41 protein-coding genes and 1 pseudogene are annotated in these 54,730 nt (G+C 68.8%); 15 read left to right on the forward strand and 27 right to left on the reverse strand.

Annotation, left to right across the window (positions count from 1 at the left end; all coding sequences use genetic code 11):
• Positions 1–291, reverse strand: a 291-nt coding sequence (locus JWP60_RS03200) for a LysR family transcriptional regulator (RefSeq protein WP_299786308.1), incomplete at its 3' end; no start/stop codon positions are given.
• 104 nt (positions 292–395) lie between these two features.
• Between JWP60_RS03200 and JWP60_RS03205 the strand changes: the two genes are divergently transcribed.
• Together JWP60_RS03205 and JWP60_RS03210 are read left to right on the forward strand one after the other, a co-directional pair.
• Positions 396–812 (forward strand): VOC family protein, encoded by a 417-nt coding sequence (locus JWP60_RS03205; RefSeq protein ID WP_299786310.1) that lies wholly within the window; start codon positions 396–398, stop codon positions 810–812.
• Complete coding sequence (locus JWP60_RS03210) at positions 809–1,753, forward strand: glyoxylate/hydroxypyruvate reductase A (RefSeq protein ID WP_299786312.1); 945 nt, start codon at positions 809–811, stop codon at positions 1,751–1,753. Before JWP60_RS03205 ends, JWP60_RS03210 begins: the two co-directional genes overlap by 4 nt.
• A gap of 42 nt (positions 1,754–1,795) precedes the next feature.
• On the opposite strand, the gene JWP60_RS03215 is transcribed toward JWP60_RS03210, so the two are convergent.
• Complete coding sequence (locus tag JWP60_RS03215; RefSeq protein WP_299786314.1) at positions 1,796–3,205, reverse strand: amidase; 1,410 nt, start codon at positions 3,203–3,205, stop codon at positions 1,796–1,798.
• A gap of 96 nt (positions 3,206–3,301) precedes the next feature.
• On the opposite strand from JWP60_RS03215, the gene JWP60_RS03220 reads away from it, so the two are divergent.
• A complete protein-coding gene (locus JWP60_RS03220) occupies positions 3,302–4,276 on the forward strand; it encodes a LysR family transcriptional regulator (RefSeq protein WP_299786316.1) in 975 nt (324 codons plus the stop codon).
• Between the two features lie 22 nt (positions 4,277–4,298).
• On the opposite strand, the gene JWP60_RS03225 is transcribed toward JWP60_RS03220, so the two are convergent.
• From JWP60_RS03225 to JWP60_RS03275, 11 genes are all read right to left on the reverse strand, one after another.
• Positions 4,299–5,135 carry a tripartite tricarboxylate transporter substrate binding protein gene (locus JWP60_RS03225; protein ID WP_299786317.1) on the reverse strand — a complete coding sequence of 279 codons (837 nt, stop codon included), beginning with the start codon at positions 5,133–5,135 and terminating at the stop codon, positions 4,299–4,301.
• 185 nt (positions 5,136–5,320) lie between these two features.
• Positions 5,321–5,998: an RraA family protein gene (locus JWP60_RS03230; RefSeq protein ID WP_299786319.1), complete on the reverse strand. Its 678-nt coding sequence runs from the start codon at positions 5,996–5,998 to the stop codon at positions 5,321–5,323.
• Between the two features lie 102 nt (positions 5,999–6,100).
• On the reverse strand, positions 6,101–6,295 hold the full coding sequence (locus JWP60_RS03235; RefSeq protein ID WP_299786321.1) for a hypothetical protein: 195 nt from the start codon (positions 6,293–6,295) through the stop codon (positions 6,101–6,103).
• 8 nt (positions 6,296–6,303) lie between these two features.
• Positions 6,304–7,287 (reverse strand): tripartite tricarboxylate transporter substrate-binding protein, encoded by a 984-nt coding sequence (locus JWP60_RS03240; RefSeq protein ID WP_299786323.1) that lies wholly within the window; start codon positions 7,285–7,287, stop codon positions 6,304–6,306.
• A gap of 33 nt (positions 7,288–7,320) precedes the next feature.
• Positions 7,321–8,304, reverse strand: a complete 984-nt coding sequence (locus tag JWP60_RS03245; RefSeq protein WP_299786325.1) for a polysaccharide deacetylase family protein — start codon at positions 8,302–8,304, stop codon at positions 7,321–7,323.
• The gene (locus JWP60_RS03250) at positions 8,243–9,652 is read right to left on the reverse strand and encodes an amidase (protein WP_299786327.1); all 1,410 of its coding nucleotides are present in this window, start codon (positions 9,650–9,652) and stop codon (positions 8,243–8,245) included. Before JWP60_RS03250 ends, JWP60_RS03245 begins: the two co-directional genes overlap by 62 nt.
• Before the next feature lie 53 nt (positions 9,653–9,705).
• Positions 9,706–10,749, reverse strand: coding sequence for a LysR family transcriptional regulator (locus tag JWP60_RS03255; protein WP_299786329.1), 1,044 nt, complete (start codon positions 10,747–10,749; stop codon positions 9,706–9,708).
• Between the two features lie 59 nt (positions 10,750–10,808).
• Positions 10,809–11,615 carry an aspartate dehydrogenase gene (locus JWP60_RS03260; protein ID WP_299786331.1) on the reverse strand — a complete coding sequence of 269 codons (807 nt, stop codon included), beginning with the start codon at positions 11,613–11,615 and terminating at the stop codon, positions 10,809–10,811.
• A complete protein-coding gene (locus tag JWP60_RS03265; protein ID WP_299786333.1) occupies positions 11,615–12,748 on the reverse strand; it encodes a Xaa-Pro peptidase family protein in 1,134 nt (377 codons plus the stop codon). Before JWP60_RS03265 ends, JWP60_RS03260 begins: the two co-directional genes overlap by 1 nt.
• 50 nt (positions 12,749–12,798) lie before the next feature.
• Positions 12,799–13,791, reverse strand: a complete 993-nt coding sequence (locus tag JWP60_RS03270; protein WP_299786335.1) for a glutamate cyclase domain-containing protein — start codon at positions 13,789–13,791, stop codon at positions 12,799–12,801.
• Complete coding sequence (locus JWP60_RS03275; RefSeq protein ID WP_299786336.1) at positions 13,784–14,773, reverse strand: tripartite tricarboxylate transporter substrate binding protein; 990 nt, start codon at positions 14,771–14,773, stop codon at positions 13,784–13,786. Before JWP60_RS03275 ends, JWP60_RS03270 begins: the two co-directional genes overlap by 8 nt.
• 137 nt (positions 14,774–14,910) lie before the next feature.
• Here JWP60_RS03275 and JWP60_RS03280 point away from each other — a divergent pair, with 137 nt between their 5' ends.
• Both JWP60_RS03280 and JWP60_RS03285 read left to right on the forward strand, forming a co-directional pair.
• The gene (locus JWP60_RS03280) at positions 14,911–15,870 is read left to right on the forward strand and encodes a LysR family transcriptional regulator (RefSeq protein ID WP_299786338.1); all 960 of its coding nucleotides are present in this window, start codon (positions 14,911–14,913) and stop codon (positions 15,868–15,870) included.
• 242 nt (positions 15,871–16,112) lie between these two features.
• A complete protein-coding gene (locus JWP60_RS03285; RefSeq protein ID WP_299786340.1) occupies positions 16,113–17,126 on the forward strand; it encodes a tripartite tricarboxylate transporter substrate binding protein in 1,014 nt (337 codons plus the stop codon).
• A 17-nt stretch (positions 17,127–17,143) separates the two neighbouring features.
• Here the strand turns inward: JWP60_RS03285 and JWP60_RS03290 are convergent, their stop codons facing one another.
• Both JWP60_RS03290 and JWP60_RS03295 read right to left on the reverse strand, forming a co-directional pair.
• Entirely contained in the window at positions 17,144–17,842 is a 699-nt protein-coding gene (locus JWP60_RS03290; RefSeq protein ID WP_299786342.1) for a GntR family transcriptional regulator, read from the reverse strand.
• 96 nt (positions 17,843–17,938) lie between these two features.
• Positions 17,939–18,907, reverse strand: a complete 969-nt coding sequence (locus tag JWP60_RS03295; RefSeq protein ID WP_299786344.1) for a tripartite tricarboxylate transporter substrate binding protein — start codon at positions 18,905–18,907, stop codon at positions 17,939–17,941.
• A 243-nt stretch (positions 18,908–19,150) separates the two neighbouring features.
• Between JWP60_RS03295 and JWP60_RS03300 the strand changes: the two genes are divergently transcribed.
• The 5 genes from JWP60_RS03300 to JWP60_RS03320 are packed head-to-tail and all read left to right on the forward strand — an operon-like array spanning position 19,151 to position 22,363.
• A complete protein-coding gene (locus JWP60_RS03300) occupies positions 19,151–19,867 on the forward strand; it encodes a DUF1028 domain-containing protein (RefSeq protein WP_299786346.1) in 717 nt (238 codons plus the stop codon).
• Positions 19,864–20,571: a DUF1028 domain-containing protein gene (locus JWP60_RS03305; protein WP_299786348.1), complete on the forward strand. Its 708-nt coding sequence runs from the start codon at positions 19,864–19,866 to the stop codon at positions 20,569–20,571. The genes JWP60_RS03300 and JWP60_RS03305 overlap by 4 nt, the downstream gene beginning before the upstream one ends.
• Before the next feature lie 21 nt (positions 20,572–20,592).
• Positions 20,593–20,940 (forward strand): RidA family protein, encoded by a 348-nt coding sequence (locus tag JWP60_RS03310; protein WP_299786350.1) that lies wholly within the window; start codon positions 20,593–20,595, stop codon positions 20,938–20,940.
• A 48-nt stretch (positions 20,941–20,988) separates the two neighbouring features.
• On the forward strand, positions 20,989–21,309 hold the full coding sequence (locus JWP60_RS03315) for a hypothetical protein (protein ID WP_299786352.1): 321 nt from the start codon (positions 20,989–20,991) through the stop codon (positions 21,307–21,309).
• On the forward strand, positions 21,296–22,363 hold the full coding sequence (locus tag JWP60_RS03320) for a GTP-binding protein (protein WP_299786354.1): 1,068 nt from the start codon (positions 21,296–21,298) through the stop codon (positions 22,361–22,363). The genes JWP60_RS03315 and JWP60_RS03320 overlap by 14 nt, the downstream gene beginning before the upstream one ends.
• A 12-nt stretch (positions 22,364–22,375) precedes the next feature.
• Here the strand turns inward: JWP60_RS03320 and JWP60_RS03325 are convergent, their stop codons facing one another.
• The 6 genes from JWP60_RS03325 to JWP60_RS03350 all read right to left on the reverse strand — a co-directional run bounded on the left by JWP60_RS03325 (position 22,376) and on the right by JWP60_RS03350 (position 30,943).
• Positions 22,376–23,257, reverse strand: a complete 882-nt coding sequence (locus JWP60_RS03325) for a polysaccharide deacetylase (protein WP_299786356.1) — start codon at positions 23,255–23,257, stop codon at positions 22,376–22,378.
• Positions 23,258–23,306: 49 nt separating this feature from the next.
• A complete protein-coding gene (locus JWP60_RS03330) occupies positions 23,307–24,686 on the reverse strand; it encodes an amidase family protein (protein ID WP_299786358.1) in 1,380 nt (459 codons plus the stop codon).
• Positions 24,687–24,771: 85 nt separating this feature from the next.
• Positions 24,772–26,430, reverse strand: a complete 1,659-nt coding sequence (locus tag JWP60_RS03335) for a thiamine pyrophosphate-binding protein (RefSeq protein ID WP_299786360.1) — start codon at positions 26,428–26,430, stop codon at positions 24,772–24,774.
• Positions 26,431–26,456: 26 nt separating this feature from the next.
• Positions 26,457–28,616 carry an acetate--CoA ligase gene (locus JWP60_RS03340; RefSeq protein ID WP_299786362.1) on the reverse strand — a complete coding sequence of 720 codons (2,160 nt, stop codon included), beginning with the start codon at positions 28,614–28,616 and terminating at the stop codon, positions 26,457–26,459.
• Positions 28,617–28,696: 80 nt separating this feature from the next.
• Positions 28,697–29,677: a tripartite tricarboxylate transporter substrate binding protein gene (locus tag JWP60_RS03345; protein WP_299786364.1), complete on the reverse strand. Its 981-nt coding sequence runs from the start codon at positions 29,675–29,677 to the stop codon at positions 28,697–28,699.
• Positions 29,678–29,707: 30 nt separating this feature from the next.
• Entirely contained in the window at positions 29,708–30,943 is a 1,236-nt protein-coding gene (locus JWP60_RS03350; RefSeq protein ID WP_299786366.1) for a GAF domain-containing protein, read from the reverse strand.
• 118 nt (positions 30,944–31,061) lie between these two features.
• Between JWP60_RS03350 and JWP60_RS03355 the strand changes: the two genes are divergently transcribed.
• Together JWP60_RS03355 and JWP60_RS03360 are read left to right on the forward strand one after the other, a co-directional pair.
• Positions 31,062–32,021 carry a LysR family transcriptional regulator gene (locus tag JWP60_RS03355; RefSeq protein ID WP_299786368.1) on the forward strand — a complete coding sequence of 320 codons (960 nt, stop codon included), beginning with the start codon at positions 31,062–31,064 and terminating at the stop codon, positions 32,019–32,021.
• A 188-nt stretch (positions 32,022–32,209) separates the two neighbouring features.
• Positions 32,210–33,412, forward strand: coding sequence for an MFS transporter (locus JWP60_RS03360; RefSeq protein WP_299786370.1), 1,203 nt, complete (start codon positions 32,210–32,212; stop codon positions 33,410–33,412).
• A gap of 117 nt (positions 33,413–33,529) precedes the next feature.
• Here the strand turns inward: JWP60_RS03360 and JWP60_RS03365 are convergent, their stop codons facing one another.
• The 6 genes from JWP60_RS03365 to JWP60_RS03390 form a co-directional block, all read right to left on the reverse strand.
• The gene (locus JWP60_RS03365) at positions 33,530–33,877 is read right to left on the reverse strand and encodes a hypothetical protein (protein ID WP_299786372.1); all 348 of its coding nucleotides are present in this window, start codon (positions 33,875–33,877) and stop codon (positions 33,530–33,532) included.
• Positions 33,874–34,779 (reverse strand): DnaJ C-terminal domain-containing protein, encoded by a 906-nt coding sequence (locus tag JWP60_RS03370; RefSeq protein WP_299786374.1) that lies wholly within the window; start codon positions 34,777–34,779, stop codon positions 33,874–33,876. Before JWP60_RS03370 ends, JWP60_RS03365 begins: the two co-directional genes overlap by 4 nt.
• Positions 34,780–34,878: 99 nt before the next feature.
• Positions 34,879–35,502, reverse strand: coding sequence for a hypothetical protein (locus tag JWP60_RS03375; protein ID WP_299786376.1), 624 nt, complete (start codon positions 35,500–35,502; stop codon positions 34,879–34,881).
• The gene (locus tag JWP60_RS03380; RefSeq protein WP_299786378.1) at positions 35,499–37,244 is read right to left on the reverse strand and encodes a hypothetical protein; all 1,746 of its coding nucleotides are present in this window, start codon (positions 37,242–37,244) and stop codon (positions 35,499–35,501) included. The genes JWP60_RS03375 and JWP60_RS03380 overlap by 4 nt, the downstream gene beginning before the upstream one ends.
• A 28-nt stretch (positions 37,245–37,272) precedes the next feature.
• A complete protein-coding gene (locus JWP60_RS03385) occupies positions 37,273–48,867 on the reverse strand; it encodes a hemagglutinin repeat-containing protein (protein WP_299786380.1) in 11,595 nt (3,864 codons plus the stop codon).
• A 12-nt stretch (positions 48,868–48,879) separates the two neighbouring features.
• Positions 48,880–50,562 carry a ShlB/FhaC/HecB family hemolysin secretion/activation protein gene (locus JWP60_RS03390; RefSeq protein WP_299786382.1) on the reverse strand — a complete coding sequence of 561 codons (1,683 nt, stop codon included), beginning with the start codon at positions 50,560–50,562 and terminating at the stop codon, positions 48,880–48,882.
• 299 nt (positions 50,563–50,861) lie between these two features.
• Between JWP60_RS03390 and imuA the strand changes: the two genes are divergently transcribed.
• The 3 genes and pseudogenes from imuA to JWP60_RS03405 form a co-directional block, all read left to right on the forward strand.
• Positions 50,862–51,677, forward strand: coding sequence for a translesion DNA synthesis-associated protein ImuA (imuA, locus tag JWP60_RS03395; RefSeq protein ID WP_299786384.1), 816 nt, complete (start codon positions 50,862–50,864; stop codon positions 51,675–51,677).
• A complete protein-coding gene (locus JWP60_RS03400) occupies positions 51,622–52,938 on the forward strand; it encodes a DNA polymerase Y family protein (RefSeq protein ID WP_299786386.1) in 1,317 nt (438 codons plus the stop codon). The genes imuA and JWP60_RS03400 overlap by 56 nt, the downstream gene beginning before the upstream one ends.
• A 13-nt stretch (positions 52,939–52,951) precedes the next feature.
• Positions 52,952–54,499, forward strand: a pseudogene (locus tag JWP60_RS03405) (PHP domain-containing protein); the annotation flags it as partial.
• Positions 54,500–54,730 lie beyond the last annotated feature (231 nt).

Here is a 54,730-nt window from a genome sequence, read left to right on the forward strand (position 1 = left end):
CGAGATCGAGCCGATGCGAAACGAACCGGTGAGCCCGGCCGGATCGGCATCGCCGGCAAGCAGGCCTGTTTCGCCCACGATGCGCCGGGCCCGCGGCAGGAGCGCGCGGCAGGCGATGGTGGGCACGACGGCGTGTCCGGCGCGCGAGAGCAGTTCCACGCCAAGGCTGCGCTCCAGCGCCTGGATGCGCTGGCTGACGGCGGCGGAGGTGAGGCCTTCGGTGCGGGCGGCCGCGGCGATCGAGCCGCTTTCCACCACGGCGATCAGGCTTTTGAGGTAGCGCGTATCCAAAAGAATTCCTGTCGAAGCGCTTCAGAATTATATTCTTTCTCTTTTTGTTGCCGCGGCCTAGCATCGCCGGTCTCCACCGTATCCAGATTGCTTCGGAGGCCTCCATGCCCGCTCTTTTCCACTTCGCGTACCACGTGCTCGATCTCGACGACTCCCGCGCCTTCTACTGCGGCGCGCTCGGCTGCATCGAGGGCCGCAGCACCAGCACGTGGGTCGACATCGACTTCTTCGGCCACCAGCTCTCGCTGCATCTCGGCCAGCCCTTCGCCGTGACGAACACCGGCCGCGTGGCCGAACACTTCGTGCCGATGCCGCACCTGGGCGTGATCCTGCCGATGGACGAATGGAAGGCGCTCGCGGCGCGCCTGCAAGCGCGCGGCGACATCGCCTTCGACCTGGAGCCGCAGATCCGTTTTGCCGGCCAGCCCGGCGAACAGGCCACCATGTTCTTCCGCGACCCGAGTGGCAACCCGATCGAGGTGAAGGGCTTCAGCGAACTGACCGACGTCTACGCGCAATGAGCGAGCCCATCGCTTTCGTTCCGCGCGCCGGCTTCGAGCAGGCCGACGCCTGGCTGGGCGCGCTGCGCCAGGCGATGCCCGGCGAAACCATCGTACCCGTCGGCGCCATGGGCGAAGCGCAGCGCCGTGCCGTCAAGGTCGCCATCGTCGCGAATCCCGATCCGCAGGACCTCGGCGCACTGCCGGGCCTGTGCTGGATCCACAGCGTGTGGGCGGGCGTGGAGCGCTTGGTGGCCGACCTGGGTGAGACCGACCTGAAGATCGTCCGCCTGGTCGATCCGCAGCTCGCCACGACCATGGCCGAAGCCGTGCTGGCCTGGACGCTCTACCTGCACCGCGATATGCCGGCCTATGCCCGGCAGCAGCGCGACGCGCTGTGGCACCCGCTGCCCTACCGGCGCCCCGGCGCCCGTACGGTCGGCCTCCTGGGGCTCGGCGCGCTGGGCGAAGCGGCGGCGGCGGTGCTGCGGGCCGCAGGCTTCCAGGTCCGCGGCTGGAGCCGACAGCGCAAGGCGATCGAGGGTGTCGAATGTTTTGCAGGCGTGCAGGAGCTCGATCTCCTGCTGGAGCGCTCCGACATCCTCGTCTGCCTGCTTCCGCTGACGCCGCAGACCACCGGCGTGCTCGACGCCGCCCGGCTGGCCCGGCTGCCCCGAGGCGCGCAGCTGATCAATTTCGCGCGCGGTCCCATCGTGGTGGAAGCGGCACTGAAGGACGCTCTCGATGCCGGGCATTTGCGCCACGCCGTGCTGGACGTCTTCAAGCGCGAACCGCTGAGCGCCGACGCCTGGGAATGGCGGCATCCCGCCGTGACCGTGCTGCCGCACATCTCCGCCCCGACCGACCGCGAGACCGCCGCGCAGATCGTCGCCGGCAACATCCGCCGCTGGCGCGCAAGCGGCGTGCTGCCGCCAACGGTCGACGCCAGGACCGGGTACTAGACAGTCCTCCAGCAACGTGCTTGTGCTGGAGGGGACGTCTGCTTATTGCTGCGGCCGGGTTTGCGCCAGCTCGGGCCGGCGCCAGTGGAAATCGGTGCGCTGCTGGAAGCCCTCGGCGATGGCGATCAGCTGCGCATCGCGGCCCCCAGCCGCGGCGATCTGCACGCCGATCGGCAGACCAGCGCTGTCGAAGCCAGCCGGCACCGAAACGCCGCACATGTCCAGCAGGTTCTGGATGCGCGTGTAGCGCACCGGCGGAACGCCGTGGTCCACGGAGGCGACCGGCCGGGCGGTGGTCATGGTGGTCGGCGTCACGAGCGCGTCGCTGCGTGACAGCAGCGCGCTGAATTCCCGCTTCCACGCCTCGCGCTGCCGCATGGCGCGGACGTAGTCGACCGCCATCAGGCGCGAACCGGCGGCGATGCGGGGGCGCACCGAGCTGTCCATCGCGGCCGCGGCGTCGGCGGCGAGTTCGCCGTGTTCGACGGCGGCTTCGGTGAGCATGATGGCGCTGGTGGTCTGCGCAAACGTGTCCAGCGGCCGCGGCATCGCAACGACCGTCACGTGCGCACCGCCCTGCTCGAACACCTGCAGCGCGGACTCGTAGGCCGCCAGCACGTCGGGCGCAACGCCCTCCAGGTCGGGCGGACCGAGCCGCGCGAGCCGCAGGCCGGCGAAGGGCTGGGCGCCACTGGTGGCGGCTTGTGGCTGCAGCGAGCGGTCTTGCGCCAGCACAGCGTACAGCAGCGCCGCGTCCTGCGCCGCCCGGGCGAACACGCCGATGCTGTCCAGGGTGGTGCTCAGGGCCACCACGCCGGTGCTGTCGATGCGGCCCACCGTCGCCTTGAATCCGGTGATGCCGCAGAAGGCGGCGGGCACGCGCACCGAGCCGCCGGTGTCCGAGCCGATCGCCAGCGGCACCAGGCCGGCCGCGACCGCGACGGCCGACCCGCTGCTGGAGCCGCCCGGCGTGCGGTGCGTGGCGTGGTCCCAGGGGTTGCGCGGCGTGCCCATGTGTTCGTTGGTGCCCCACGCGCCGAGCGCGAACTGCACCATGTGGGTCTTGCCGACGATGATGGCGCCGGCGGCATGCAGCAGTTCCACGATGCGGGCGGAGCGCTGCGCGACTCGCTTGGCAAACAGCGGCGAGCCGTTGCTGGTCACCTTGCCGGCGATGTCCACCAGGTCCTTCACCGCGACCGGGATGCCATGCAGCGGGCCGAGCCGGTAGCCGGCGCGCATCATTCGATCGGCCGCTTCCGCCGCTGCGAGCGCCTCCCCTTCATAGACCTCGCTGAAGGCATGCAGGTAGGGGTCGTGCTCGCGGATGCGGGCCAGGCAGGCCGTCACGATGGCAACCGACGTGAGCTCGCCGCTGGCCAGCGCCCGCGACAACTCGGTCGCGCTGTCCAGGGAAATGTCGATGGCCGGCGGCAGGGGGGAGGAGGACATGGGCGATGGCTTCAAAGGAGGAGCTCCCAATTTATCGTTGCGCCTGACGGAAGAAAAACGAATTCTTCGACGGCTGGTTGATAGAATTTCTGGATCATGCGGTTTACCCTAAGACAGATCGAGGCGTTCTACTGGACGGCCAAGCTCGGCAGCATCCACGGGGCGGCGAAGCACCTGAATTTCAGCCAGCCCGCCGTGTCCTCGCGCATCAAGGAACTGGAAGGCGCGCTGAACCTGGAACTGTTCTCGCGCAAGAAGCAGCGCATCGAGCTCACCGCGGCGGGCCGCAACGCCCTCGCCCACGCCGAGCGCGTGTTGAACGCGGGCAAGCAGTTCGAGCAGCTTGGCGTCTCCGCCGCGCCAGTGGAAGGCGTGCTGCGCCTCGGTTCGGACGAGTCGACCGCGATGGTGGCGTTGACCGAGGCCCTGACCCGGCTCAAACAGCGCCACCCCCGGTTGATCGTCGAACTGATCATCGACGTCGGCACCGTGCTGACGGAGAAGCTGCGCAAGCGCGAGCTGGACATCGCGCTGCACACCAGTTCCGGCGCCGCATCGCACGTGATCGACGAACTGCTCGGGTGGGTGGAGTACCAGTGGGTTGCCTCGCGCGACATGGAGGTGCCGGAAGGCGTGTTCGTGCCGGCTGTCGCGGCCAGGCTGCCGATCGTGACCAACTCGCCGCCTTCGACGCTCAACGGCATCGTCCACAAGTGGCTGCACAGCGGCGGCCAGGATTTCGACGGCGTCAACTGCTGCAACTCGCTGTCGCTCATGCTGCGGCTGGTGCGGGCGCGCCACGCGGTCGCCGTGCTGCCGGTCGCGATCCTGCGCGAGCAACTCGCCGCCGGCGAGCTGCGGGTGCTGGCCGCGAAGCCGGAGCTTCCGCCCGCACCCTACTACGCCTCGTATCTGAAGGAGCAGTACGGGCCTGGCATCGAGGTGATCATCGAGATCGTGCGATCGGTCCTGCAGGATTCGCGCTTCTTCACCCGGGTGGCTGAACCGCCCGCCCGGGCGCCCTCCCCAGCCCACGTGCTCAAGGAGAAGAGCGCGGCCGGCCCCTGCTGAGGCGGTCCGCGCCGATGCGTGCTTACTGCGGCTGAATGTTGGCCGCTTTGATGATCTTGGCGTACACGACGGCATCGCTGCGGATCGCATCCGAATAGTCCCTCGGCGTGCCGCCGATCGGGTCGAGGCTGAGTTCGGTGAGCTGTTTGCCGACCTCGCCGGCCAGCACCTTTTGAATTTCAGCATTGAGTTGGTCGACGATCGCCTTGGGCGTGGCGGCCGGTGCCAGCATGCCGATCCAGGTCACCGACTCATAACCGCTGACGCCAGCCTCGCTCACGGTCGGAAGGTCGGGCAAGAGGCTGGAGCGTTTCGCGCTCGTGATCGCGAGTGCCTTGACCTTGCCCTGCTTGATGTAGGGCATGGCCGTCGGCGCGGTCTCGAACATTGCATCGATCTGGCCGCCCAGCAGGTCGGTCAAGGCGGGTGCCCCGCCCTTGTAAGGCACGTTCAGGATGTCGGCGCCGGTCATTAGTGCAAACTGCTGGGCCGCGATGTCCTGGCCGGTGCCGATGCCGGCGCTGCCGACCGACACCTTGCCCGGACGGGACTTCGCCAGGGCAATGAACGCCTTGACATTCGAGGCCTGCACGGACGGGTGCACGATCAGGATGTTCGGCTGGTTGACCAGGCGGATCACCGGCGCAAAATCCTTGGCCGGATCGAACGGGAGCTTCTTATAAAGATGGCTGTTGGCCACCAGCACGCCCGGCCCGGTGACCAGCAGCGTGTAGCCGTCCGGGGCGGACCTGGCCACCAGGTCGGCGCCGATATTGCCCGAGGCGCCCGGGCGGTTGTCGATGATGAAGGGCTGGCCGAGCGCATCGCCCAGTTTTTTCCCCACCAGGCGCGCCACCATGTCGACGCTGCCGCCGGGCGAGAACGGGACGATGATCCTGACCGGCCTGGTCGGGTAGGTTTGTGCGGAGACGGCGGTCGCAGCGAGCAGCGACAGCAGGAGGAAGCTGCGACGAATCACGTGAGGCATGGATGTTCCGGTAAGCGCTTGGACATGGGACAGGAAGCGTGGGACAGCAAGCGCGGTCAGCGCTTCCGTTGCTTCTCGATCGCGTCCATGATGATCCTGGTGGAGCCAAGGATGTCGGGGTACTTCTCGCCGGCGTCGATGCGCGCCAGGGTGAGCTTTTCGTCCTTGCTCATTTGCAATGCGCGCTGCACCGATTCCCTGATGTCCGCGGCAGGCATGACGAGCACGCCGTTCTCATCGGCCAGGATGGCGTCGCCGGGGTTCACCGTCACGCCGCCGCAGCTCACCGGATTGCAGAACTCGCCGCCCAGGCCAAGCGTCTTGACGGTCACGGCGGACGTGCCGCGCGACCAGACCGGGACGTCGTACTGTCGCAGCTCGCCCAGGTCGGTCACCAAGCCGTCGACGATGATGCCCGCCACGCCCGCGGCGCGAGCCGCATAGGCCACTGCGCCGCCGATGCAGGCGATCGACATGTCGCCGCAGCGATCGATCACAAGCACGTCGCCGGGCCGCGCCTGGCCGATGGCGTAGTGAACCATTGCGCCATCCATGCCGGGCGCGCGCGCCGTGATGGCGGTGCCGGCGATGCGGCGATCCTGGAAATGGGCCTTGATCGCCGGGCTCATGAAGCCCGTGTAGCGGAAATGGCCGATGACGGCCGGCTCGGCCTGGACCAGCAGCGCGATCAGGTCGGCGTCGACGGGAGTGGGAAGCGGTTTGAGTTCGTACATACGGGGTGTGTTATCGGGTGAAGCAAGAACACGGCCAATCTATCGCCGCGCCCTGCGAACGAAAAGCCAGTTATCTTGATGCTGGTTGATCCAGTTCCTGGATCAGGCGGTCCGTGGACTGAAGACGTGCGCCGGCTCCGTCTCAGGAGGCACCTCTGCCGCCATCTTGAGCAACAACTCGCGCTGACGCGCGAAGGTGCGCTCCAGAAAGGGAAGGTCCGTTGCCGGAACCGGAATGCCGAGGCGGTCGAGCACCGCCTGCGCCGGTTGGAGCTCGTGCTCGCGATCGCTCGCCATGGCCTGCCTCAATCCAGTTGCAGGTTGGCCTTCCTGGCCACTTCCCGAAACCGCACGAGTTCGGCCGCGAGGAGCTTGGCATGGGCGGCGGGGCTGCGCTGGTCCGCAGGGAACGGTTCGGTACCGAGCTCAGCGAAGCGCTTCTGCACCACCGGGTCGGCCAGGGCCACCTGCAGCGCCTCGTTCACTTGCTTGATCACGTTCGGGGGCGTGCCTTTTGGCGCATAGAGCCCGTGCCAGACCGAGACGTCGACCTGCGGGATGCCCAGTTCACGGGTGGTCGGCACGTCCGGCAGGTAGGCGCTGCGCTTGGGGGATGTGATGGCGTAGACCTTGATCTTCTTCGCGGCGATCTGAGGCAGTGCGTTGGTCGTCTGGTCGCACAGCACGTCGGAGTTACCGGCGATCACATCCTGCAGTGCCTGGCTGGTGCTCTTGTACGGAATCAGGTTGGGATGGGCGTTCAGCGCCTCCGACAGCATGATCGCGCACAGGTGCGAGCCGGTGCCCACGCCGGCGTTGGCCAGCGAGATCTTGTCGCCTTCGGATTTGAGCCGCGCAAACAGTTGCCTGGCGTCGGGCGCCTTGAAGTTGTTGTTGGTCGTGATCACATAGGGCCCGTTGTTGATCAGGCCGATCGGCACGAACGCCGTCGCGGTGTCGTAGCTCAAATTCTTGTACAGCGCGGCGGAGAGCGCGATCGTGGTGTGGATCATCAGCGTGTAGCCGTCCGCCGCTGCGCGAGCGGCGCGCGCCGCAGCGATCGTGCCGCTCGCGCCGGGCACGTTCTCCATCACCAGGGGCTGATGCAGCTTCTCGGACATTTTTTGCCCGACCAGGCGGGCGACGGTGTCGGTGGCGCTGCCGGCCGGAAAGGGCACGATCATGGTGATCGCACGGGTTGGGTAGGACTGCGCGCTCGCCTGGAACGACATCGCCGCGCAGGCGATGAGGCCCAGGGTTTTGATCTGCTGGTGGAGAGACTGCTTCATGGGGCGGTTCCTTGGATTTGTGGACGGCACGGCTTAACGCGGAAGCGGCGAAGGCGCAGGTTGCTGGGCGGCGAACCAGTCGTGGATCTGGTCGCCGTTCCAGAACACCACGCCTTCCCGCGACGCGAAGAGATCCAGCATCTGTTCGAAATACTTGATGCGGTGGGCAGCGCCGGAAACGTACGGGTGCACTCCGAACGCCATCACGCGCACGGAGTTGGCGCTTTCCTCGTAAAGGCGGTCGAACGCGTCGCTCGCGCGTTTGAGGAGCGCGTCCGACTCATGCTGGCCGCTGACCATCACCGTGATGTCGTTGATCTCCACCGTGTAAGGAATGGACACCAGCGGGCGCGTGGCAGTCTTCGCCCAGAACGGCTGGTCGTCGAGAATCCAGTCACCGAACCAGTCGAGTCCGGCTGCGGCGACGTGATCGAGGGTTTCGAGCGTCTGCGTGCGTCCAGGGCCGAGCCAGCCACGCGGCCTCTTGCCGAGGAATCGTGCAAGTACGTCCAGCGAGTGGCGGATCATCGCGGGCTGGTCTTCCACCTTGTGGATCGACATCTGCACGTAGCAGTGCGCCATGAACTCCCAGCCGGCATCGCGCGCGGCCTCGGGCACGAGAGGCAGGGTCTCGCACACCTTGGCATTGATGGACAAGGTCGGCTTGATACCACGCTTTTCGAAGGCGTCCAGCAGCCGCCAGAACCCCACACGCATTCCGTATTCGTGCCAGGTCCAGTTCGGCATGTCGGGCACGGCGCCTGAAATTCCGCCCGGCGGGGGCGATGCGTGGCGCGGCATCGGGCGATCGATCTCCCATTCCTCGATGTTCACCACGGGCCAGATGATCAGCCGGGTGCCGTCTTTGCTGCGCAGCGGCGGGCGCTTGAACGGGGATGAGTATTCGAATCGTTCGCGGGGATGCATGAGAAGGTCCTTGTTGCGTGCCGAGGGGTCAGCCCGCGGCGTTGAGATCGGGCCAGCGGCGGTGCCAGTCCGTGGCCGCTTCGAAGGCATGTGCCACGCGGTAGACCATCGCTTCGTCGAAGGCCTTGCCGACAAGCTGCAGGCCCATGGGCAACCCGGTTTGCGAGAAACCCATGGGCACCGAGATGGCTGGCGTGCCGGTGAGGTTGAATGGCGTGCGCGCCTGACGGTCGTACGTGCGGTCGACCTCCGCCTCGTCATCGATCGCGCACGGCAGCTCCAGACTGGAGACGCAGAGGGCCGCGTCGACCCGACCCATTGCTTGCGCGAATTCGTTGGTGAGCAAGGTGCGCATCTGCTGTGCCCGGATGTAGTCGGCCGCCGAGAGAAACGCTCCCGGCAGCAGGCGCGTGCGACCGCGCATGCCGTACTCGGCACCCCGGGTGCGCAGCCAGTGTTCGTGCAGCGCGAAGGCTTCGGCCTGAAGGATCAGACGGCCGCAACCTACATAGGTGTCCAGAGGCGAGAGCTGCAGCGGGATGAGTTCCGCGCCGAGCCCCGCGATCACCTGGCAGGCCTGCTGGAACGCGCTGCGGATCTCGGCGTTGGCCCCCGCACCGAACTCCTCGAGGATGCCGATACGCAGCCCCGACAAGCCCTGCTCGGGACCGGGCGCCAGTGACGCAGCCGGATGGTGGACGCTCGAGGGGTCCGCGGGATCACGTCCCATGATCGCCTCCAGCACCAGCGCGTTGTCACGGACCGTGCGCGTGAGCGGCCCCACGTGATCGAGGGAGAATGCCAGCGGGAACACCCCGCGGCGGCTGACAGCCCCGTACGTCGCCTTCATGCCGGTGATACCGCAGGCGGTAGCGGGATTGCGGACCGAACCGCCGGTGTCGGTGCCGATCGCAACGGGGGCAAAGCCAGCTGCGACCGCGACGGCGCCGCCGCTGGAAGAGCCGCCGGGATGATGCGTGCGCTTCCACGGATTGCGCGAGGGCGGCCACGGCAGGTCGAAGGAAGGACCGCCGGTGGCGAATTCGTGCAGCGCGCTTTTGCCGATGAAGATGGCTCCCGCTGCGCGCAGCCTGGTCACCACGAAAGCGTCGCTGCGCGCGACATGCTCCATGCGAAGCCTCGAGTGCGCCGAGGTGCGCTGGCCGGCGACGTCGATCAGGTCCTTCAACGCGATCGGAACGCCGTGCAAAGGGCCCCGCCAGCCGCCTTGCGCGATCTCGATCTCGGCGGTCCGGGCAGCGTCAAGTGCGCCTTCAGGGTCCGTGCTGATGAAAGCGTTGAGAGCCGGCTCGTAGCGCTTCAGACGTTCGACGAATGCAGTGACGTACTCCACCGGCGAAAGCTTGCGCGCGCGCAGCAGGCCGGCAGCGTCCGAGAGGGACAGTTGGGTCAGATCGGTGGAGGTGGGCGCGTTCAAGGGTGCACTGCAGGGTCGAGCGTGCCATGATTATTCCCATTCGGAATTCTGTGTCAACCACTATTCCGAATTGAGCCGCGCCTGCCGGGCCTGCGTTCCGCGGATCTGCCGATCTCCTCCAGCTGGCGAATCAGTGCCAGTGCCGGGTCGGACAGGGCAACTGCGCGGCTGCGCACAACCCCGATGGTCTGCGACGGCAGGAAGCGCGCAAGACTCACGATCGGGAGCCGAATCCCGGACACCGCGTCAGCCGCGCCACGCAGCCCGATGCCAAGCCCTACCCCCAGTTCCACGTAACGCTCCAGCATTTCCACGCTGTCCAGCTCAACCGCGATTTCGTACGGTACTTTCAGCCGGCGGAACTCACGTTCCAGCAGCGCCCGGGTCTCGGTGTGGAAACGCGGCACGATGAGGGGGTACTGCGCAAGCTCTTTCAGCGACTTGGGCGCCTCCTTGGCGAACGGGTGATCCTGCGGCGTGATGACGATGCGCTCGGATGGATAGAGCGGCGTGAATTCGAGGCTGCGCGAAGGCCCCGGATCGGGCGCCACAGCGAAGTCCACGCTGCCCGTCTCGACCATCTCGAATACTTCTTCCTTGGTGCCGGAGAGCACGCGGGTCCGCGTCGCTGGAAGCTGCTGCCGAAGCTGTCGGACCGCCTGCGGCAGCGCGTAGCCGACAAAGCCGTGAGGCACTCCGACGGCCACGCGCGCGGTGATCGCGAACGGTCCAAGATGGCTCAAGCCTTCGAGGCCTTCGACGAGGGGTTCGGCCATCCGAAGCAGGTTCGTGCCGGCAGCGGTGACCCGCAGCGGGCGCATGCCGCGCTCCAGGAGGGCCCGGCCGATCTCCGCCTCCAGCCGCTGCACGTGCTTGGTGACAGCGGGCTGGCCGAGCCCCAGCGCCTCCGATGCCTTCGAGAAGCTTCCAAGCTTCGCGACCATGCAAAAGCTCCTGAGTTCCTTGATGTCCAAACGCAATCGCTCCGAGAGGGAAACCTGCTGGAAAATTCCGTGTAGCTGTGATGCTTGCGCAGATTGTCCATCGGAACCGATCGGATCGTCCTCGCTGCCAGGCACGGCAACCTGGCCCGCCATGGGCGATCAGCGGATGCCGCCGTCGCTCTTGCCCGACGTGGGCGGCAGAGGTCGGCCGCTCAGAACCGGATCGGGCTCGCGTGATTCAGGATGGCGCGGGTCACGCTCCACGCAACCAGCATCGAGCTGCGCGGGTTGTCCGCAAAGGCGGCGTTGTACGTGCTGAATTCCAGCCGGCCGAAAGCACCGCTTGCGACCACGTGATGAACGTTGCAGTCCACCGCCGGGTCCGCCAGCAGCGTGACGTGGGTCTGGTCGAGGCCGATGCCGGCCATTGCGACGGTCGCCGCGACGTTGGCATTCTTCGGAAACCGCAAGGCCGCGGTGCGGGCCGGGCCCGCGAAGACCACCGTCGCTTCCTGCAGCTGCTCCAGCGAGTGTTGGCTCGCGGCGGCCGTGCCCTCCCAGGCCCGCGGCGGCTTGCGGCCGGTGTAGCGCACCTCGCTCAGGCCGCCGAGCGCCGCGGCCGCCAGGGCATCGATCGCGCCGATCGCGCCGGTGATCAACTGGGTGTAGGTGTGGCCCTTGCGCGCCGCGGCCTGCACGCTTGCGAGCACGCCCGGCGTGGCAAGCGCGCCCACCGAGCAGACCAGGCAAGGGATGCCGCGCTCCAGCGCCGGCACCACGTGCTGCGTCACCGCGGCGTCGCTCGCCATCTCCACGACCAGGTCGATCCCCGTGTCCGGCACCGCGTCGACCGCCAGCGCATCGCCCGACCCCGGCGCGGCTGCGCGCCCCTCTTGCGAGCGGGGCGACCGGACCACTGCGGCGACGTGCACGTCACTGCTGGCCGCGAGCTGCCTGCGCACTTCGGCGGCGATGACGCCGGTGCCGACCAGGCACAGTCGCAAGCGGCCGGCCGGCATCAGGCTGCCACGATGAAGGGCTCGTCCGTCGGAAACTTCGCGGACAGCAGCAGCGGCGCGCCGGCGCGAACCAGGATCATGTCCTGCACGTGCCAGAAGTCCTTGTGCGGCTCGAGCGCCAGCACCATGCCCTCCTCCAGCACGATGTCGGAGCCGCGCCGCAGGATCGGCTCCTGCTGGTGCCACCAGGCGCCGACACCGTGGCCGACCAGCAGCGACTTGTACTGCCAGCGATTGCGCTCGAAGGCCTCCATGACGAACTGGTACAGATCGCCCACGCGCGCGCCGGCGCGGCAGCGGTCGATGGTGGCGCGGTAGATCTCCAGGTTGATCGCGTATTCGGCGCGCTGCGTCGGGCTCGGGGGGCCCATCAGCACATTGCGCGACTGGTGGCCGGGGTAACCGCCCAGGTAGGCCACGTAGTCGGTGCGGATCACGTCACCGCGCGCGATGACGCGGTCGCTCTCGCCCGCGTACGCGATCGTGTTCTTGTCCGAGTTCAGGATGCCGTGCGCCCACTCGAAGCCCTTGTCCAGGCACGTCGCCACCATGTCGGCGTGCACCTTGCGCTCCGTGTCGTCGAAGCGCACGCGGCGGAACACATCGAGGTAGACGTCGTCCAGCAGGTCCGCGGCCCGGCGGATGTTCTCCACCTCCGCCGGCGTCTTGATCCAGCGCACCCGATCCATCAGCGCCGTGCAGTCGGTCATGGCCAGCTGCGGCAGCGCGCGCTGCACCAGCTGCCAGTCGCGCGCGCTGACGTAGTCCTGCTCGAAGCCCACGCGCGCCCGTGCCAGGCCGGCCGCGCTGATCACTTCGGCGAGCTTGGCGTACGGCGACTCCACGTAGCCTTCGTACAGCTCGATGTGTTCGACCCAGGAGTCGCGCTGGGCCAGGCCGGCCGCCGTCTTGTTCGCGATGATCGTCGGCGGGCCGTTGCGCGGCCACAGCAGCAGCACCGCGCGTGCGGAGTCCGCCAGGTCCTGGTGGCGGGCCAGCGTGCCGGGGTACACCACGCCGGACAGGTAGGTGAAGTTCTGTCCGGATCGCAGCACCACGGCATCGAGCCCGGCCTCGTCCATCAGGGTGTTCAGACGCTCGACGTTGGCGATGTTCTTGCGAAGGCTTGTCATGAGAAAGGATCTCCTGGGTGTTTTTTGTTGGGGGGGGCCGACCGGCGCCCTCAGAAGGGACGCGTCGCGGCCGGCGCGAGCGATTGCGCCACGATGGTCCGCATCAGTTCGACGACTGCGGCGTTCGCCGCCGGCGGGATGCCGTCGCACCAGGCGCGCAGGGTGCCGGTGCCGCCGTCGACCAGGCCCAGCCCGACGCCGACGTGCGCGAGCGCGATCTCCTGTTCCGCGGTGTGGCACAGGGAAAGGTCGCCGCGCAACAGCGCCAGGCCAGCGGTCACGGCGTGCGCGCCCATGTTGGAGCTGTTGGCGACCAGCAGGACGTCGGTCTCGATGACCGAGTACACGCCGCCACCGCAAGGGGTGACCTCGGCGAAGGCGAACTCGGGCAGCGCCTGCATCATTCGCGCGTGAATGACGCCGAAGCCGATCTCGTTGCCGCCGTCGCCGATGCCGACAGTGCGCCGGCCCAGCGCGCGCGCCGTCGTGAACAGGTGGTCCACATTGGCGCGGAAGCCGGCGCGGGACACGCCGGTGGCGCCGTAGATGACGCCGCTGGAATTGCCGCCGAGCCGCTCGATGGCGCAGACGACCTCGTGTTCTCGTGCGAGCTGCTCTTGCAGCGGCTGGTCACGCAAGCCGATCTCCAGCACGTCGACGCGCGCGTCCAGACCGGTGGCTCGCAAGAGGCCGCGGAAAGGTCCTGCCGCGGCGGGATCGGTGAGGATGCGCACCGCATGCCCGATGGCCACGAGCGCGCGCGCCAGCACCACCGTGCCGATCGGGCCGTCGTTCTCGCCCACCGGCATGTGGCCGGGGACCGCCGCGCCGCTGACAAGCAGCACGCGCGCCGGCGGCCGGTCGAAGACGCGCGCGGCTGCGTGCACCAGGGACATGCCGGTGACCTGGCGTGCCAACTGGTACATCGTCCACTTCGCGCCGCGCGGCAGCAGTCGGCTGCGCATCTCCACGTTCAGCAGCCGGTCGAGATTCTCGAAGGCGATGGTGTCGGCCAGCGCCGGATCGCACACGCCCTCAGTCAAGCTTCGCTCCCGACTCCTGGATCACCCGGCGCCACTTCGGTACCTCGGCCTTCACCAGTGCGCCGAGGGCGGCCGCCGACGATCCGCTCGGCTCGACGCCCGCGGCCTTGAATCTCTCCCGGACCTGCTCCGAGGCCAGGGCGCGCTGCACTTCCGCATTGAGCCGTTCGACGATCGCGGGCGGCGTGCCCTTGGGGGCGAACAGCGCGTACCACGTCACCAGCTCGTAGCGGGGAACGGTTTCGCCGATCGCCGGAACGCCGGGCAGGTCTGGATCGCGCTGCGCGCTGCTGACGCCCAGCGCGCGCAGCTTGCCGGCGCGCATCTGCGGCAAGGCCGACGGCTTGGTGTCGAACATCATGTCGACCTGGCCGGCCAGCAGGTCCGTCATCGCCGGGCCGGCGCCGCGGTAGGGGACGTGCAGCAGGTTCGCGCCCGACAGGCTCTTGAACAGTTCGCCGCCCAGGTGCTGCGCCGAACCCGGTCCCGCGGACGCGAAGGTCAGGCCGGTACCGGCCGGCCGCTGCTTCGCCAGCGCCACCAGTTCGGCAACGTTCTTCACGGGCAGCGTCGGGCGGACCATCAGCAGCAAGGAAGTCTGCGCCACCAGCGACACCGGAGCGAAATCGGCGATCGGGTCGTAGCCCAGGTGGCCATAGAGGCTGGGATTCACGGCGTGCGTTGCGCTGCTGCCAAGCACCAGCGTGTAGCCGTCGGCCGGCGCGTGCGCGGCGAGGTCGGTGCCGAGGCTGCCGCCGGCACCCGCTCGGTTGTCGATGATGACCTGCTGCCCCATCTGCTGCGACAGGCGAGCGCCAATGATGCGGGCGACGACGTCGGTGCCGCCACCGGGTGGGAAGGGCGTGATCAGGCGGATGCTGCGATCGGGATAGCCGCCGGGCTGGGCGGCGGCCGTTGCGTGCGTCAGCAAGGCGGCGGCGCCCAGGGTGAAGCTGGCGAGCGCAGCGATAAAGTTTTTCATGGTCATGCCCCATCGGCCTGCGCGGGGTGCGGCGCGGAGCGCTGTCCCAGGGCAAGGAGCTACCAGTCTGTGGCATGCCCATCAGCCCACAAAGCGCATAATTCCTATGGGGCCATTCAAAAATCTGATGGCCGAACATGAGCGCGGATCGCAGACCCTTTGCCTACGGGCACCTGAAGCTGAGACACCTGCACCTGCTGGCGCTGCTGGAGCAGGAGCGGTCGATCACGCGGGCCGCCGAAGAACTGAACCTGACGCAGCCCGCGGTGAGCGCCATGCTGCGGGAACTCGAATCGATCTTCGGGCTGCAGATGGTGCAGCGCAGTCCGCGCGGCGTCGTGCTCACGCCGGGTGCGCGTGCCGCCTTGCGCCGTTTTTCCATCGCGCTGGCCGAAGTCGATTCGGCACGCGACGAGGCGCTGCTCGCCGAGCAGCACGCAAGCCAGCGCCTGCGGGTCGGCGCGCTCGCGATCGCGATGGTGGAACTCGTTCCCGATGCGATGCGCAGCTTCCTGGCGTGCACCGGCAATGTGCGCGTGGAGTTTTCCGAAGGGACGGTCGATGGCCTGACCGACCTGTTGATGCGCGGCGAGCTCGACTGCGTCGTCGGCCGGATCGGGGCGGCCTGGGCCGGCTCTGCGGCCGCCGCGCAACTGGGGCAGGCCAGGCTGTTCGACGAACCGCGCTGGATCGTCTGCCGCGCCGGCCATCCACTGGCGGCGCAGCGCTCGGTCGGCTTGCGGGCGCTGGCGGGACAGTCCTGGGTCTTGCCGCCGCCGCCCTCGTCGACGCGCACGCTGTTCGACGAGCTGTTCCTGGTGCGCGGACTGACGCCGCCGGGGCCAACCGTGGAATCCGCCTCGGTCCACTCCAATCTGATGATGATCGCCACCACCGACCTGCTGGCGCTGGCGCCGCGGGTGGTGGCGCAACACTACATCGCGGCGGGGCAACTGCAGAAGCTGCCGGCCGCCGTCACGCTCACCGGGATGTCGGTGTCGGCGATCTGGCGGCGCACCGGCGAGAACGACGCGCTGGTGGCCCGCTTCCGCGACGCGCTGGTGCTCGCCAGCGTGGGCAAGCTGCGCAAGAAGTGAGGCGCACCGGGCCGTGCGCCTGGCTTCACGCCGATCTGCCGTAGCTTGGTATGCATTTTGAATACAAAATGCCACTTCGCCAGCGCAGATGAAGCCTGCTAAAAAGCGGCCTCGCTCTTGGGCCACGCCCGAAAGCGGGCGAGAACGGCACCGTCGTGGGGCGCAAGACCAATGGAAAACGTGCATGCAAAATGCATATCCGCAGGCTCACCTTTGAAATCCTTGTTGAAAGGGAATCGCCAGTGGACTCCTTGTTCCTGCCTCACGGCCGCCCCAGCGCACGCATCGCGCGCCTCGTACTCCTGACCGCCGCCGTCCTTGTTGCCAGCGTGCCGTCGCTCGCGCCGGCCGAGAGTGCGTACCCGTCGCGGCCGGTTCGCGTCGTCGTGCCCTTTCCCCCCGGCCAGGGCACGGACCTGATCGCGCGCCAGCTCGCCTACCATCTCGCCACGGCACTGGGCCAGAGCTTCTTCGTCGAGAACAGGCCAGGCGCGGCGGGCATCATCGGCACGCAGCTCGTGAAGAACGCGCAGGCCGACGGCTACACGCTCCTGGTCGCCGGAGGCGGTCCGCTGGCGATCAATGCCAGCTTCTACAGCAAGCTGCCCTACGACCCCGTCAAGGACTTCCAGCCGATCGCCATGATCGCGGCGGTGCCGAACGTGCTGGTCGTACGCTCCGACTTCCCGGCGAACAACCTGCAGGAACTGGTCGCGTACGTGCGCAAGAACGATGGCAAGTTGAACTACGCGTCCTCGGGCAACGGGGTGCCCAACCACCTGATCATGGAGCTGTTCAAGTCGGCGGCCAGCCTCCACATCACGCACGTCCCTTACCAGGGCTCGGGTGCCGCCATCACGGGCGTGATGGCCGGTCAGGTCGCGATGATGTTCGACACCGCCGCGGCGGTGCTGCCGCAGGTGAGGAGCGGCCGCTTCAAGGTGATCGCCACGGCGGGCGCCAAGCGGGCGCTGGCGCTGCCCGATGTCCCCACGATCGCCGAGCAGGGCTACCCCGGCTTCGCGGCCCAGGGCTGGTCGGCGCTGGTGGCCCCTGCGGGCACGCCGCCCGACGTGATCCGCCGGCTCAACGTCGAGGCGACGGCGATCCTGCGCAAACCCGAGGTACGGGCCGAGCTGATCACGCTGGGCACCGATCCCATGCAGTTCGGGGCGGACGAGACCGCTGCGTACATCAAGTCGGAAGTGGCGCACTGGGCGCAGGCGGTGAAGATCTCCGGCGCCCACGCGGATTGACGCGTTGGCAGCCGGCCTCAGCCCGCCGCTTCCTGCGAGCCGCGCACCGCCGCCGGCGCTGCGCGCATCTGATCGAGGACGACGTCGCGCTTGCGCTGCATGTGTTCGTGCATCAGCGCCCGCAGGCGCGCGCCGTCGCGCGCCTGCAGCGCTTCCAGCATCTGCTCGTGCTCCTTGACCGCCCGCTTCCACTTTTCCTGGTCGTAGTTGGAGCTGAAGCGAAGCGACTGCACCCGGGCATTGATGGCGTGGTACGCCTTGGCCAGGACGGGGTTGCGGGCGAAGCTGTTGATCGCCCCGTGGATGCGCGCGTTCAGCCGGTAGTACCCCGGCAGGTCCTTGCGCGCGTACGCGGCGAGCATCTCGTAGTGCAGCGCCTTGAGCTCGGAAAATTCCGCATCGGTCATGCGCCGCGCCGCCAGTTCGCCACCGAGTGCTTCCAGCGCACCCAGCACCTCGAAGCTGTGCGTCACGTCCGCCTCGGTCAGCTTGACGGCCACGGCGCCGCGGTTGGGCACCAGTTCGACGAGTCCTTCGGCCGCGAGCAGCTTGATCGCCTCGCGCAGCGGCGTGCGGGAAACACTGAGGCGTTCGCAGAGCTCACGCTCCTTGAGCTTGGCGCCCGGCGCGATGCTTCCTTCGACCAGCATGGCCCGCAGCCGGGACACGACCTGGTCATGCAGGCCTTGCCGTGCGATTTCGATGACTTCTGCCAAAAGACCCCCCTGCATTGCCCGACGGCCATTGTAAAGACGCGGCCGCCGTTGCCTGCGCACGCACGCGCACCGCGAGGTGCCGGTGCGCGCCTGGGGTCAGTCGGCCGTCGCGCCCGAGATCTTCACGAGCTTCGCGTACTTCTTGCCGTCGCTCGCTATCACGCGGGCGAACTCCTCGGGCGTGTCGCCCACCGTCTCGCCACCGCCTTTTTCGAGCGCGTCGCGCATCTGCGGGGAGTGCAGGGCCTTGATGATCTCCTCATGCAGCCGGGCGACGACGGGCGCAGGCGTGCCGGCGGTCGTGAAGAAGCCATGCCACACGTCGGTATCGAAGCCGGGGTAGTCCCGGCCCACGGTCGGCACACCGGGAAGCGCGGAGCTGGGCTTGCTGCCGGTGACCGCGAGGATGTGGACGCGGTCGCTGTGCAGGTAGGGCACCGCGGTGAAGACGTTGGGCGCCGCAAAGTCGATTTCTCCACCGAGCAGCGCGACCATCATCGGCCCGGCGCCCTTGTACGGAACGTGCACGTTGTTGACGCCGGCCACGCTATTGAGCAGCACGCCGGTCAGGTGGTTGGCCGAGCCGATGCCGGTGGACCCGTAATTGAGACTCTTCTTCTTCGACAGCGCCACCAGTTCCTTGACGTTGTGGGCGGGTATCGAGGCGCTGGTGACCAGGGCAATGGGGAAGTCCGCGACCAGCGAGATCGGCGCCAGCTGCTGCAGCGAGTAATTCATTTTCGGGTACAGCGCCGGTGCGATGGCCAGCGAGTTGCTCACGTACAGCAGCGTGTAGCCATCCGGTGCGGCGCGGGCGACCATTTCGCTGCCGATGTTCCCGCCCGCGCCCGGATGATTTTCGACGATGACCGGCTGCCCGAACGAGGAGGACAGCAGGTTGGCGAACAGGCGTGCGAGCACGTCGTTGGCCCCGCCCGGCGAATAAGGAACGATGAGACGGACGGTCCTGGAGGGATAGTTCTGCGCGGCTGCCGGCGCGCCCAGGCCCAGGCCGCAGGCGAGTGCGGCCGCCAGGGCCCCGAGTCTCCGTCTTGGAATCAGCATCAATACTCCTTGCGGCGATTTGCCGGACCCGATGATCCTTGCAAAGTCTATGCCACTTGCATATTGCATGCAATCCAGAAAACGAAAGGAAGCCTTCTCCGCAGAGAGGGATGCCGTTCGTCGGTCGATCAAGCTCTGAAAACTGAATTCATTATGCAAAGACGACGGAGCTTGCTAACCTCCGCGCCTGCTCCCAGCCTGCGGCGCTCCTGCGTTGCGAGGGGCACACCACCAGGAGTCCAAGTGACCTATTCCATCGTTGCCCGGTGCTCGCGCACCGGCCAGTTCGGGATTGGTATCGCCAGCTATTCGATCGCCGTGGGCTTCCACTGCGACGGCGCCGTGCGTGCCAACACCGGCGTCAGCCTCACGCTCGGTGCTCCGCGCCCGCAGAACAACCATCTCGCGATCAAGCTGCTTGCGCAGGGTCGCACCGCCGTACAGGCGCTGGAGGAATTGCGCGCCAACGATCCCGACGTCGACTGGCGGCAGATCGCGATCACCGATCGCGAAGGCCGGGTCGCGGCCCACAGCGGCTCGCAACTGAGCGCCTGGTCGGGCCATCGCACCGGTACCGACTTCGTCGTGTTCGGCGATGGACTGGCCGGCCAGCAAGTGCTGGACGCGATGGCGGCGAGCTTCGAGAGCACTGGCGACCAAGGGCTCGACGAGCGACTCCTGGCCGTGCTCGAAGCCGGTCGCGGCGCGGGCGGCATCCGGGGCGCGAGCGGCCGGCTGCCGGAGCGCTCCGCGGCGATGGTCGTGTGGGCCAACCGGACGTACAACGAGGTCGACCTGCGGGTGGATCTGCACGCCGACGCCGTCACCGAGTTGCGGCGCATCTACGTCGACTACAAACCGTCGATCGCATACTACGAAGAGCGCGCGCGTAACCCGCGCAAGGCCATTCCGGCCATGGAGTTCGCCGACATGCTGAAGAAAAGCCAGGACGCCGCATGACCTATTCGATCATCGCCCGCTGCCCGCACACCGGCCGCTTCGGTGTCGGCTCCACCACGTTCTCGATGGCCTGCGGCCGGCGCAACGAGAGCGTGCGTCCCAATGTGGGCGTGAGCAAGTCGCAGGCGTTCTACCTGCGCTTCGTCGACCCGCTGGTGCTGGAGATGCTGGGCCAAGGCTACACGCCGGCGCACATCATGCGCGTGCTGGAAGCCGACGATCCGGACTTCGCCTATCGCCAGTTCGGCATCGTCGATCGCGAGGGCAACGTGGTGGCGCACACCGGTTCGTCCTGCGGTCCCTGGGCCGGCCATACCGTGGGCCCGTACTACGCCGCCTACGGCAACGGGCTCGCCGGCCCACAGACGGTGGCAGGGATCATCTCCGGCTTCCTGAGTCAACCCGACGCACCGCTGGAGGACCGGCTGATGCTGGCGCTCGAAGGCGGCCGCGATGCCGGCGGCCAGATGTCCAACGGCCGCCCGCGGCCGGAGCGCTCCGCCTGGATCCGCGTGGTGGATAGACTGGACTATCCGGAGATCGACGTGCGGGTGGACCTGCACGACAACACGGTCGCCGAATTGCGCCGCATCCTGGAAGAGTTCAAGCGCTACCAGCCCTATTACCGGCAGCGCTGGACGCAGCCGCGCAGCGCCATGCCGGAAGAAAGATTCGTCGCGAGCCTGGCCGCCGCGACCCGATAACACATGGAAAGAGATCAACGCATGAACATCATTCGCCACAAGCCCGCCAAGATCCTGTCGGGCGGCGTCGAAGCCAACGGCATGGTCTACCTGGCCGGCCTCACGGCAGACAAGCTGCCCGCTTCCGTCAAGGAGCAGACCGCCGAAGTGCTGGCCAAGATCGACGCCCTGCTGGCGCTCGCCGACAGCAACAAGTCGAAGATCGTGTCCGCCACGATCTGGGTGACGGACATCCGCTACCGCGACGAGATGAACGAGGTCTGGCTCGGCTGGGTGGATCCCGCGAACCTGCCGGCGCGCGCCTGCGTGACGTCTCAACTGGCCAATCCCAACCTGTTCGTCGAGATCCAGGTCACGGCGACGAAGTAGCCGCGGCCCGGCCATGCACTAGACTGGCCGCCACTCTCGGAGATGGGCATGTGCGGCTTGTGCGGAATACTGGCGGGCGAACTGCATTGGGCAGAGCGCACTGCCGGCGCGCAGGCCCATGTTTCGCCGCGGGCCGAACGCCTGGGACGCATCAGCTATCTCAACCGGCTGCTGAAGGCTTATGCCTGCACGGTGGCCGACTGGCACGGAACCGCCTACGTGCTGAGTACCTACACCGGCAAGACCGAAATCGCGAGCGACCTGGCGGATCTCTGGCACAAGGTCGAACTGCTGACCGGTTCGAGCCCGGACCCGTTGGCCCTGCATCCGGCGCATGAATCCGCCTCCACGCACCATGGCAATGCCTGACGCCGGCGTGGCCGATGCCCGCGTACCGGTCAACGTGCTGACCGGCTTCCTGGGGAGCGGAAAGACAACCCTGCTGCAGCGCCTGCTGGCCAGCCCCGAGCTTGCCGACAGCGCGGTCATCATCAACGAACTCGGTGAAGCCGGCATCGACCACCACCTGATCGACTATGTCGACCAGGAAGTGCTGCTGCTGAAGAACGGCTGCATCTGCTGCGGCATGCGCGGCGACCTGCGCACCACGCTGCAAGACCTGCTGGACCGGCACGGGCGCCTGGGCCGTCAGGCACTGACCCGGGTGATCGTGGAGACCACCGGCATGGCCGACCCGGTGCCCTTGCTGAACACCCTGGCGCTGGATGCCATGCTGCGCCACCAGTTCCGCATCGGCACGGTGGTGGCAACGGTCGATGCCTATCACGGAGCCGCGCAGTTGGCGCAGCATCCCGAGTCGGTCAAGCAGGCCGCGGTGGCCGACCGCATCGTCATCACCAAGACCGACCTGGCGACGCCCGAGGCGCTGGCCGCGCTCGAGGCGGAACTGGCATCCCTCAACCGCACTGCGCCCCGCCTGCGCTCCAGCCGCGACTTCGACCCTGCCCTGTTGGCGCTGGACCAGGACACCCTGTCCGCAGGCCGCACGCGGGAGGTGCACAACTGGTTCACGGCGCAGCCGGAGGACAGGCCCCGCACGTACCACGGCATGGCCGTTCCGGCCTTCGGGCCGGCGACGCAGGGTGGGCATCGCCAGGGCGTGCGCACCGCGTCCCTGGTGTTCGATCGTCCGCTGAACTGGATCGTGCTGGGCACCTGGATGAGCATGCTGCTGCACCGTCATGGCGACGGGCTGCTGCGCCTCAAATGCCTGTTGAATATCGAAGGCAGCGACTTGCCCACGGTGGTGCACGGCGTGCACCGGCTGGTCCATCCGCCGGTGCACCTGGACGCCTGGCCGACCGAGGACCGCCGCTCCCGCCTGGTGCTGATCGGCGACATTCCAGCGCAGGATGCACTGCAAGCCTCGCTGGAGCGCTTCCTGGCGCTCCAGGCGCAGTGAGAAGCGGCGGCCTCAACCGGCGAAGGGGAAGCGCCGGTCGTAGTCGTTCGCCATCTCTTCCATCGTCACGAAGCGCACACCCGGGTGGCTGCGCATGTGGTGGAACAGGCGCTCCAGCATCAGCAATACCTGCGGCCGGCCGGACACGTCGGGGTGGATGGTGATGGGGAACACGGCGTAGTCGCATTCGCGGTAGACCCAGTCGAACTGGTCCCGCCACATCTCCTCCAGGTGGCGCGGGTTCACGAAGCCATGGCTGTTCGGCGCCTTCTTGATGAACATCATCGGCGGCAGGTCGTCCAGGTACCAGCTGGCCGGAATCTCGATCAACCGCGTCTCCTGGCCGCGCACCAGCGGCTTCATCCAGGTGTCGGCCGGACGCGAATAGTCGATCTTGGTCCAGCTGTCGCCGACCCGCACGCGGTAGGGGTGGAAGTCGCGGTGCATCAGGCTGTGGTCGTAGCGGATGCCCTTCTTCAGCAGGAAGTCGTTGGAGACGTTGCTGAACTCCCACCACGGTGCCACGTAACCCACCGGCGCCTTGCCCGCCACCTCGGTCACCAGGGCGATGCACTTGTCCAGCACAGCCTCTTCCTGCTGGGGCGTCATCACCATGGGGTTCTCGTGCGAGTAGCCATGGATGCCGATTTCGTGGCCGCCCTGCGCCACCGCCCGTATCTGCTCCGGGAAGGTCTCGATCGAATGGCCCGGCACGAACCAGGTCGTAGGGATGCCGAATCGCTCGAATAGCTGCAGCAGGCGCGGCACGCCCACTTCGCCGGCGAACAGCCCGCGCGAGACGTCGTCGGGCGAGTCCTCGCCGCCATAAGTGCCCAGCCACCCGGCCACGGCGTCGACATCGACACCGAAACCGCACAAGATTTCCTTAGCCATGCTGATACGTCCTTTCCTGAACGAGTGAAACCGAAATTGCCGTGCCGCCTCAGCCCTCCAGTGCCGCAGCCAGCGCTGCCGCGCGTGCCAGCAGCAGCGGCTCGGCGCCCGCCACGGCGTTGAACGAGATGCCCGTGGGCATGCCGGCCGCGCCGCTGCCATTGGGGAGCGACAGGCCGCACAGGTCCAGCAGGTTGCCCAGGCTGGTGTTGCGGATGGTGCGCAGGTTGGTGGCGGTGAAGAATTCCTCGCTGCCGCGCAGCAGCGCGAGCGGCGGCGCCACGTGCGGCACCGTCGGCATGGCGATGGCGTGGCCGGTCGGCAGGTCGGCTACGAGCGAGCACTGCAAGCGGCGCGTGCCTTCGCGCAGCGCCTGCACGTCCTCGGCCGACATCGCCTTGCCGGCCAGGATGCGCCGCCGCACGAAGGGGTCCATGCCGGCCAGCTGCCCACCGTCGAGCAGGTGGCGATGCGCGGCATATGCATCGGCCGAGGCCAGCGCGCCATGCCGTTGCACCAGCGCCTGCAGTTCGCCCAGCTGCGGCACCGGCCGCCGGACGATGCGCGCACCGGCGGCCGCCAGCCGGGCGATCGATGCCTCGAAGTTGCGCGCCACTTCCGGCTCCAGGTCGTCCAGCGCCACGTTCTCCGGCACCACCAGCACCAGGTCGCGCAAGCCCGGCTCCGCGGCTTGCGGCCCCTCCTCGATGACGGCATCGCGCAGCATGGCATCGACCGCCTGGCAGTCGCCGGCATGCCGCACGAAGAAGCCCACGGTGTCCAGCGTGACCGACAGCGGGAAGACGCCCTGCATGGGATAGCGCCCTACCGCCGGCTTGAAGCCGACCACGCCATTGAACGCCGCGGGGGAGCGGACCGAACCGCCCGTGTCGGTGCCGATCGCCAGCGGCACCAGGCCGAGCGCCACCGCCACCGCAGACCCCGACGACGAACCGCCCGGGGCGCGCGGCACGTCGGTGGAGCGCGGGTTCTCCGGTGTGCCGAAATGGGGATTCAGCCCCAGTGCGGTGTATGCAAACTCCGACAGGTTGGCCTTGCCCAGGGTGACCAGGCCGCAAAGGCGTGCATGCGCGGCCACCGCCGAATCCTCGGTGGCGGGCGGTGCGTTGCGGAACGCGGCGGCACCGGCCGTGGTGGCGCTGCCGCGCACGTCGATGTTGTCCTTCCAGGCCAGCGGAATGCCGTCCCAGGGACTCAGCGGCCGCCCTGCCCGCCAGCGGGCGGCACTCTGCGCGGCCTGCTGGCGCGCCCCGTCGAAGCAGGTGGAGATGAAAACATGGCTGCCGGGCCGGGCCTGGATGCGCGCGATGAAATGCTCGGTCAGCTCCCGCGCGTCCAGCATGCCGGCCCGAAGCCCCCGCGCCAGCTCGGCGAGCGACCGGTCGTGCAATTCATCGTGCGTATCCACAATCACAGGCTCCTCGGTCGCGTGCCGCCAGCTGGTTGATTCCATGGCGTGGCCCCGGCGGCTGGCGGGCGGGCGTCGCCGTGCATCAGGTGGTGTAGGAGGAGAACTTGGCCGTGGCGGCGCGCGCCATCGGGTCGGTCTTGACGTTGACCACCGCCGGCTTGCCCGACTTGAAGGCCCGCTCCAGCGCCGGACGAATCTGCGCCGGGTCCTCCACGTACTCTGCGTGGCAACCGAGCGCGGCGGCCATCAGGTCGTAGCGGGTGAAGCCCAGCTCCCGGCCCGGCTTCACGCCTTCGGGGTCCGAGGTCCATCCGCCGTTGAGGCTGATGACCACCACCACCGGGATCTTGAAACGCACCGCCGTGTCCAGCTCCATGGCGCTCATGCCGAAGGAGCCGTCGCCGTGCAGCACCAGCACCTGCTTGTCCGGATGCGCCAATTTCGCGCCGATGCCAAACGGCAGGCCGGTGCCCATCGTGCCCATGGTGCCCGAGTTGATGCGGTGGCCGGGGTGGAAGGTCGGGATCGACTGGCGCGCGTAGTTCAGGATCTCCTGCCCGTCGACCACGAGAATGGCGTCCCGGTCGAGGAAGTCGCGCACCTCCTTGCACAGCCGCAGCGGATGCATCGGGAGCGCGTCGGAGGTGAGCGTCTGCTCGGCCTTCCGCTCCTTGGCGGTGTTGATCTCGGCAAGCTTGCGCACCCAAGGGGCGTAGCGCGCGCGGTCGATGCGGGAGGCCGCCTCTTGCGCGAGCTGGTCCAGCACGGCCTTGGCGTCGCCGACGATGCCGACATCGCACGGCCGGGTCAGCCCGATCTCCTGCGGGTCGATGTTGATCTGGATGATCTTGGCGTTGGCGCTGAAGCGGGGCGGGCTGAGGTGGCCGTTGACGTAGTTCGAGCGGGTGGCCGCCACGATCAGCAGGTCGGCCTCCTGGAACGCGGTCGAACGCGCATAGAGCATGGCCAGATCGTGGTCGTCCGGCAGCACGCCGCGGCCTTGGGGCGTGGTGTAGAAGGGCACGCCCGTCTGCTCCACGAAGCGGCGCAGGCTTTCGGAGGCGCCGGACCACAGGATGCCGCTGCCGCTCAGGATGATCGGCCGCTCGGCCTTCGCCAGCAGGTCCACCGCTTCGCGGATCGCCTCGGGCGCGCCGTGGGGCCGGTACTTCGCGAAGGCGCGGTCCGGGTCCGGATAGACCACCTTGTCGGCATCCATGGTCTGGTAGAGGATGTCGCCCGGCATGTCGAGGTAGACCGGGCCGGGCCGGCCGCTGGTGGCCACCCGCAGGGCCGTGGCCACCATGTCGGGGATGCGCCGGATGTGGTTCACCCGCTCGGACATCTTGGTCATCGGTCGGAACACCGCCACCTGGTCGATCTCCTGGAAGATGCCGCGGTTGCCGCCCAGGTCCGCCAGCGGCGCCGCGCCGCCGATGGCCAGCACCGGCACCGCGTCCGCCCAGGCCGTCGCCACGCCGGTCACCATGTTGGTAGCGCCCGGGCCCGAGCAGCCCATGCAGACGGCCACGCGATTGGTGGAACGCCCCCAGCCATGGGCCATCATCGCGCCGGCTTGCTCATGCCGGACGTCGATGGCGCGGATGCCCTGCTTGATGCAGTGGGACTCCACCTGCAGCATGGGCCCGCCCATGATGTAGAACATCGTGTCGATGTGCAGGATCTTCAGGGTGCGGGCCAGGATCTCGGCGCCGCTGATCTGGTTGGGTTTCTCGTCCATGAACTGTATTTCCGGTTGGGCAGGGCTCAGGCCTGGGAAGGGGTTGCGGCAGGGCCGACGATCATCCGGGCGTCGACCACGGAATAGCCGTCCCCGTGGCAGATCACCGGGTTGAGGTCGATCTCCGCGATCTCGGGGTGCAGCGTCGCCACCTGCGAGACCTTCATCAGCAGTTCGACCAGCGCCGCCTTGTTCACCGCCTGGGCGCCGCGCACGCCCTCCAGCACCTGCTTGTAGCGCAGGTCCTGCAGCATCTGCTGCGCGTCCGCCTCGGACAGCGGCAGGGAGCGGAACACCACGTCGCGGATCACTTCCACGAAGACGCCGCCCAGGCCGAACATGATCACGGGGCCGTACTGCGGATCGCGCGTGACGCCGATGATCACCTCGACGCCGCCCGCGGCCATGGGTGTCACCAGCACGCTGTCGATCTCGGCCTGCCGGTCGTAGGCACGGGCGTTGGCCACGATCCCGGAGAAGGCCGCACGCAGGGCGTCGGCGCCGGAGACGTTGAGCTTCACGCCGCCCGCATCCGACTTGTGCAGGATGTCCTTCGACACGATCTTGGCCGCCAGCCGCGCGTCGCCGAACTGGCGGGCCACGGCGGCCGCGTCATCCTCGCTGCGCATCAGCATGCTGGCCGGCACGGTGATGCCGTAGGCCGCCAGGACGGCGCGCGCCTCGGGCTCCAGCAGGTCGCGCCCCTGCGCCTTGGCCTGGACCAGCAGCTGCGCGGCCTTCGGCTGCACGCCCACCTGCATGGCGGCGGCGATCGGCGCGGCGTCGAGCCGGCGTTTGGCCTCGCCATATTCGGCGGCCGCCGCCAGGCATTGCACGGCCACCTCAATGTGGCGGTGGAACGGGATGCCGGCCTGCCGCAGCACGGAGAGCGACTCGGGCTTGAAGTGGGCATAGTGCGTCTGCACCATGACGGGCTTGCCATGCTCGCGCATCAGGTCGCCCAGCTGCCGGCAGATCGCCTGTTCGGCCGCCGCCACCGAGTCGTCGTAGCGGGTGGTGTAGCCGCCGAAGTAGCCCACGAACAGCAGGCCGTCGATGTTGGGGTCGGCGAGGATGGCCTTGGCGATCGAGCCGTAGTACTCGACGCGCGGGTCGGTGCCGCCGCCGGCATCCACCGGGTTCGAGATGGCCGAGGCCGCGGGCACGATGGCATGGATCGCGGCCTGCGTCGTGGCCGAGAGCGTGGCCAGCACCAGCCCGTTGGCCGCGATCGCTTCCGCTGCCATGGTGATGGGACCGCCGCCTTCGGAGACCACCGCGATCCTGCGACCGCGCATCACCGGGAACAGCGACAGGGCATCCGCCACCGGCTGCAGGTGGTCGGACTGCGTGACCAGCACCACGCCCGACTGGCGCAGCACGCCCCGGGTGACGGCATAGTCGCCGGCGAGCGAGCCGCTGTGCGACTTGGCCGCGCCCTTGCCCATGTCCGTGCGCCCGGCCGCGTACATGGCGATGGGCTTGCGCCGGCTCACTTCGCGAGCGGCCTGCATGAAGGCCGGCCCGTTCTGGAAGCCCTCCACGTACATCAGCACGGCCTTGGTGCCGGGATCGGTGCCCACGCACTCCAGGTACTCGTGGAACTGGATATCCGACTGGTTACCGACGCTGAGCATGACGCTGACGCCCGAATGCCCCAGGAACTGGAACTCGGTCACCAGCGACAGCAGCACGTTGGCCGAATTCGACAGCATCGCGATCGGCCCCGGCGGCACGTTGAACCAGCCCGATGCATTGCACCCGGTGCGGGCGCTGAACATGCCGCTGGTGTTCGGGCCGATGATGCGCACGCCGTAGCGCTTGGCCACCTGCACCACCTCGCGTTCCAGCCGGGCGCCCTCCTCGCTCGCCTCGCCGAAGCCGCCGGCCAGCACGATGGCGCCCTTCACGCCCTTCTTGCCGCACTGCTCGATCATCTCCGGAACGGTGGCAGCGGCGGTGCAGACCAGGGCCAGGTCGATGTCATAGGGCACGTCGGCCAGGGTGGCGTAGCTGGTGTAGCCCAGGATGTCCTTGCCGGACGGGTTGATGGGCGCGATCTTGCCCTGGTAGCTGGCCGATGCCAGCGTGCGGATGGCACGGTTGCCGCGCTTCAACGGGTTGCTGGAGGCGCCGATGACCGCGATGGTGCGCGGGTGGAGGACATGTTCGAGAGGGTGCGGCATTGACGATCTGTGTGGATGGATGGCTGTCGCGGTCGGGAACCCGGGAGGCGCCGCTCCCCGGGGCCGCCTTTTTTTTTGGTTCAGACCTTGGGCCGGTTGGCGGCCTTGATGAGTTCCTGGAACTTCTTGATGCTTTGCAGCTGTCGCTCGGCGGCCTGCGGGGGCGTGCCGCCGGTCACCGTGAGGCCGATGTTGCGCAGCTTCTCGCCCAGATCGCCCTTGAGCCCCTTCTGCAGCACCGCGTTGAGCTTGTCGATGATGGGCTTGGGCGTGCCCGCGGGCGCCACCAATGCATGCCAGCCTGCGAACTCGTAGCCGGCCACGCCGGCCTCGGCCATCGTCGGAACGTCGGGCAGCATCGGCGAGCGCTGGGCGGTGGTGAGCGCCAGCGCCACCAGCTTGCCGCTTCGAATGAAGGGGAGCGCCTCCGGCAGCGGCGAGAAGTTCATGTCGATCTGCCCGCCCATCAGGTCGGTGATGGAATTGGCGCCGCCCTTGTAAGGCACCTGCGTGGCCTTGGTGCCGGTGAGCATCATGAAGAGCTCGGCCGCCATGTCCTGGGAGGACCCGTTGCCCGCGGAGCCGAAGGTCAGCTGGTTCGGGTGCGCCTTGGCGAAAGCGACCAGCTCGGCGATGTTCCTGGCGGGCAGCGTCGGCGAGTTGGGCCGGACCAGCAGCACGTTGGGCTGCAGGCTGTACTGGATGATGGGCGTGAAGTTCTTGACCGGGTCATAGGTCATCTTGGCGAAGATGCCGGGGTTGGCGGCCAGCTCGGTGGAGCTTGCCGACATCAGCGTATAGCCGTCCGGCGCGGACCTGGCGACGTACTCGGCGGCGATCATGGCGGATGCGCCAGGCTTGTTTTGCACGATGACGCTCTGCCCCAGCGCCGCGCTCAGTTCCTGGGCAACCAGCCGGGCGATGACGTCGCCGCTGCCGCCGGCCGAGTAGCCGACCATGATGTTGACCGGCCTGGTCGGGTAGTCCTGCGCCTGTGCCTCGACCAGCATCAGGAGGCCGAGCGATGCTGCGACCAGGACATGTTTGTACTGAAAAGCCATAGTGGAACTCCGTTCACGCGCGTTTGACGTTCAAGACTCCATGGATGCAGATGCATCGACCCAGCCGGCGCCTTCCAGCACCTGCCGGGCCGCGAGCGCCGTCTTGCGCAGCGCTTGTATTTCTTCCGATGCCCATTTCCGGGCAGCTCCGATGTGGTGCACGGATATCCAGGCCACGACCTGCTTGCGCCAGACCAGCGGGGCCAGCATCTGCGCCTTCACGCCGTAGACGTTCATCAGGGCCTGGGGCGGCGGGATCTCGGCGTTGACGCAGTCGTCCTGCACCAGCACATCCTGGTGGCGCTCCAGCCACTGCACCGTGCCCAGGCTGCGCTGGTTCAGGCTGGAATCCAGCTTCAGCGGCGGCACGCCGGGCGCGACGGACTCCGCATACACATCGTCGGCATCGATGTTCATGCACGGGATGTCCATGCGGATGGTGGTGCGGTGCGCCGTCGTGGCCTCGCGCAGGTCAGCCAGCAGGCCGTCGAGTGCAGCGATGGCGGGGTGCCTGCGCAGCAAGGCGCCCCAGCCGTGGATGGGATGGTCGACGCCGACCATCTGCAGGGCCTTCCACAGGGTCACGGCGATGCTGTCGAAAATGGGCTTGCCCAGCTTCGCTTCCATTTCGTCGAGCAGCGGCGCCGCGGGCCAGTTGGTGCAGCCAACCATCAGGCACTGGGCCTGCGGGGAGTCGGCGGCGCGCAGCAGCGCGCGGATCTGCTCGAAGGGCGTCGCACCGACCTTGGTGTTGACGTATTCACCCATGGCTGCATGGCTGACACCCTCGTAGCCCTCGTCGGCGTAGGTCTGCAGCATCTTGCGCGTGGGCCCCTCCACATAGGGCACGGCCAGCCCATAGCGGCTGATGCCGTACAGGGCAAAGACCTCGGCCTGCGCCAGCGACGAGGTCGAGGCCGGAACACCGGTGGCTTCCGTAATGCGCCGGCACAGCTCGCGGTCGGTGTCCATGCCGCGGCCGGTCCAGCCGCCGGAGGTGCCGTTCCACAGGATGGCGTCGACCTCGGCATCCTTCAGTTCGGCGGCCGCCTCCAGCATCTTGTCGATCTGGAACTGGCCCACGTCCCGCTCGTCGAGCGTCAGGGTCCGCACGGGCAGGCGGCTGAAGTGCACCGACACCAGGTCCGACAGCGAGTCGACCATCATGTAGGTGAGCGGTTCCAGCGCCGCATTCGAGGACGGTGTGATGAACCCGATCTTCTTGAGGGGCGCCAGACTTCCGCGCGCAAGCAGCCGCTTCTTCATGTTCTCACCGTCCTTGACCTGGATGACCTGCAGCAAAGTCTAGGCACCATCACTTTTAGACACAATTTATAAGTTGTTATAGACTTATCGCTTCTCTCAATAAGTCAGCCGGAGCGCAATGTCGTCCCACCTGAGCCGCAGCCTGTCCATCAGGCACTTCAGATGCTTCATCGAGGTGGCCAACTCGGGCTCGTTCACGGTGGCGGCAGCACGGCTTTTCGTGACGCAGAGCTCCCTGACCACGACCATCCAGCAATTTGAGGACCAGGTCGGCATGAAGCTGTTCGACCGCAACACCCGCCGCGTGGTGATGACCCCGGAGGCGGTCAGCTTCAAGGGCCAGGCGGAAAAGATCGTGCGCGAGTTCGATGCCTCGGTCACCGACCTGGAGGCGTTCTCCCAGGGGCGGATGGGGCACCTGCGGATCGCCCTGGCGCCATCCCTGCTGCACCTGTTCCTGGCGCGTGCGGTGATGCGGTTCCGCAGCGATTACCCTGACATCAGGTTGACGATACGGGACGCCTCGGCGCAGCAGGTGGAGCAGCTGGTGGCCGATGGCGAACTCGACTTCGCCGTCGCAACCAAGTTCCGGGGGCTGGATGAGCTGGAATACACGCCACTGATCGAGGATCCCTTCGGCGTCATCTGCCGTGCTGACTATCCCCTGTCCGCCAAGGACGGGGCCGTGACGCTGGAAGCACTGAAGCCGGCCGACTACATCGCCTTTACCAGCGACATGGGCATCGGGAAATACACGCGCAAGCAGGTGCCGCAGCTGAGTCTCCTGCAAGAGCCGCCCGTCGAGATTTCCAGCTTCACCTCATTGCTGGCCATGCTCAGGGAGGGGGGCTGCTTTGCCATTGCCCCGGCGCTGACGACGACGATCGCAGGCTTCGAGACACTGCGCTTCTATCCGCTGTCCGATCCGGTGCTGACGCGGCAGTCGTTCCTGGTCGCGCGAAAGCTCAGATCCTTGTCGCCCAGCTCGCGAAGGTTGCTGGAGAAGATCTCCGAGGCCATCAAGGAGCGAGAGCTGCCGCACGGTGTCACGTCGCTGTTGGAGAAGACGGCAAGCTAACTCGTCCCGCGCTTGACGCCGCGTTCAGCGGCAGCAGTCGCCAGAAGGCGCTCCGACGAGACCGTCGCAGTCACCGAACACGGGGACGCGGGCATTGGGCAGTGGCAGGTAGCCGCGCACAAGCACCAGGAAACCGCGCGCCTGCTCGGCCTGCGATCCCGCCGTATGCTTGCGGCCTTTACCGCTTCATGCCTTCCCCTTCCCCCGAGACGCTGACGCCGGGCCTGGTCCGCCTCATGGCCGCCGGTGCCGGCCTCTGCGTCGCCAGCAACTATTTCTCCCAGCCGCTGCTGCCGCTGTTCGCCCAGACCTTCGGCATCAGCAGCACGCAGGCCGCGTTGCTGGTCACCGTGACGCAGCTGGGATACATCGCCGGCCTCATCTTCCTGGTGCCGCTGGGCGACCTGGTGGAGCGCCGCACGCTGCTGGTGGTCTGCACGGCCCTTAACACGGTGTTCCTCGCGGTGATGGCGTTCTCGCCGAACTTCCATGCGCTGATGGCCACCGCGGTGGTGCTGGGCACCTGCACGGTCGCCGCGCAGATCCTCGTGCCCTTGTCCGCCGACCTGGCACCGCCCTTGCGGCGCGCGCAGGTGGTGAGCAGCGTGATGAGCGGACTGCTCATAGGCATCCTGCTCGCGCGCTTCGCCGCGGGCCTGATCGCGCACGTGGCGGGCTGGCGTGCGGTGTACCTGGTCGCGGCAGTGCTCATGGCCTTCTTCTGCCGGACCTGCCAGCGGCGCCTGCCGCGCGTCGCGCCGCGGGCGCAGGAAGGCGGCTACGGCGCGCTGCTCAAGTCCATCCTGCACCTGTTCGCCAGAGAGCCGGTGTTGCGCCGGCGCGGGCTGATCGGCGGCCTGTGCTTTGGCGCGTTCGCGGCCTTCTGGACCTCGATGGCCTTCATGCTCAAGGGCGACTGGCATGCGAGCGAGGCGGCGATCGGCGCGGTCGCACTGGTCGGTGCGATCGGGGCGATGACCGCGCGCTTCGCGGGGCGCCTGGCGGACCAGGGCTGGGCGCGGGTGTCCACGGGCGCGTTCGTGCTGCTGCTGCTGGCGAGCTGGGCTCTCCTGCTCGCGGGCACGCACTCCATCGCGGCGCTGATTGCCGGCGTGATCCTGCTGGACCTCGGCATGCAGGGCGCGCACATCTCGAACCAAAGCGAGGTGTACCGGCTCGATCCCGCCGCGCGCAGCCGGCTCACCACCGTCTACATGACCCTGTACTTCTCGGGCGGCGCGGTGGGCTCCGCACTGGCCGGCCCGGCGTATGCGCGCTACGGCTGGAGCGGCACCTGCGCCATCGGCGCGGCCATGGCCGCGGCGGCGCTGGTGGTGTGGGCGCTGGGCGAACTGCGCCTGCCGATCGCGCGCATGCGACACGCGAAATAGCAGCTGACGGCTAGGCGCGCCGTGAAGACCGAAGGCAACTCGCGCAGCAAGGTCGAGCAGCGCGGCAACCAGGGCCTGTTCAGGCACCAACCGCCTGGGTCGCCGCAGAGCGGATCGTCAGGGCCCTTGCCGCACCTGCACGGAGGTGAACGACACCTCCGTGTGCACCGTGGTGTGCACGGGCCGTTGCGCGCGCAATTGCTGCACCTGCGCTTCCAGGTTGTCGATGCGCAGCACGTAGCCCGCCAGCAGGCCGATGGCAAAGAGTTCCAGATCGAAGTCGCGGCCGATGCGGTTGGCCTCGCGCAGCGCGAATGCCGTGCGCATGTCCAGCCCGGAGGGCGCCAGCAACTGGTAGTCCAGCAGCTCGCGCAACTGGCCTTCCTGCAGGCCGGCGATGCGCGCGAACTCGTCGCGGTCCAGCAGGCGCTCGCCCGGGCCCAGGTGTTCGGCGACGCTGCTCATGCCTTCCTCGCTTCCAGATTGCTGCGCGCGTCGAAACGGCTCTCGCTGGCGAGCATTTCGAACAGTTCCTTTTCCCGCGGCGTCAGGGTGCCCGGCACCTCGATGTGCACGACGGCGTACAGGTCGCCGCGGGCCGTGCCCCCACCCAGCCCGCGTCCGCGCAAGCGCAGCTTGCGTCCGGAGTGGCTGCCGGGGGGCACCGTCAGCATGACTTCGCCATCGACCGTCGGCACGCGCACTTCGGCGCCGAGGGCGGCCTCCCAGGGGGCGAGCGGCAGGTCGAAGTACAGGTCCTTGCCGTCCACCCGATAGCGCGGGTGCGGCAGCAGTTCGAGATGGACGTAGATGTCGCCATCCGGCCCGCCCCGCACGCCCTTGCCGCCCTTGCCGCGCAAGCGCAGCTTCTGGCCATTGGTGACGCCTGCGGGCACGGTGATCTGCAGCGTCTGGGGGCCTTCCGGGCGGTCCAGGCGCAGTTCCATCTGCGTGCCGCTGTGCGCGTCTTCCAGGCTGAGCGCCGCGCGCACGTCGTAGTCGCGGCCTGCGCGCGGGCTCGCGGCCTGCCCGCCATGACGCGCCGCCAGCGCGGCCAGCAGGTCCGCCAGCTCCGCTTGATCGAAGCCCGCGAAATCGCCGCCGCCGAAGTGCTCGCGCCAGTCGGGCGGCGGCTGCATGTCCTCGCCGGCGCGGCGCTGGCCGAGCGCGTCGTAGGCGGCTCGCTTCTCCGGGTCGCGCAGGGTCTCGTACGCCTCGGCGATCTCCTTGAAGCGGTTCTCGGCGCCGGTTTCGCTCGAGACGTCCGGGTGGTACTTGCGCGCAAGGCGGCGATACGCCTTCTTGATACGGTCGGCGTCCGCGTCCCGGGGGACTTCGAGCGCGGCGTAGTAGTCCTTGAATTTCACGCAGGCCTTTCAGGCGGTCAGCACACGCACGGGCCTATTTTGATGGCGCGGCAAATGTTCTTGCAAGCTCCACCGCGGCCCGGACCGGGCGCCGCTGCTCTACCCTGCGCGCATCCCCAGCACCCGCGCGGGATTCCCGATGGCCGTCGCGTGCGCCGGCACCGAGCGGAAGCAGGCGGCCGATTGCGCGACCAGCGCGTGATCGCCGACCGTGATGCCTTTCGCGATCGTGGCATTGGCGCGGATGACGACGCAGTCGCCGAGCACCGCGTCGCCGGCAACGTGCACGCCGGGGCCGATCACGACCTGCAGGCCGCTGGCTGCGTCGTGTCCGAACACCGTGTGGTGCATCAGCATGTTGTGCCCGCCCACGCGCGCCCGTGGGCCGATCTGCACGCCGGGGGCGAGCACGGTGCCCCCGCCCAGCTGCGCCGAGGGGGAAACGCGCGCCGTGTCGGCGATCAGCGGCGGTGCGGCGCGCAAGCCGTGTCGCTCGAGCTCGCTGGCCAGGCGCAAACGGTCCGTTGGATCCGCCAGTCCGATCACGTAGCAGGACGCCAGTGCGCGCAGCGACGCGAGGCTGGTGTACACCGCCAGGTCGACCCGGGCCGAGGCGGCGTAGGCCGGATCGCAATAGGCTCCGGCGAAGCGCTCGCGGCCGAAGACGTCCACGATCTCCTGCGCGATCGCGCCGGTGCCGACCAGGACGATGGCGTCGCTCATGCGGCTGGCGGCTTCGGCGCGCTGCGTTCCTGCCACAGCGCCAGGATCGCGTCGGCCATGCTCACCCTGCCCTGCCGCCCGCGAAAGCTGGTGGCGGTGCTTTCGGCAAGCTGGCGGCGCGCCTCGCCCGCGTCCTGCAGCAGGCGCAGCGCGATCTCCACATAGTCGTCGCGGGTGCGGGCGCAAAGCGACTCGAGGCCGCGTTCGCGCAGCAGCAGCAGGTCGGTCTGGCCCGAGAGGAATTCGCTTGCGAGCGCAACGACCGGGATGCCCAGGTCGAGCGCGTCGTTGGTGGTGTTCGCGCCGCCGAAGGGAAAGCTTTGCAGCACGAGGTCGCAGCCGGCCAACGCCTGCAGGTAGGCGGGATGGTCCATGGCGGGCAGGACCTCCGCGCCGGGGAAGCGCTGTAGCAGCAGGCCCATCATGGCCTGCAGTTCCGCGCCGGCGAGGTTGGGCAGGAAGCGCAGGCGGCAGGGCCGCGGGGCGCGGGCGAGCACGGCTTCGATGGCCGAGAGGAAACCGTCGTTCAGCTTCATCGCCACGGCGTTCACACCGATGCAGGCCAGGCCGTCGGAGCGGTCTGGTCGCGTGGCCGGCGGCAGATCGGCGCGGGCGGGTCGGAGCACGTGATGGTCGTAGCGCGCGATGGTGCCCAAGTCCGCGGGCGGCGCCAGGTCCTCGAACAGCAGCGTCGCGTCGATCGCCGGGCTGCAGCTCGGGGCGGGGGTGGCCGTCGCCGCCACCTGCAGCGGCGCCAGGCGCTGCAGCGACAGGCTCCACGTTGCGAAGCTCATGCCGATGCCGGGATAGAACACGATGTCCGGGCGCAGGTCCAGGGCTTGTCGGCTCCACGCGCGCACCGGGTCGTCGGTCTGCGCGAAGGGCACGAAGGCATCTGCGAGGTCTCCGGTCACCGACGGCGCAGCCTCCGCCGGGCCGAGCAGCGTCACCTCGAAATGCTGCCGCAATTCGCGCAGCGGCTCCGCATAGAAGCGCCACATGGCGTGGCCGGCGCCCAGGCCTTCACCGATGACCAGCAGGCGCGGCCGCGACGCGCCCCGCGCAGGCGGCGGTGGGCAGTCCACCAGCAGCCCGTGGCCGGCCAGGATGTGCCGCGCCTGCTCCACCAGCCGCCGCTTCGCGGCGTAGCGCAAGGGACTGTCGACGTAGCTCACGAGAAAGCAGGCCCGCTGCAGCGCGGGCAGCGTGACCAGAGGCAGATCGGCCAGCGGGAGGTGGGGCAGCGCCTGCAGCACGCGCCGTAGTCCGGCCAGTGCGGGCGCCGTCAGCGCGTGGCTGTCCAGCGCCTGCAGCGCAAACAGCATGGCCCACGCGGGCTCGGCCTGCGCCCAGGCGCCCAGGTCGAAGTCGAGGGCACAAGGCGCCGGCGCGAGCAGCGCGAGCTTCGCGCGGGCCTGTGCATCGACTTGCGCGGGATGCAGCGGCGCGCCGCCGGCAAGCGCGGCACGCAGCAGGTCCTCCAGCGTGCCACCCAGCGCTTCGACCAGGCGTCGCAGTTCGCCGCGTGCCCGCAGCAAAGCGCCGCGGTCGCTGTCGTCGCGCAGCGGCGCCACCGTGACCCAGCGCGCGAGCACGGCCAGTGCCGCGCCGCGATCGGCCTGCGGCAGCAGCACGGGCGCACGCCCCCAGCGTTGCTGCAGCAGGCCGCGCAGCACCGCCTCGTGCAGGGCCGCGGCCTGGTCGGCCAGGCCTTGCAGCGTGTCGAGGTCAAGCGGGGTCATGCGTCCATGCGGTGGGGCGTTCCAATGCTCAAGGTGCGGAGAACGTCAGCGGCACCATCACGCTGGCGCCACCCGGTTGCGGCACCGTGACGTTCACCTGCACTGTGCCCTTGAAGCCGGCCGGCGGCGTGCCGCTGATCTGGCCGGTGCTCGGGTCCACCTTCAGCCAGGTGGGCAGCGGCTTGCCGTCGGCGGTGCTCGCCTTCAGCTGCGTGCCCGCGGGCAGGTTGGCGGGCAGCGCGATCTGCGCGGCAAAGGCGCCGCCAGGTCCGGCTTGCACCAGGGTGCGGCCGGCGCCGTTCATCTGCACCGTCTGCACCTGCACGGCCGCGCCGGCGGTGGTCAGGCCGATGCTGCCGCCGCCGGAGACCACGGCCTCCTTCTTGACGCCACCACCACCGGCCACCGTCACGGTGCCATCGGACTGCGCCTGCGTGCCTTGCAAGGCCACCGTGCCGCCCGCGTTCACCGTCAGGTTGCCGGCGTTCTGGATGTTCACGGTCTGCTTGCTGTCGCTGCCGCTCACCTGGGCGTTGTTGATCATCGCTCCGCCGCTGCCGGCCGAGCCACCGATGCTGCCGCTGACCGAGGAACTGTTGGCCGTGCCGAGCGTCACGTTGCCGCCCGCCTGGATGCCGACGTTGCCGCCGCTGGCGATCTGCGTGCCCTGGAAGGACGCGTCGCCGCCTGCCGTGACGTTCACGCCGGTGCCGCCCTGCAGGCTGGCCGCCTGCGCGGTGCTGCTGGTGCCGCCCACGAAGGTGCCGGCGACGCCGCCCTCCTTCTCCGCCTTCGCGCTGCCTTCCTTGCTCTTGCTGGCATCGAGGGAAGCCGACACGCCCGTGCTGGTCGTGGTGCTGACGGCCGCCTGCACGTCCACCTTGCCACCCGCGTTGATGTTGGCCTGGCCGCCGGCTGAAGCCGCCGTGCCCACCAGCGTGGTGTTGCCGCCCGACGAGAGGTTCAGGTTGCCGGCGGCCGCGATGCTGCCGCCTTGCTGCGTCGTGCTGTTCGACTGCGCGTACTCGCCCGACACGCCCAGCTCGCTGCTGCTGCTGGTCTTGCCCTTGCTCGAAGTCTCCTTGCCGCCGCCGACCGAGGCTTCCACGCCGAAGGACTGGCTGCTCTGCGTGCTCTGCGCCGCCTGATAGTTCAGGTTGCCACCGGCGCTGATGCTGGCGTCGCCGCCGCTCGTGATCGCCGTGCCCACCAGCGTGGTGTCCTTGCCGGAACTGATGGTGAGGCCGGTGCCCGCATTGATGCTGCCGGCCACCGCTTCGCTGCCGCTGTCGCTGGACTGGCTGTAGCCGCCCTCGGCCGATGCGCCCTGCTTGCCGCCCTTGGCCCCGCTCTTGTCGGCCGAGATCGTGAGCGAGGCATCGATGTTGCTGCTGCTCGACGACGAGGTGTTCTGCGCCGCGGCGATCGTGACATTGCCGCCGGCGGCAATGCCGGTGGTGCCGGTGGAAGCGAGGTTGGTGCCTTCCAGCCGGGTATCGCCCGTGGTGGTGATCTTCAGGTTGCCGCCCGAGGTGAGGCTGCCCACCACCGCCGTGCTGGAGCTGTCCGCGGTCTTGCCGTTGCTGTAGCCCCCATTGGCGCCCGTGCCCGTGCCCTCGATCGCCACCTGCACCTGGCCCTGGCCGCTGGTGGTGCTGGTGCTGTTGCTGGTGGTGTTCGCCGCCGCACGGTAGTCCAGCGAACCGGCCGCGAGGTTGACGTCGCCGCCGGCATTGATGTTGGTCCCCTGCAGCGTCGTGGTGCCTTGCGAGGTGCTGTTCACCTTGCCGCCCACCGTGATGTTGGAGACCACCGCATTGCTGCTGGCCGAACCCGCCTGGTCCTGCTGGTACTGGTAGGTCGCGCGCACGCCCACCCCTGCACCGGCACCCGCACTCGTGTCGGTGCTGGGCTGGCCGGCGCCAGTGCCGATGCCGCCCTTCACGGAGGCGTCGGCCGAGGCGCTGGCCGACGCTCCCGCATACACGCCCAGCGTGCCGGTGTTGCTGGTCGTGCTGTTGCTCGAATAGGTGGTGTTCTGGGCGGCCAGGCTGGTGATCGTGTTCGCCGACTGGTTCAGGTTGCCGCCGGCCGTGATCTGCGTGCCGACGTCGGTGATGTTGCCCGTGGCGTTGCGGTTGATGTTGCCGCCGGCAGTGATCGAAGAGGTCACCGCCGTGGTCGATCCGTCGGTGCTGCCCGATTGGGTGTTGCTCACCTTGATGCCGACGCTCGCATCGGCATTGGCCTGCGCCGAGCCGCTCGCGCTCGCCGACAGGTCGCCGCCGTTGGCACCCGCATTGCCCTTGGCACTGGCGTCCGCGGTGCCGTTGGCGAACAGGCCGGCCGAGGTCGTGCTGCTGCTCGTCGTCGTCTGGTGCACGTCGTTCACGGCCTGGAACGACAGGTTCGTCGCCGCCAGCTTCACGTCGTTGCCCGCGGCCAGCGACGAGCCCTGCGTGGTCAGGTTGTTGCCGGCGTTGATGCTCAGGTTGCCGCCGCTCGTGATCGACGATCCCTGGTGCGTGACGTCCAGCGTGCTGGTCGTGTCGGTGGTCGAGCGCACCAGCGTCAGGTCGTTGTTCGACGCGGCGTTGGCCTGCGCCTGCGCCGAGGCATTGGCGTTCAGGTTGTTCTGGTCCACGCCCGCCGCGAGGTTGCCGCCCTTCGTGCTGGCGCCGGCCGAAGCGTTGGCGCCGCCCGCGTTGGCCGAAGCATCGGCCCCGGCGCTCGCGCCCGCATGGTTGTCGCTGCTGCCCATGAAGCCGACCGCCGTCGACGTCGTGCTGGTCGTGCTCGTATGCACGTCCTCGGCGGCCAGCACGTTGACGTTGGTCGCGTTGATGGTGGCATTGCCGCCCGCCGACACCTTGGAGCCCTGCACGGCCACGTCCTTGCTGGCGTTCACGGTCAGGTTGCCGCCCACATCCAGCGTGGAGGCGACGTGGTGCGTGTCCGTGGTGTCGTTGGTGGTGGTCGTCGTCTGCGAGATCACCACGCCGCCGGTGCCGCCGGCATTGGCCTGGGCGCCCGCTTGCGCGCCGGTGCTGGCCTGCGTGCCAGTGGCCGACGCATTGGCGCCCGCATTGGCCGACGCACCGGACGATCCCGCGCCGCCGCCGCCCAGGAAGCTGGAAGTCTTCGTGGTCGTGTGGCTGGTGTCGGAATCGAGCCCGGCCAGCACGTTGACGTTGCTCGCGTTGACCGTGCCGTCGCCCTGCACCTTCATGCTGGAGCCCTGCAGCGTCAGGTCGCCGCCCGCATTCACCGTGGCGTTGCCGCCCACGGTCAGCGAGCTGCCCACGTTGCGATCGTGCTGGGCATCGGTCGTGGTGGCGGTCGTTCCCACCAGGCCGCCGCCCACGCCCAGGCCGGACGAGGTGCTCTCGCTGTGCGTGGTCGTGCTGTTGGCGCGGGCGATGATGTCGACATTGCCGGTCGCATTGAGCGACGCATCGCCGCCCACCTTGGCATCGGTGCCGGCCAGCGTGATGTCGCGGCCCGAGGTCATGTTCAGGTTGCCGCCCGCGGTCAGGCCGGACTTCACCTGGTCCACGGTCGTCGTCGTCGTGGTCGACGTGCCCGAGGTAAGCCCGTTGTCGTACGAGCTGTGGGTGGTGTTGGCGTTGCGGTTCTGGATCGTGTCGAAGGTGATGGCACCGCCGGCGCTCAGGTTCGCATTGCCGCCCGCGGTCATGCTGGCGCCCAGGTTGGTGATGTCCTTGCCGGCGGTCAGGCCCAGGTCGCCGGTGCTGGAGATGCCCGCCTGCTTGCCGATGCTGGTGACATACAGCTGGTCGTTGCCGCTGCCTTGCGACACCGTCTGGTTGACGATGCTGCCAGCGGCATCGAGGTTGACGGTGCCGCCGGTGATGGTGCCCGAGAGGTTGGTGATGTCTCCGGCGCTGCGCACGTCCAGCGAGTTGCGGCCGACGATCGTGCCGCCGGTGTTGGTGAGGCTCGTGACGTCCAGCGACACGTTGTTGCCCGCCAGCACGGCGCCGCTCTGGATGCCGGCGATGGTCTGCGGCGACAGGTACACCTGCGGCACCAGCACGGTCTGCCCGCCCACTTGCGTGCTGACCATCCAGACGATGTCCTGGTTCAGCGCCGCGACCTGCTGCGCGCTGAGTTGCTGGCCCACGGTCAGGCCCAGCGTCCTGGCCTCGGTGACGCCGTTCTGCACGAGCGCGTTCAGCACGGACGACTGGTCCTGAAAGCCCGCCAGCAGGTTGCCGCCGGTCTGCGCGATCAGCTGCTGCTGCACGAGGTAGGCCTCGTAGTTGGCGTCGCCCAGGCGCGTCTGCGCCGTGTCCGGGTTGAACCCGAGCTGCGTGAGCATGTAGTTGGAGCCGCCGAAGCTGGCGCTCAGGCCGCCGATCACCGGGTTGGCTTCGACCAGGTAATGCGCCCCGGGCGCGGTCACCGGCACGAAGTAGCCGTTGGGATTGGTGGGCAGCGTGATGTTGATGCCACCGAAGGCGACGCTGCCGGTGGCCGCGGTGCCGGTCGACGTGCTGGCCGTGCCGGCACCGGTCGCGCCCGTGCCGTTGCTGGTACTACCGGCTTGCGCCGTGCTGGCGGTCGCCGCACCCGCGGTGCTGCCGGTGCGGGCGCCGGAGCCGCTGGCGCCATTGCTGGTGCTGCCGCTTTGGGCGCTGACGCCCGTGTCGGCGCTGGCCGTGCTGCCGGTGCGCGCGGTCACCCCGGCGGCATTGCTGCTGGTGCTCGCGCCATGGGCGCCCGTGCTGCTGCCCACGCTCGCCGCGCCCGCGGCGCTGCCGGCGGCGGCGCTGTAGCTGGTGCCGCTGGCCGCGGTGGTGTAGGCCGAGCCGGTGTTGGTCAGCGAGACGTTGCTGACGTTCAGGTTGTTGGCATAGACGCCCGCACCCGGGCTGTACAGCGCCGTCGTGCCCTGCAGCACCGCGCCGGTGTTGTTGTGGTTGCTGTCGTCGGTGTACGTGGCCGGGCCGGCGGCGATGTACTTGATGTAGTGCTGCCAGTCCTCCTTGTAGCTCTTTTGCTGCAAGGCCAGGTCGTCGTTGGTGAAGCTCGCGCCGGAGTTGCCCGTGATGTTGAGCGTGCTCCCCGACAACACGCCCGCCAGGTTGGTGGCGGTGTTGAAGCCGGTCAGCGTCACCGTGCCGTTGCCGATGATCTGCGGCTTGTTGGCGATCGCGGTCGCGCCGTTGCCGTAGTACTGGCGCTGGGTCCAGGTCTTCTCGTAGTACCAGACCTGGGTCTGGTCGACGCAGTTGCAGCCGTTGTAGCCCTGGCTGTCGTAGCCGGTCTGGCTCTGCGCCACGTTCTCGTCACCGCCCCAGTAGCGGGTGTCGCCGCCGGGCGTGTCGTTGTGGATGGTCCCGGCGTTGATGGTGATGTTGCCGCTGCTGTCGATGCGGCTGTTGTTCACCAGCGTGCTGGCCGTCAGCACCAGGTTGCTGCCGGCGTCGATGGTGCCGATGCCGCCCGCCGCGTCGCCCACGTTCGTGATCGTGTGGCCGCTGGCGTTGGCGGTCAGCGTGCCGCCCGCGAACAGCGCACCGCTGTTGCTGATGTCCCCGGTGCTGGTGACCGTGAGATTGCCGGCGGCGGCCATGCCGCCGGTCTGCGTCAGGGTCACGCCCGGGGCGTTCACCGCCAGGTTGCTGCCCGAATAGATGCCTGCGTTATCGGTCAGCGCGCTGGCCACGGTGATCGTTCCGGTGCCACTGCCGTTGCGGCCCGCGACGATGCGCGCCGAGGAGGCGCCGAAGCTCAAGCCGTTCAGCGTCAGGCCCATGTCGCCCAGGGACTGCACCGAACTGCTGTTGTTCAGCGTCAGTTGCCGGGCGTTGACGTTCAGCACGCCGCCCTGCAGCACGGCCGAGCCGGTCTGGGTCACGTCGAGCGTGGTGCCGGCTTGCGCCTGCACGGTCAGCGTGCCATCGGCCAGCACGGTGCCGCTGTTCGCGAGGCCGCCGTTGCCGCCCTGCACGGTCATGCTGCCGGCCGACTGGATCTTGCCGGCGTTGACGATCGTGGCGCCGCTCACGGTGCCGTTGCCCGCCGTGCTCGTCGCGATGGCGATCACACCGGTCGCATTGTTGGTGACCGTGCCCGTGGCAGCCAGGCTGCTGCCGGTGGCACTGCCGCCCTGGATCGTGCCGCTGTTGTTCACGGTGCCGCTCGCCACGGTCAGCTTGTTGCCGGCGATCACGCCGCCGGCGTTGTTGGTGAGCGTGGTCACCCCATCGAGGGCGAGCGTGCCGGCCGAGGCGAGCACGCCATTGACCGTCGCGGTGCCGCCCACCGTGGCCGTGAGGTCGCCGCTGGCCACGAGTCGGCCGCCCACCGTCAGCGAGCCGGCGCGCAGGCGCGTGGCATGGGAGGACTGCAGCGTGCCGCTGTCGTCGACGGCGCCGCTGACGGTGACCGTGTCGGTGGCGTTGCCGCCGTTGGTGGACAGCAGCAAGGTGCCGGCGTTGCTCACGCTGGCCAGCGACAGGTCGCTGCCGGTGGCCGCCTGGATCCAGCCGCTGGCGTTGTTGCTGGCCGCGCCGGCCTTGACCTTCAGGTTGCCGTCCGTGAACAGCGTGCCGCTGTTGGTGAGAGTCTCGCTGGCGCCGCCGCCGGCATCGGCGATGTCGATCGTCGAGGCGCCGTAGAGGGTGCCCTGGTTGTCCAGGGTGCCGCCCACGCGCAGCATCGCGGCGCCGGTGCCGGCTTCCGTGCGACCGCTGTTGGTGAAGCCGCTGGCGGCGCTGAGGTCCAGCGTGGAGCCTTTCAGCGTGCCACCGTTGTTCACGCTGGAGGCCGTGAGCGCAAGCGCACCAGTCGACTGGGTGTAGCTGTTCGCCGTGGTGGTGAAGCCGCTGGTGGTGGTCACCGTCAGCGTGCCCTGCGCGAGCAGCTTGCCGCCGACGTTGCCGCTGGCGGCCTGCAGCGTGAGCGCCTGGGCCGATTGCAGCGTGCCGCTGTCGCTGAGTGCGCCCGTGAGCGAGACGGTGTCGGTGCCGGTGCCGCCCGTGGAGAGCAGCCAGGTGCCGGCGTTGCTGAGACTGCCGAGGCTCAGCGCGCTGCCCGCAGCCGACTGGACCCAGGCGCCGCTGTCGTTGCTGGTGGCCGCTGCACGCGCGCTGATGCGGCCGTCGGAGAGCAGCGTGCCGCTGTTCGCGAGGGATTCGCTGCCGTTGCCTGCCGCGTCGGCGATGTCCAGCAGATTGCCCGCGTACACGCTGCCGCTGTTGGCAAGGGTGCCGCCCACGCGCAGGTGCGCGGTACCGGTATCGGCTTCGGCGGTGCCGCTGTTGTCGAGGCCATTGCTGGCGGTGAGGGACAGGTCGGCGGCCTTCAGCACGCCGGCGTTGGCCACATGCGCCGCCGCCAGCGTGAGCTGATGCGCGGATTGCGTGTAGCTGCCTTGGCCGGTGCTGTAGTCGCCGGTCGTGGTGACCGCGAGATCGCCGACCGCGAGCAGCTTGCCGCTCACGTTGCCGCTGGCCGCCTGCACCGTCAGCGCATTGGCCGATTGCAGGGTGCCGCTGTCGGTGAGCGCACCGGCCACCGTGACGGTGTCGGGGGCCGCGCCAGTGCTGGTGGAAAGCAGCCAGGTGCCGCCGTTGTCGAGGCTGGCTGCGGTGATGCCGCTGCCGGTCGCGGCCTGCGCCCAGCCGGTGTTGCGGGTCGTGCCCGCCTTCACGTCCATGCGGCCGTCGGCGATCAGCGTGCCGCTGTTGGTGAGGCTTTCGCTGCCGGCGCCCGCCGTGTCGGCGATATCCAGCGTCGTGGCCGCGTACAGCGTGCCGCTGTTGTCCATGCTGCCGCCCACGCGCACGGTGGTGGCGCCGGTGTCGGCTTGCGCCGTGCCGGTATTGCCGAAGCCGGATTGCGCGGTGAGCGCGAGGGCGTTGGCCTTGAGGACACCGGCGTTGCTGATGGTGGCGGCATGGAGCGTGAGCGTCTGGCCCGATTGGGTGTAGCTGCCGGCGCCCGTGGTGTACGCGCCAGTGGTGCTCACGCCAAGATTGCCGGTGGCCATCAGCAGGCCGTCGACCTGCGCGCTGGCGGCGCTCACGCCGAGGGTGTTGGCGGACTGCAGCTTGCCGCTGTCGTTCAGCACGCCGGCGACCGTCACCGTGTCGGAGGTCGTGCCTGCGGCGGTGGACAGCAGCCAGGTGCCGGCGTTGTCCAGGCTCGCCGCATTCACGGTGCTCTGGTGCGCGGCTTGCACCCAGCCGCTGGCGGTGTTGCTGGCCGATTGCGCCTGGAGTGCCAGCGTGCCGTCGCTGAGGACCGTGCCGCTGTTGTGAAAGGTGCCGGTCGCCCCGCCGCTTGCGTCGGCGATGTCGAGCGCGGTCGCGGCGTACAGCGTGCCGCTGTTGTCCAGGCTGTCGCCCACGCGCAGCGTGGCCGACCCGACGTCGGCTTGCACGGTGCCGCTGTTGGCCAGGCCATGTTGCGCGGTCAGGCCGATGGTGGCGGCCTTCACGAGCCCGCTGTTGTCGACGCTGTCGGCGGCCAGCGTGATGCCTTGGCCGGCTTGCGTGTAGCTGCCGGCGACGGTGGTGTAGCTGCCCGTCGCGGTGATGGCCAGGTCCTGGCCCGCCAGCAGCTTGCCGACGACGCTGGCGCTGCCCGCGTTCACGGTCAGCGCATTCACGGATTGGATCGTGCCGCTGTCGGCCAGTGCGCCGGTGACGGTGACCATGTCACGATTCGATCCGGCCTGGGTCGACAGCAGCCACGTGCCGGCGTTGTCCACGCTGCCCAGGGCCACGGTGCTGCCTTGCGCCGATTGCACCCAGCCATCGGCCGTGTTGCGGCTCGTGCCCGCCTTCACGCTCATGCTGCCGTCCGATTGCAGCGCGCCGCTGTTGGTCAGCGTCTCGCTGCCGTTGCCGGCGGCGTCCGCGATGTCCAGGCCGGTGGCGCCGTACACCGTGCCGCTGTTGTCCAGGGTGCCGCCGATGCGCAGCGTCGCCGCTCCGGTGTCGGCCTGGGTCGTGCCGCTATTGGCCAGGCCGGTCTGCGCCGTGAGCGTGACTGCGTTGGCCTTCAGCACACCGGCGTTGTCGATGCTGCCGGCGGCAACCGCCAGCGCCTGGCCCGACTGCGTGAAGCTGTTCGCGCCGGTGGAATAGGCGCCGACGGTGGTGACGTCGAGGTTGCCGCTCGCCAGCAACTTGCCGGTGACGCTGGCGTGGTCGGCGCTCAGGGCCAAGGTGTTGACCGACTGCAGCGCGCCCGCATCGGCGAGCGCGCCGGCGATGACCACGTGGTCGCCGCTGCCGGCATGCGTGGACAGCAGCCAGGTGCCCTGATTGTCCAGGCTGCCCAGCGTGAGGCTGCTGCGATCGCCCGCCTGCACCCAGCCGTCAGCGGTGTTGCTGGTGGCGGCGGCGGCGACCTGCATGCTGCCGGCCGATTGCAGCGTGCCGCTGTTGCTCAATGACTCGGTGCCAGCGCCCGTGGCGTCGGCGATGTCCAGGTTGGTCGCCGCGTACAGGGTGCCGCTGTTGGCGATCGCGCCGCTCGCGTGCACGACCGCATTGCCGCTGTCCGCCTGGGCGATGCCGCTGTTGGCGAAGCCGTTGCCGGCGGTGAGCGTCAGCGCCTGCGCTTTCAGCACACCGGCATTCGTCACGCTGCCGGCGTTCAGGGCCAGCGCCCCGCCGGACTGCGTGTAGCTGCCGGCGCCGGTGGTGTACGCGCCGGTGCTGGTGATGGACAGGTCGCCATCCGCCAGCAGCTTGCCGGCTATCGTGGCGCTGCCGCTTTGCACGCGCAGTGCACGGGCGGATTGCAGCGTGCCCGCGTCGCTCAATGCGCCGGAAACCGCGACGCTGTCGCTCGCCGCACCCGGCGCCGTGGACAGCAGCCAGTTGCCGCCGTTGTCCAGGCTCGTGGCTTGCACGTGGCTACCCGCGGCCGCCTGCACGCCAGCGCCGGCGGCGTTGCTCACGCTCGCGCCCTTCAGGGCCAGCGTGGCTTCGGTCAGGATGCGGCCACCAGCCACGTTGCTGATCGACTCGCTGGCCTCGCCCGCGTTGTCGGCGATGTCGAGGCCGGCAGCGGCATGGATCGCGCCGGAGTTCGTCAATGCCTGGCCGATGCGCAAGGTGGCCTGGCCAGCGTCGGCGCTGATCGCGCCCGCATTGTTCAGGCCCTGCGCCGCGGTGATGACGACGTTGCCGGCGCTGCTGACAACGCCCTGCCCCGCGGCTGCAACCGTGCTCATCGCACCCGTGGCGGCCAGCGTGAGATCACCCGTCGCCTGGACCGCCGCGGTGCCCAGCGCGAGGTCGCCCTGCTTGGCCGAGAGCTGCAGGCCGGCGCCCGCGTCCAGCGTCGCCCCGGTACTGCCCACGCTCAGGCTGCCGACGGTGCCCTGCCAGACGCCAGTCGCACCCCAGCGGGTGCCGTCGATGGCGGCACTGCCCTGCACGTCCAGGGTCAGCGCGCCGCCGGCATGGCGCGTGTTGTTGCCTTCCACGGTGCCGGTGCTGCTTGCGGTGTCGAGCAGGCTGGCCGCGCTCACGCCCAGGTTGCGGCCGGCCACCAGCGAACTGCCCGTGATCTGCGCGGCACCATCACTGGCGAGCGCCAGGTCAAAGCCCGCGTTGAGAGAGGCATCGGCCAGCTGCACGCCCGCGCCGCGGGCCGTGACGGCCAGGTTGCCGCTGGCCGACAGCTTGTTGTTCAACTGGATCTGGCCGGCCGACGTGAGCGAGAAATCGCCCGCCGTCGCCGCCGCGTCGCCCAGCATGCGCACGCCCACGCCGGCCTCGGTGGAGACCAGCACGATGCGATTGGCGTACATGCCGCCCAGCAGCGAAGAATCGATGGCGAGCGTAGGCGCCGCGCCTTCGGGCGTGGCCGCGCCGGTGACGCTGCGGCTGCCGTAGTCCCAGACGTTGGCGCCGGTGTAGATGCCCAGGGAGAGCGCGTTGACCTGCCCGTCCAGGCGCACCGAGCGGCTCACCAGGTCGAGGATCTGCTGCGCGCTGGCGTTCAGGCCGCTGCCGTTGATGGCGATGTCACCGCGGGTGACGGTGAAGCCGCCCAGCGAGCCATCGGCATTGAAGCGCGGCAGGCCGGTGCTGAGCGTCACCCGGTCGGTGTTGATGAAACCGCAGCCCGCACAGGTGATGCCGAAGGGGTTGGCGACCACCACGTCGGCGCGCTTGCCCAGCACCTCGGTGAAGCCGGCCAGCGTGCTGCGGCTGGTGCCCGTCACCTGGTTCAGGATCAGGCTCGCCTCGCCGGAGAGGTTGATGTTCGCGTACACCGTGCCGGCCAGTTGCGACTGGCGCTTGATCTGGTCGGAATTCCCGTTGTTCAGGACCAGGCCGGCGGCGTTGACGTTGAACTGCGTGTAGAGGTTGTTCGACACGCCCGCGGCATTGGGCGTGGCGATGTCGACCACCGTCACGCCATTGGGCGCGACATAGGCGCGCGTGTTGCCACCCGCCGCTGTGACCGAAGGATCCGCCGCCTGCGCGATCAGCGAGGCTGCCAACAGCGACAGGCCCACCCCGGCGCGCACCAGGCTGCTGCCGGGGCCGCGCGATTGCGCGATTTCGCCAGCTGCAGTCCAGCAACCCTTCTTGGCATTCCAGACGACGCGATAGATCTTGTTCATTTTGGGTCTCGGTCAGAGGGCAGCGGACAGGCGGAACCAGGTTTGCCCGGGTTCGCGCGCCAGGGAGGCGGGTTTGCTGATGGGAGCGGCGTAGAAGACGTCCCAGGTGAGGGCGCGCCATTGCAGCTGCAGGCCGACGGCGGCACCGGAGAGGTTGCCGCCGTCCTCGGGGCCGACGTTCGACACGCGGCCGAAGTCGAGGGCCGCATAGGCACGGGCGGCGACGGTGTCGTTGCCGGCGCGGAACTGGCGCAGCAACGAGAGGCTGTTGCGCCAGTAGAAGCCGTTGTCGCCGGACAGGCTCGAGTTGTAGAAGCCGCGCACCGTGTAGAAGCTGCCGATCAGCATCTTCTCGGAGCCGTACAGGCTGTCGTAGGCCTTCTGGGCGGCGATCTCGCCGTCGTAGCTCCAGCGCTGGCCCAGGCCTTCGAAGGGCAGGTGCAGTTGCGCGCCCGCCTGCAGCTTGCTGAATTGCGCATGCGGCTGCTCGGAGGTGAGCAGCTCCGGGTCGCGCAGCGCGCCGAAGGTCTTCAGGCCTTGCACGACATCGAGCGAGGCATTCAGCAGCCCGGTGCCCAGCACCACGCGCGAGTACGAGCCGCGCACATCCAGCAGCGTCAGCTTGCGGCTGCTCACGTCGAGCAACTGGCCGGCGAAGAAGTTGGTGGCGTCCTTGGTCGTGAGCGCCGTGCCCAGGGACAGGCGACCCACTTCGTCGCGGTGGACCACGCGGTCGTAGCCCACCGTGACGATGCTGTTGGAGCCCTCGGCCGGCTGCTGCGTGCCACTGGGGAGCGTGAGCACGTTGCGATAGGTGGAGCGGATCACGCTGGCCGTCCAGGTGTCGTAGCCGTGCGGCAGCCACAGGTCCAGGCCGTCGGACTGCGTGTGGTGGTCGCCGTCGGGGAACGGCACCGACTCGCGATGCGAGACGGAGACCTGCTCGCCGAGGCCCGCAAGGTTGTCCAGCACCACGGTGGCCGAGGCCTGGTGCACGCCCGTGCCTTCCTGCCCCTGGTTGTCGTAGCTTGTGATCAGGTGCACGGAGCGCGTGGGCGTGTTGTGCACGGTCACCACGCTGCCGCCGGCCGCCTCGCCCGGCAGGATCTCCAGGCGCGCGTTGTTGGACTGCAGGCGGTTGATCTGGTCGATGCCCTGCTCGAGGTCACGCAGGTTCAGCACCTGCCCCTCGTGCGTCGGGAACACGGCGCCCGCGGGCACGCTCTTCTTGCCTTCGTCGTCGATGCGGAAATGCTCGATCGTTCCTTCGACCACGTCGATGGTCAGCGTGCCTTGCTTGAGGTCCTGCGCGGGCAGGTAGGCGCGCGAGGTGACGTAGCCCTGGACGATGTAGTCCTTGGTGATCAGCCCGAGGATCTCCGTGATCTCGTTGACCCCCAGGCAGTGCCCGGCAAAGCGGGAGTCGATCTCGGCCCGCGCGGCCTGCCGCAGCCGCGGGCTGTTGTGGATCACGATTTCGCGGATGTCGTGGCACGCACCGGGCACGGCGGCCGGCTGCACCGGGGCCGGCGTGGCACGCAGGTCGGCGCCGCCGGGGGGAGCGACGCGCCGCGTGCTCTCCAGATCGCGCTGAATTTGTTCCTGTTGCCTGCGCTGTAATTGTTCCAGCTGTTGTGCGGCTGCATCACCAGGAGAGGTCTGGGCCGCAACGAAGGCGGGGGTTGCCGTGGCCATGAAGGCCAGGGGAACGAGCACACGAGACGCGATTCTTCTTGGTTTTCCGGGGGTCATGCGGTGTGCACCGGCCGCCAGCGCTCATGCCTGGAGTGGGTGCGGGGGGCAAAACCATCGAACCTAACCCGATTTGGTTGCGTCCGCAACTAAGTGTTTCGTTTGCAACCGATCCGCTTCCAACCCAGTCTGCCGCTCGAAGCTCCCCTGCGCCGGCGGTGCCTTGGGCGCAAGTAGTGCGACGAGGTCGGGCATGCGGCTGGAAATGAGATACTGTATTTCCGTACAGTTAATCGCATCGCATGACCGCCCTTGCAGTTTCAGAGTGGCACGAGCCCGACCTCCACGCCGCTGCCCCGCCGCAGCGCTTGCGGCCGCTCGTGGCGCCCGGCGAAATCCCCGCCGGCGTGTGGCGCGGCGGCGAACTCGGCTCGCAGATCAGCGACACGGTGGCCACCGGCTGGGCCGAGCTCGATGCGCAACTCCCCGGTGCGGGCTGGCCCTGCCGTTCGATCACCGAGGTGCTTGCGCCGCAGCCCGCCGTGCTCGAGTGGCGCCTGCTCGGAGGTGCGATCCGACAAGTCGTCGCAGGCGGCGGCCAGGTGGTGCTGGTGGGACCGCCCAAGCCCCCTCACCTGCCCGGCTTGCTGCATGCCGGGGCCGATGCGCGGCAACTCGTCTGGGTCCGGGCCGAGACGCCGGCCGAGCGCCTGTGGGTGACGGAGCAGATGATCAAGTCCGATGCCGCGGGGGCGATCGTCGCCTGGCTGCCGCAGGCGCGGCAGGAACAGATCCGTCGCCTGCAGGTCTGCGCGCTGGCCTGCCGCGCGCCCGTGTTCCTGTGCCGGCCCGAAGCCGCGCAGCACGAATCCTCGGCGGCGCCGCTGCGCGTGCACGCCAGCTATACGGTGGATTGGGAGCTGTGCGTCAAGATTTTCAAGCGCAGGGGTCCGTCGCTGCCTACGCCCTTGCGGCTGCCGTCCATTCCGGGCGGCCTGGCGCGCGTCCTCACCCCGCGCCTGCTCAAACCCAGCCTTCTCTGGAGGCGCACGGAGACTCGTGATGCTGTGGGCAGTCCTGCTCCCCGACGGCCATCCCGCCAGCTCGCCGTCCACTGAGGTCCTGCAGGGAACGGCGATCTGGGCGCTGCAATACACGCCCCGGGTCGCGGTCATCGAGGACTGCGCGGTGGCGCTGGAGCTGGCGGCCAGCGCGCGCCTGTTCGGAGGCAAGCGGCAACTGGTGGAACGCGTGCGCAACGAGGCGTGCGAGTTGGGACTGCGCGCACCGAGCTGGGCGCCCACCAGCCTGGCCGCGCTGGCACTGGCCCGCGCCGGCGTCACCAACGGCTTCGGCAAACCCCTGGACCAGGTGCTCGACGCCTTGCCCTTCGAGACACTGACGCCCGCGAAGACCCACGAGGCGACGCTCTCGCGCCTGGGCTGCCGCACGCTGGCCGACGTGCGCGCCTTGCCGCGCGGCGGCCTCTCGCGGCGCTTCGATGCGCAATTGCTCGCGGCCCTGGACCAGGCCTACGGCTTGCGGCCGGAAAGCCACGCCTGGGTCGGCTTGCCGGACCGCTTCGCCCAGCGGCTCGAACTGATGTCGCGCGTCGAGGTGGCCCCCGCCTTGCTGTTCGGCGCCCGTCGCCTCTTGCTCCAACTGTGCGGCTGGCTGGCGGCGCGGCGCAGTGGCGTGACGGCCTTCACCTTGCGCTGGTGCCACGACGTGATGCGCTCGAAAACCGCGGGCGACGGCGGCGAACTCACGATCCGCACCGCCGAAGCCACGCGCAACATCGAGCACCTCGGCCGCCTGCTGGCCGAACACCTGGCCAAGGTGACGCTGCAGGCGCCCGTCGGCGACCTGCAACTGGTCGCCGACGACGTGCATTCGCTCGATGAAAAAAGTGCGTCCTGGTTGCCGGACCCGGCGCAATCCGGCGAATCGCTGGCGCTGGTGCTGGAGCGCGTGGCGGCCCGCCTGGGGCCCGAGCGCGTGCTGCGGCCGCTGCCCGCGGCCGACCACCGCATGGAGTGGATGGTTCACTGGCTACCCAGCAACGTGCCGCAGCCGCGCGCGCTGCCGCCTTGCGGCGACCTGCCGCAGCCGGCGTTCATGTTGTCCGAGCCCTTGAAACTGGCGGTGCGCGAGGACCGCCCCCTGTACCAGGGCGCCCTGCTCCTGCTGTCCGGCCCGCATCGCGTGGAGGGCGGCTGGTGGCATCGGCGGCCCGATGCCAGTGGCGCGCAGCAGGCGCAGACCGTGGTGCGCGACTACTGGGTGGCCGTGAGCGAACACGCCGGCGTGCTGTGGATCTTCCAGACCCGCCTGGAAAAGGACCGCACCGCGTGGTTCCTCCAGGGCGTGTTCGCCTGAGAAGCTGAGAAGCATGGCAGGCCCGCAATACGCCGAGCTCTGGTGTCTGTCCAACTTTTCCTTCCTGCGCGGCGCCAGCCGCCCGGAGGAACTGGTGGAGCGCGCCCAGGCGCTGGGCTATGCGGCGCTGGCGCTGACCGACGAATGCTCCATGGCCGGCATCGTGCGTGCGCATGTGGCCGCCAAGGAGCACGGCCTCAAGCTGCTGGTAGGCGCGCAGTTCGAAGTGCAGGGCGAAAGCCCGTTCACGCTCGTCGTGCTGGCGCGCAACCTGCAGGGCTACGGCAATCTGTGCGAGTTCATCACCACCCTGCGCCGCGCCAGCGAAAAAGGCACTTATCGCCTGTCGTTCGAGCAACTGGAGCGCACCGCCTTCGAGGACTGCCTCGTCCTGATCGCAGCGCGGCGAGACAGCAGCGACGCGCAATTGGCGGCCTTGTGCCACTGGGCTGGCCGGGCATTTGCCGGGCGCTGCTGGCTGCTGGCCTTGCGCGAGCGGCTGCTGGGCGACGAAATGTGGCTGCACCGCCTGCGGCGCGCAGGCGCCGACGCGCAACTGCCGCTGGCCGCGGCCGGCGACGTGCACATGCATGTGCGCTCGCGCAAACCCTTGCAGGACGTGATGACGGCCACGCGCGTCGGCCGGCCGCTCACCGAATGCGGCCATGCGCTGCAAGCCAATGCCGAACGCCACCTGCGCACGCGCCTGCGCCTGGCGCAGCTGTATGCGCCGGACCTGCTGGCGCAGACGCTGCGCATCGCCGACCTGTGCGCGTTCTCGCTCGACGAATTGCGCTACCAGTACCCCGACGAGGTCGTGCCGGCAGGCGAAACCCCTACCAGCTATCTGCGCCGCATCACCTACGAGGGCGCCGGGCGACGCTGGCCGCAGGGGGTGCCGGCGAAGGTGCAGCTGCAGATCGAGCACGAGCTCGCGCTGATCGCGGAACTGCGCTACGACCACTACTTCCTCACGGTCTACGACATCGTGCGCTTCGCGCGCTCGCAGCACATCCTCTGCCAGGGGCGCGGGTCGGCGGCCAACTCGGTCGTCTGCTATTGCCTGGGCGTGACCGAGGTCGACCCGGCGCGCATGAGCGTGCTGTTCGAGCGCTTCATCAGCCGCGAGCGCAACGAGCCGCCCGACATCGACATCGATTTCGAACACGAGCGGCGCGAGGAGGTGATGCAGTACCTCTATCGAAAATACGGGCGCGAGCGGGCCGCGCTCACGGCCACGGTCATCAGCTATCGCCCGCGCTCGGCGATCCGCGACGTCGGCAAGGCGCTGGGTTTCGACCTGGAGACGGTCGACCGGCTGGCCAAATCCCACCAGTGGTGGGACGGGCGCGAGGTGCGGGGCGAGGGCTTCGCCGAGGTCGGCCTGGATCCCGACGACCTGCAGGTGCAGCAGCTGATCGCGCTGACCGAGCAGATCCTGGGCTTTCCGCGTCACCTCTCGCAGCACGTGGGCGGCTTCGTGCTGACGCGCGGTCCGCTGCACCGCATGGTGCCGATCGAGAACGCCTCGATGCCCGATCGCACCGTGATCGAATGGGACAACTCAGCGGACCAGCGAGGTAGTTTGTCCGTAAGAGGACTTGAACCTAACCCCGGACAGGCTGGAGCTTGTTCCTCAACGCATCAAGGACGCAGGGTTATCCACGGCGGCGGTCGGCGCTTGCGACGAACCGACCGCCGCGGTGGGTAACCCGTTTTTCGTGGCGCGATCGTCGAAAGCTCGTCCTTCACTGTACAAAATAATGCCTATGCGGTACCGTTAAAAAATGTC

This window comes from Ramlibacter sp. (assembly GCF_028291745.1).
Classification (GTDB): Bacteria; Pseudomonadota; Gammaproteobacteria; order Burkholderiales; family Burkholderiaceae_C; genus Ramlibacter.

Bases quoted from the DNA above. Each gene is read 5' to 3' on its own strand.
- JWP60_RS03305 (WP_299786348.1), top strand. From the start codon at position 19,864: ATGACCTATTCGATCATCGCCCGCTGCCCGCACACCGGCCGCTTCGGT.
- JWP60_RS03225 (WP_299786317.1), bottom strand. From the start codon at position 5,135: ATGGTGGCGCGCCTGGTGGGGAAAAAACTGGGCGATGCGCTCGGCCAG.
- JWP60_RS03310 (WP_299786350.1), top strand. From the start codon at position 20,593: ATGAACATCATTCGCCACAAGCCCGCCAAGATCCTGTCGGGCGGCGTC.
- JWP60_RS03230 (WP_299786319.1), bottom strand. From the start codon at position 5,998: ATGTACGAACTCAAACCGCTTCCCACTCCCGTCGACGCCGACCTGATC.
- JWP60_RS03360 (WP_299786370.1), top strand. From the start codon at position 32,210: ATGCCTTCCCCTTCCCCCGAGACGCTGACGCCGGGCCTGGTCCGCCTC.
- JWP60_RS03340 (WP_299786362.1), bottom strand. From the start codon at position 28,616: ATGCCGCACCCTCTCGAACATGTCCTCCACCCGCGCACCATCGCGGTC.
- JWP60_RS03385 (WP_299786380.1), bottom strand. From the start codon at position 48,867: ATGAACAAGATCTATCGCGTCGTCTGGAATGCCAAGAAGGGTTGCTGG.
- JWP60_RS03205 (WP_299786310.1), top strand. From the start codon at position 396: ATGCCCGCTCTTTTCCACTTCGCGTACCACGTGCTCGATCTCGACGAC.
- JWP60_RS03275 (WP_299786336.1), bottom strand. From the start codon at position 14,773: ATGAAAAACTTTATCGCTGCGCTCGCCAGCTTCACCCTGGGCGCCGCC.
- JWP60_RS03350 (WP_299786366.1), bottom strand. From the start codon at position 30,943: ATGAAGAAGCGGCTGCTTGCGCGCGGAAGTCTGGCGCCCCTCAAGAAG.
- JWP60_RS03280 (WP_299786338.1), top strand. From the start codon at position 14,911: ATGAGCGCGGATCGCAGACCCTTTGCCTACGGGCACCTGAAGCTGAGA.
- JWP60_RS03380 (WP_299786378.1), bottom strand. From the start codon at position 37,244: ATGACCCCGCTTGACCTCGACACGCTGCAAGGCCTGGCCGACCAGGCC.
- JWP60_RS03245 (WP_299786325.1), bottom strand. From the start codon at position 8,304: ATGCCTTCGAAGCGGCCACGGACTGGCACCGCCGCTGGCCCGATCTCA.
- JWP60_RS03260 (WP_299786331.1), bottom strand. From the start codon at position 11,615: ATGCCGGCCGGCCGCTTGCGACTGTGCCTGGTCGGCACCGGCGTCATC.
- JWP60_RS03320 (WP_299786354.1), top strand. From the start codon at position 21,296: ATGGCAATGCCTGACGCCGGCGTGGCCGATGCCCGCGTACCGGTCAAC.
- JWP60_RS03235 (WP_299786321.1), bottom strand. From the start codon at position 6,295: ATGGCGAGCGATCGCGAGCACGAGCTCCAACCGGCGCAGGCGGTGCTC.
- JWP60_RS03355 (WP_299786368.1), top strand. From the start codon at position 31,062: ATGTCGTCCCACCTGAGCCGCAGCCTGTCCATCAGGCACTTCAGATGC.
- JWP60_RS03315 (WP_299786352.1), top strand. From the start codon at position 20,989: ATGTGCGGCTTGTGCGGAATACTGGCGGGCGAACTGCATTGGGCAGAG.
- JWP60_RS03295 (WP_299786344.1), bottom strand. From the start codon at position 18,907: ATGCTGATTCCAAGACGGAGACTCGGGGCCCTGGCGGCCGCACTCGCC.
- JWP60_RS03240 (WP_299786323.1), bottom strand. From the start codon at position 7,287: ATGAAGCAGTCTCTCCACCAGCAGATCAAAACCCTGGGCCTCATCGCC.
- JWP60_RS03400 (WP_299786386.1), top strand. From the start codon at position 51,622: ATGCTGTGGGCAGTCCTGCTCCCCGACGGCCATCCCGCCAGCTCGCCG.
- JWP60_RS03390 (WP_299786382.1), bottom strand. From the start codon at position 50,562: ATGGCCACGGCAACCCCCGCCTTCGTTGCGGCCCAGACCTCTCCTGGT.
- JWP60_RS03345 (WP_299786364.1), bottom strand. From the start codon at position 29,677: ATGGCTTTTCAGTACAAACATGTCCTGGTCGCAGCATCGCTCGGCCTC.
- JWP60_RS03215 (WP_299786314.1), bottom strand. From the start codon at position 3,205: ATGTCCTCCTCCCCCCTGCCGCCGGCCATCGACATTTCCCTGGACAGC.
- JWP60_RS03375 (WP_299786376.1), bottom strand. From the start codon at position 35,502: ATGAGCGACGCCATCGTCCTGGTCGGCACCGGCGCGATCGCGCAGGAG.
- JWP60_RS03265 (WP_299786333.1), bottom strand. From the start codon at position 12,748: ATGACAAGCCTTCGCAAGAACATCGCCAACGTCGAGCGTCTGAACACC.
- JWP60_RS03210 (WP_299786312.1), top strand. From the start codon at position 809: ATGAGCGAGCCCATCGCTTTCGTTCCGCGCGCCGGCTTCGAGCAGGCC.
- JWP60_RS03365 (WP_299786372.1), bottom strand. From the start codon at position 33,877: ATGAGCAGCGTCGCCGAACACCTGGGCCCGGGCGAGCGCCTGCTGGAC.
- imuA (WP_299786384.1), top strand. From the start codon at position 50,862: ATGACCGCCCTTGCAGTTTCAGAGTGGCACGAGCCCGACCTCCACGCC.
- JWP60_RS03220 (WP_299786316.1), top strand. From the start codon at position 3,302: ATGCGGTTTACCCTAAGACAGATCGAGGCGTTCTACTGGACGGCCAAG.
- JWP60_RS03325 (WP_299786356.1), bottom strand. From the start codon at position 23,257: ATGGCTAAGGAAATCTTGTGCGGTTTCGGTGTCGATGTCGACGCCGTG.
- JWP60_RS03335 (WP_299786360.1), bottom strand. From the start codon at position 26,430: ATGGACGAGAAACCCAACCAGATCAGCGGCGCCGAGATCCTGGCCCGC.
- JWP60_RS03255 (WP_299786329.1), bottom strand. From the start codon at position 10,749: ATGGCGGGCCAGGTTGCCGTGCCTGGCAGCGAGGACGATCCGATCGGT.